This window comes from Nocardia carnea, assembly GCF_029868325.1.
GTDB lineage: Bacteria > Actinomycetota > Actinomycetes > Mycobacteriales > Mycobacteriaceae > Nocardia > Nocardia carnea_C.
This window is the reverse complement of record NZ_JARWNW010000085.1, coordinates 1-56310: the sequence shown is the minus strand read 5'-3', so window position 1 is coordinate 56310 and position 56310 is coordinate 1. Positions and strand designations below refer to the sequence as shown.

General features: G+C 66.5%; 57 protein-coding genes (1 of these 57 only partly in view). 26 read left to right on the top strand and 31 right to left on the bottom strand.

Annotated features, from left to right (window positions below):
• Positions 1-673, top strand: partial view of a crotonase/enoyl-CoA hydratase family protein gene (locus QH196_RS04895; protein ID WP_280414535.1) — the 3' portion only. The gene continues 110 nt to the left of window position 1, outside the view; the window shows 673 of its 783 coding nt (coding positions 111-783); the start codon falls outside the window, past its left edge; the stop codon is at positions 671-673.
• A gap of 195 nt (positions 674-868) precedes the next feature.
• Here QH196_RS04895 and QH196_RS04890 read toward each other — a convergent pair whose 3' ends face one another.
• Positions 869-1288 (bottom strand): VOC family protein, encoded by a 420-nt coding sequence (locus QH196_RS04890; protein ID WP_280414534.1) that lies wholly within the window; start codon positions 1286-1288, stop codon positions 869-871.
• A 491-nt stretch (positions 1289-1779) separates the two neighbouring features.
• On the opposite strand from QH196_RS04890, the gene QH196_RS04885 reads away from it, so the two are divergent.
• Positions 1780-2784, top strand: a complete 1005-nt coding sequence (locus QH196_RS04885) for a sigma-70 family RNA polymerase sigma factor (protein WP_280414533.1) — start codon at positions 1780-1782, stop codon at positions 2782-2784.
• Positions 2785-2920: 136 nt separating this feature from the next.
• Here the strand turns inward: QH196_RS04885 and QH196_RS04880 are convergent, their stop codons facing one another.
• The 4 genes from QH196_RS04880 to QH196_RS04865 all read right to left on the bottom strand — a co-directional run bounded on the left by QH196_RS04880 (position 2921) and on the right by QH196_RS04865 (position 6604).
• The gene (locus tag QH196_RS04880) at positions 2921-3529 is read right to left on the bottom strand and encodes a TetR/AcrR family transcriptional regulator (RefSeq protein WP_280414532.1); all 609 of its coding nucleotides are present in this window, start codon (positions 3527-3529) and stop codon (positions 2921-2923) included.
• A gap of 37 nt (positions 3530-3566) precedes the next feature.
• A complete protein-coding gene (locus QH196_RS04875) occupies positions 3567-5045 on the bottom strand; it encodes a hypothetical protein (protein ID WP_280414531.1) in 1479 nt (492 codons plus the stop codon).
• 477 nt (positions 5046-5522) lie between these two features.
• Positions 5523-5729, bottom strand: a complete 207-nt coding sequence (locus tag QH196_RS04870; protein WP_280414530.1) for a DUF397 domain-containing protein — start codon at positions 5727-5729, stop codon at positions 5523-5525.
• Positions 5726-6604 carry a helix-turn-helix domain-containing protein gene (locus QH196_RS04865; RefSeq protein ID WP_280414529.1) on the bottom strand — a complete coding sequence of 293 codons (879 nt, stop codon included), beginning with the start codon at positions 6602-6604 and terminating at the stop codon, positions 5726-5728. Before QH196_RS04865 ends, QH196_RS04870 begins: the two co-directional genes overlap by 4 nt.
• Positions 6605-7266: 662 nt before the next feature.
• Here QH196_RS04865 and QH196_RS04860 point away from each other — a divergent pair.
• A complete protein-coding gene (locus tag QH196_RS04860) occupies positions 7267-7722 on the top strand; it encodes a hypothetical protein (RefSeq protein ID WP_280414528.1) in 456 nt (151 codons plus the stop codon).
• Positions 7723-7838: 116 nt separating this feature from the next.
• Here the strand turns inward: QH196_RS04860 and QH196_RS04855 are convergent, their stop codons facing one another.
• From QH196_RS04855 to QH196_RS04825, 7 genes are all read right to left on the bottom strand, one after another.
• Positions 7839-8618 (bottom strand): ESX secretion-associated protein EspG, encoded by a 780-nt coding sequence (locus QH196_RS04855; RefSeq protein WP_280414527.1) that lies wholly within the window; start codon positions 8616-8618, stop codon positions 7839-7841.
• Positions 8619-8789: 171 nt separating this feature from the next.
• A complete protein-coding gene (locus tag QH196_RS04850; protein WP_280414526.1) occupies positions 8790-9962 on the bottom strand; it encodes a hypothetical protein in 1173 nt (390 codons plus the stop codon).
• Complete coding sequence (locus QH196_RS04845; protein ID WP_280414525.1) at positions 9959-10405, bottom strand: hypothetical protein; 447 nt, start codon at positions 10403-10405, stop codon at positions 9959-9961. The genes QH196_RS04850 and QH196_RS04845 overlap by 4 nt, the downstream gene beginning before the upstream one ends.
• Positions 10406-10444: 39 nt before the next feature.
• Positions 10445-10999: a DUF3558 domain-containing protein gene (locus QH196_RS04840; RefSeq protein ID WP_280414524.1), complete on the bottom strand. Its 555-nt coding sequence runs from the start codon at positions 10997-10999 to the stop codon at positions 10445-10447.
• Positions 11000-11333: 334 nt separating this feature from the next.
• Positions 11334-11651 (bottom strand): YrhB domain-containing protein, encoded by a 318-nt coding sequence (locus QH196_RS04835; protein WP_280414556.1) that lies wholly within the window; start codon positions 11649-11651, stop codon positions 11334-11336.
• Positions 11652-11663: 12 nt separating this feature from the next.
• A complete protein-coding gene (locus QH196_RS04830; RefSeq protein ID WP_280414523.1) occupies positions 11664-12308 on the bottom strand; it encodes a toxin glutamine deamidase domain-containing protein in 645 nt (214 codons plus the stop codon).
• A gap of 474 nt (positions 12309-12782) precedes the next feature.
• Positions 12783-13823, bottom strand: coding sequence for an LLM class F420-dependent oxidoreductase (locus QH196_RS04825; protein WP_280414522.1), 1041 nt, complete (start codon positions 13821-13823; stop codon positions 12783-12785).
• 61 nt (positions 13824-13884) lie between these two features.
• On the opposite strand from QH196_RS04825, the gene QH196_RS04820 reads away from it, so the two are divergent.
• Genes QH196_RS04820 through QH196_RS04800 form a run of 5 tightly spaced genes read left to right on the top strand, consistent with a single transcriptional unit; the run spans position 13885 to position 18471 of the window.
• Positions 13885-14898 carry a Zn-ribbon domain-containing OB-fold protein gene (locus QH196_RS04820; protein ID WP_432279437.1) on the top strand — a complete coding sequence of 338 codons (1014 nt, stop codon included), beginning with the start codon at positions 13885-13887 and terminating at the stop codon, positions 14896-14898.
• A 13-nt stretch (positions 14899-14911) separates the two neighbouring features.
• On the top strand, positions 14912-15979 hold the full coding sequence (locus QH196_RS04815; RefSeq protein ID WP_280414521.1) for a thiolase domain-containing protein: 1068 nt from the start codon (positions 14912-14914) through the stop codon (positions 15977-15979).
• On the top strand, positions 15976-17142 hold the full coding sequence (locus tag QH196_RS04810) for a thiolase domain-containing protein (protein ID WP_280414520.1): 1167 nt from the start codon (positions 15976-15978) through the stop codon (positions 17140-17142). Before QH196_RS04815 ends, QH196_RS04810 begins: the two co-directional genes overlap by 4 nt.
• 2 nt (positions 17143-17144) lie before the next feature.
• Positions 17145-18020: a TIGR03619 family F420-dependent LLM class oxidoreductase gene (locus QH196_RS04805; protein WP_280414554.1), complete on the top strand. Its 876-nt coding sequence runs from the start codon at positions 17145-17147 to the stop codon at positions 18018-18020.
• Positions 18021-18054: 34 nt separating this feature from the next.
• Positions 18055-18471: a nuclear transport factor 2 family protein gene (locus QH196_RS04800; RefSeq protein WP_033244047.1), complete on the top strand. Its 417-nt coding sequence runs from the start codon at positions 18055-18057 to the stop codon at positions 18469-18471.
• A gap of 303 nt (positions 18472-18774) precedes the next feature.
• Here QH196_RS04800 and QH196_RS04795 read toward each other — a convergent pair whose 3' ends face one another.
• Positions 18775-20031 (bottom strand): cytochrome P450, encoded by a 1257-nt coding sequence (locus tag QH196_RS04795; protein ID WP_280414553.1) that lies wholly within the window; start codon positions 20029-20031, stop codon positions 18775-18777.
• Between the two features lie 158 nt (positions 20032-20189).
• Between QH196_RS04795 and QH196_RS04790 the strand changes: the two genes are divergently transcribed.
• Together QH196_RS04790 and QH196_RS04785 are read left to right on the top strand one after the other, a co-directional pair.
• Entirely contained in the window at positions 20190-21353 is a 1164-nt protein-coding gene (locus tag QH196_RS04790; RefSeq protein WP_280414519.1) for a steroid 3-ketoacyl-CoA thiolase, read from the top strand.
• A 433-nt stretch (positions 21354-21786) separates the two neighbouring features.
• Positions 21787-22203, top strand: coding sequence for a helix-turn-helix domain-containing protein (locus QH196_RS04785; protein ID WP_033244044.1), 417 nt, complete (start codon positions 21787-21789; stop codon positions 22201-22203).
• A 226-nt stretch (positions 22204-22429) separates the two neighbouring features.
• Here QH196_RS04785 and QH196_RS04780 read toward each other — a convergent pair whose 3' ends face one another.
• From QH196_RS04780 to QH196_RS04760, 5 genes are all read right to left on the bottom strand, one after another.
• A complete protein-coding gene (locus tag QH196_RS04780; protein WP_280414518.1) occupies positions 22430-23452 on the bottom strand; it encodes a hypothetical protein in 1023 nt (340 codons plus the stop codon).
• Positions 23449-23961: an ImmA/IrrE family metallo-endopeptidase gene (locus QH196_RS04775; protein ID WP_280414517.1), complete on the bottom strand. Its 513-nt coding sequence runs from the start codon at positions 23959-23961 to the stop codon at positions 23449-23451. Before QH196_RS04775 ends, QH196_RS04780 begins: the two co-directional genes overlap by 4 nt.
• A 5-nt stretch (positions 23962-23966) precedes the next feature.
• On the bottom strand, positions 23967-24812 hold the full coding sequence (locus QH196_RS04770) for a hypothetical protein (RefSeq protein WP_280414516.1): 846 nt from the start codon (positions 24810-24812) through the stop codon (positions 23967-23969).
• Positions 24813-26386: 1574 nt separating this feature from the next.
• Complete coding sequence (locus tag QH196_RS04765; RefSeq protein WP_280414515.1) at positions 26387-27298, bottom strand: SDR family oxidoreductase; 912 nt, start codon at positions 27296-27298, stop codon at positions 26387-26389.
• A gap of 61 nt (positions 27299-27359) precedes the next feature.
• A complete protein-coding gene (locus tag QH196_RS04760; protein ID WP_280414514.1) occupies positions 27360-28166 on the bottom strand; it encodes an SDR family oxidoreductase in 807 nt (268 codons plus the stop codon).
• 66 nt (positions 28167-28232) lie between these two features.
• Between QH196_RS04760 and QH196_RS04755 the strand changes: the two genes are divergently transcribed.
• The 6 genes from QH196_RS04755 (at position 28233) to QH196_RS04730 (ending at position 33199) form a co-directional block, all read left to right on the top strand.
• On the top strand, positions 28233-28997 hold the full coding sequence (locus QH196_RS04755; RefSeq protein WP_280414552.1) for an enoyl-CoA hydratase family protein: 765 nt from the start codon (positions 28233-28235) through the stop codon (positions 28995-28997).
• 40 nt (positions 28998-29037) lie between these two features.
• On the top strand, positions 29038-29919 hold the full coding sequence (locus tag QH196_RS04750) for a CoA transferase subunit A (protein ID WP_280414513.1): 882 nt from the start codon (positions 29038-29040) through the stop codon (positions 29917-29919).
• Positions 29916-30674: a CoA-transferase subunit beta gene (locus QH196_RS04745; RefSeq protein WP_280414512.1), complete on the top strand. Its 759-nt coding sequence runs from the start codon at positions 29916-29918 to the stop codon at positions 30672-30674. Before QH196_RS04750 ends, QH196_RS04745 begins: the two co-directional genes overlap by 4 nt.
• Entirely contained in the window at positions 30671-31753 is a 1083-nt protein-coding gene (locus QH196_RS04740; RefSeq protein WP_280414511.1) for an NAD(P)H-dependent flavin oxidoreductase, read from the top strand. The genes QH196_RS04745 and QH196_RS04740 overlap by 4 nt, the downstream gene beginning before the upstream one ends.
• Before the next feature lie 202 nt (positions 31754-31955).
• Positions 31956-32225 carry a hypothetical protein gene (locus QH196_RS04735; protein ID WP_280414510.1) on the top strand — a complete coding sequence of 90 codons (270 nt, stop codon included), beginning with the start codon at positions 31956-31958 and terminating at the stop codon, positions 32223-32225.
• An 83-nt stretch (positions 32226-32308) separates the two neighbouring features.
• The gene (locus QH196_RS04730; RefSeq protein ID WP_280414509.1) at positions 32309-33199 is read left to right on the top strand and encodes a hypothetical protein; all 891 of its coding nucleotides are present in this window, start codon (positions 32309-32311) and stop codon (positions 33197-33199) included.
• Positions 33200-33274: 75 nt separating this feature from the next.
• Here the strand turns inward: QH196_RS04730 and QH196_RS04725 are convergent, their stop codons facing one another.
• From QH196_RS04725 to QH196_RS04700, 6 genes are all read right to left on the bottom strand, one after another.
• Positions 33275-34216, bottom strand: a complete 942-nt coding sequence (locus QH196_RS04725; protein ID WP_280414508.1) for an esterase/lipase family protein — start codon at positions 34214-34216, stop codon at positions 33275-33277.
• 41 nt (positions 34217-34257) lie between these two features.
• Positions 34258-35004, bottom strand: a complete 747-nt coding sequence (locus QH196_RS04720; protein WP_280414507.1) for a DUF427 domain-containing protein — start codon at positions 35002-35004, stop codon at positions 34258-34260.
• 93 nt (positions 35005-35097) lie between these two features.
• Entirely contained in the window at positions 35098-36339 is a 1242-nt protein-coding gene (locus QH196_RS04715; protein WP_280414506.1) for an MFS transporter, read from the bottom strand.
• The gene (locus QH196_RS04710; RefSeq protein ID WP_280414505.1) at positions 36336-36806 is read right to left on the bottom strand and encodes a MarR family winged helix-turn-helix transcriptional regulator; all 471 of its coding nucleotides are present in this window, start codon (positions 36804-36806) and stop codon (positions 36336-36338) included. The genes QH196_RS04715 and QH196_RS04710 overlap by 4 nt, the downstream gene beginning before the upstream one ends.
• 184 nt (positions 36807-36990) lie before the next feature.
• Positions 36991-38142, bottom strand: coding sequence for an acetyl-CoA C-acetyltransferase (locus tag QH196_RS04705; RefSeq protein WP_280414551.1), 1152 nt, complete (start codon positions 38140-38142; stop codon positions 36991-36993).
• Between the two features lie 43 nt (positions 38143-38185).
• Positions 38186-38797: a TetR/AcrR family transcriptional regulator gene (locus QH196_RS04700; protein ID WP_280414504.1), complete on the bottom strand. Its 612-nt coding sequence runs from the start codon at positions 38795-38797 to the stop codon at positions 38186-38188.
• Positions 38798-39006: 209 nt separating this feature from the next.
• Here QH196_RS04700 and QH196_RS04695 point away from each other — a divergent pair, with 209 nt between their 5' ends.
• A complete protein-coding gene (locus QH196_RS04695; protein WP_280414503.1) occupies positions 39007-39513 on the top strand; it encodes a nitroreductase family deazaflavin-dependent oxidoreductase in 507 nt (168 codons plus the stop codon).
• A 124-nt stretch (positions 39514-39637) separates the two neighbouring features.
• On the opposite strand, the gene QH196_RS04690 is transcribed toward QH196_RS04695, so the two are convergent.
• Both QH196_RS04690 and QH196_RS04685 read right to left on the bottom strand, forming a co-directional pair.
• On the bottom strand, positions 39638-40435 hold the full coding sequence (locus tag QH196_RS04690) for an SDR family oxidoreductase (RefSeq protein WP_280414502.1): 798 nt from the start codon (positions 40433-40435) through the stop codon (positions 39638-39640).
• Positions 40432-41592, bottom strand: a complete 1161-nt coding sequence (locus QH196_RS04685; protein WP_280414550.1) for an acyl-CoA dehydrogenase family protein — start codon at positions 41590-41592, stop codon at positions 40432-40434. The genes QH196_RS04690 and QH196_RS04685 overlap by 4 nt, the downstream gene beginning before the upstream one ends.
• Positions 41593-41784: 192 nt before the next feature.
• Between QH196_RS04685 and QH196_RS04680 the strand changes: the two genes are divergently transcribed.
• From QH196_RS04680 to QH196_RS04660, 5 genes are all read left to right on the top strand, one after another.
• Positions 41785-43353, top strand: coding sequence for a FadD3 family acyl-CoA ligase (locus QH196_RS04680; RefSeq protein WP_280414501.1), 1569 nt, complete (start codon positions 41785-41787; stop codon positions 43351-43353).
• Positions 43353-44264 carry an enoyl-CoA hydratase gene (locus QH196_RS04675; protein ID WP_280414500.1) on the top strand — a complete coding sequence of 304 codons (912 nt, stop codon included), beginning with the start codon at positions 43353-43355 and terminating at the stop codon, positions 44262-44264. The genes QH196_RS04680 and QH196_RS04675 overlap by 1 nt, the downstream gene beginning before the upstream one ends.
• Entirely contained in the window at positions 44265-45404 is a 1140-nt protein-coding gene (locus QH196_RS04670; RefSeq protein WP_280414499.1) for an acyl-CoA dehydrogenase family protein, read from the top strand.
• Positions 45401-46435, top strand: coding sequence for an acyl-CoA dehydrogenase family protein (locus QH196_RS04665; RefSeq protein WP_280414498.1), 1035 nt, complete (start codon positions 45401-45403; stop codon positions 46433-46435). The genes QH196_RS04670 and QH196_RS04665 overlap by 4 nt, the downstream gene beginning before the upstream one ends.
• A gap of 147 nt (positions 46436-46582) precedes the next feature.
• Positions 46583-47635, top strand: a complete 1053-nt coding sequence (locus tag QH196_RS04660) for an acyl-CoA dehydrogenase family protein (RefSeq protein ID WP_280414497.1) — start codon at positions 46583-46585, stop codon at positions 47633-47635.
• Positions 47636-47790: 155 nt separating this feature from the next.
• On the opposite strand, the gene QH196_RS04655 is transcribed toward QH196_RS04660, so the two are convergent.
• A complete protein-coding gene (locus QH196_RS04655; protein WP_280414496.1) occupies positions 47791-48165 on the bottom strand; it encodes a type II toxin-antitoxin system VapC family toxin in 375 nt (124 codons plus the stop codon).
• Positions 48162-48416, bottom strand: coding sequence for a type II toxin-antitoxin system Phd/YefM family antitoxin (locus QH196_RS04650; RefSeq protein WP_280414495.1), 255 nt, complete (start codon positions 48414-48416; stop codon positions 48162-48164). Before QH196_RS04650 ends, QH196_RS04655 begins: the two co-directional genes overlap by 4 nt.
• Positions 48417-48688: 272 nt before the next feature.
• Between QH196_RS04650 and rsgA the strand changes: the two genes are divergently transcribed.
• On the top strand, positions 48689-49732 hold the full coding sequence (gene rsgA / locus QH196_RS04645; RefSeq protein WP_280414494.1) for a ribosome small subunit-dependent GTPase A: 1044 nt from the start codon (positions 48689-48691) through the stop codon (positions 49730-49732).
• 205 nt (positions 49733-49937) lie between these two features.
• Here rsgA and QH196_RS04640 read toward each other — a convergent pair whose 3' ends face one another.
• The 3 genes from QH196_RS04640 to QH196_RS04630 form a co-directional block, all read right to left on the bottom strand.
• Positions 49938-51359, bottom strand: a complete 1422-nt coding sequence (locus QH196_RS04640) for a hypothetical protein (protein ID WP_280414493.1) — start codon at positions 51357-51359, stop codon at positions 49938-49940.
• A 91-nt stretch (positions 51360-51450) separates the two neighbouring features.
• Positions 51451-51780: a hypothetical protein gene (locus QH196_RS04635; RefSeq protein WP_280414492.1), complete on the bottom strand. Its 330-nt coding sequence runs from the start codon at positions 51778-51780 to the stop codon at positions 51451-51453.
• A gap of 1 nt (position 51781) precedes the next feature.
• Positions 51782-52996: a Rieske 2Fe-2S domain-containing protein gene (locus QH196_RS04630; protein ID WP_280414491.1), complete on the bottom strand. Its 1215-nt coding sequence runs from the start codon at positions 52994-52996 to the stop codon at positions 51782-51784.
• A 215-nt stretch (positions 52997-53211) separates the two neighbouring features.
• On the opposite strand from QH196_RS04630, the gene hsaA reads away from it, so the two are divergent.
• From hsaA to hsaC, 3 genes are read left to right on the top strand one after another with little or no spacing between them, the layout of a single operon-like run.
• The gene (hsaA, locus tag QH196_RS04625; RefSeq protein WP_280414490.1) at positions 53212-54375 is read left to right on the top strand and encodes a 3-hydroxy-9,10-secoandrosta-1,3,5(10)-triene-9,17-dione monooxygenase oxygenase subunit; all 1164 of its coding nucleotides are present in this window, start codon (positions 53212-53214) and stop codon (positions 54373-54375) included.
• Positions 54375-55253 carry a 4,5:9,10-diseco-3-hydroxy-5,9,17-trioxoandrosta-1(10),2-diene-4-oate hydrolase gene (hsaD, locus tag QH196_RS04620; protein WP_280414489.1) on the top strand — a complete coding sequence of 293 codons (879 nt, stop codon included), beginning with the start codon at positions 54375-54377 and terminating at the stop codon, positions 55251-55253. The genes hsaA and hsaD overlap by 1 nt, the downstream gene beginning before the upstream one ends.
• Positions 55254-55255: 2 nt before the next feature.
• Positions 55256-56155 (top strand): iron-dependent extradiol dioxygenase HsaC, encoded by a 900-nt coding sequence (hsaC, locus tag QH196_RS04615; protein WP_280414488.1) that lies wholly within the window; start codon positions 55256-55258, stop codon positions 56153-56155.
• Positions 56156-56310 lie beyond the last annotated feature (155 nt).

The following is a 56310-nucleotide window of genomic DNA, read 5'->3' as shown; positions in this document are numbered from 1 at the left end:
CTGGGATCAGGTGGACAACGATCCGGAGATCCGGGTCGCGATCCTGACCGGCGCCGGCGGCGCGTTCTGCGCGGGCGCCGACCTCAAGGGTATGACGCAGCAGCACCCCGGGGACTCGTTTGCCGGAGGTGGCTGGGATCTGTCCAAGATCGAGGCACTGCTCAAGGGCCGCCGCCTCACGAAACCGCTCATCGCGGCTGTCGAGGGGGCTGCCATCGCCGGCGGTACCGAGATCCTGCAGGGCACCGATATCCGGGTCGCCGGTGAGAGCGCCAAGTTCGGTGTCTCCGAGGCGCGCTGGGGCCTGTTCCCGCTGGGCGGCTCCGCGGTCCGGCTGGTCCGTCAGGTCCCCTACACCGTCGCCGCCGATATTCTGCTCACCGGCCGGCATCTCAGCGCCGCGGAGGCCAAGGAGATCGGTCTCGTCGGCCATGTCGTCCCGGACGGCCAGGCGCTGGACAAGGCCCTCGAACTGGCCGACCTGATCGCCGCCAACGGCCCGCTCGCGGTGCAGGCGATCCTGCAGACCATCCGCGATACCGAATGCATGCCCGAGGAAGAGGCGTTCCAGATCGACGCCAAGCTCGGTATGGCGGTCTTCCAGTCCGCGGACGCCAAGGAAGGCCCGAAGGCCTTCAAGGAGAAGCGCAAGCCCACCTTCAGCGGTAAGTGAGCTTCCGGGGGCGCGGATAGTCGCCGTCCCGTCCGGCTCACGGCGGCGGCCGCGTAAGCACTCGAGGTGCCGTGCTCGCGCCGGTTACGGACCTTGATGGTTCTTCAGCCGAATCCGCTGTCGCCGGCAGAGCCGAAACAGCAGAATGTCCCGGTCGACACCTGTCGACCGGGACATTCGTATCGGTACGCGCTGCTATTCGGCGCCGGGGTAGTTCATGTAGAACGGCTCCCACTGGTGCCCGTCCGGGTCCAGGAAGGTGCGGCCGTGCATCCCGACCTGCGCTTCCTGCGCCTGCTTATCGGTGTTGACCTCTTCGGTACCACCGGCGGCGACGGCCGCATCGGTGAGCCGGTCCACCTCGTCGGCACTGCCGAGCGATAGTGCGTAAGCGGCTCCGGTGGCGGCTTTGGTGTCGGCGATCGGCCGCTTGCTGAACACCCCGAAGTGCTCGTGGGTGAGCAGCATCAGGCAGATATTGTCGTCGACCACGATGCACGCGGCATTCTCGTCGGTGAAATCGTCGTTCACCTTCCAGCCCAGCGATTCGTAGAAATTCTTGGAACGTGCCAGGTCGGTGACGGGCAGGTTCACGAAAATCATCTTGCTGCTCACGGTTTCGGTCCTCTCGAAGCGGTGGTGTGGTCTCTGGCCGGCTTGTGGGTAGAGACGGCGGCCGCTTCGGAAACTCATCGGCGGCGCCGGAAACTTTCCGCTGCGGCCCAGGAATGCGATGGCGAACATCGGCCACCGATCTCGATGAGCGTCCGAACGGAGCCCGCGTATCCGACGGGCCGCAGCATGCCGGCGGCCCGTTCACCGGCTCAGGCGCTGCCACGCGTCCATAGGGGTGGACCGCGGAATATCCGGCGCCTGGTCCGCTCCGGCGGAGCAGCCGAGGGCCGGACGACCGGGCGCACCGCCGCCGGAAGGGCGAGACCGGCGGTTTCGCGGCACGAACCCGCCGAACCGAGATACCGCCGGACGGCGCCGCGACGGATGTCGCACATGTGGCGGTTGTGCCTGCCGGGACTGCAGTGGCGCGCCTGTGAACAGGGTTTTTCATCCTCTGTTCACGTGTCGGTGTGCTGTGCCACAGTGACACCATGAGCGAGCAGACCGGCACGATCGACGCCGACGTACTGAGATCCTTCGAATCACATCGGCGTGAGCTCTGCGCCTACGCCTACCGCATGCTGGGTTCGTCCTTCGAGGCCGAGGATGCCGTCCAGGACGCCTTCACCCGGGCCTGGAAGTCCTACGACTCGTTCGAGGGCCGGTCCAGTCTGCGTTCCTGGCTGTACAAGATCACCACCAATATCTGCCTGGATATGCTCGACGGTCCCCAGCGCCGGGCCCGGCCGATGGACCTGTCCAGCCCCGGCACCCCTGACCATCCGCTCGGCCCGCCCAAACCCGACTACGTCTGGGTCGAGCCCATCCCGAACTCGCTCGCCTTCGGGTCCGATCCCGCCGATCATGCCAGCGCCAAGGACAGCCTGCGCCTCGCCTTCGTCGCCGCCTGCCAGCATCTGCCCGCCACCCAGCGCGCCATCCTGATCATGCGCGAGGTGCTGCGTTTCTCGGCCAACGAAACCGCCGAAGCGCTCACCATGAGCACGGCGTCGGTGAACAGCGCCCTGCAGCGCGCCCGCGCCACGATGAGCAAGGTCAAACCGGCCGAAACCGACAGCTACGACGAAACCGATACCGATCAGCGCAAACTGATCAACGATTTCGTCACCGCGTTCGAGGCCTACGATATGGACGCCCTCACCGCGCTGCTGAAAACCGATGTGGCGCTGTCCATGCCGCCCTTCGATCTTTGGATCTCGGGCCCGGAGAATGTCGCCGCCTTCATGCTCGGCACGGGCGCGGCCTGCCGCAATTCCCGGCTGGTCCCCCTGGGCGGCGCCAACGGCCACCCGGCTTTCGGCCACTACAAGCCGAGCGGCGAACCCGGCCGCTGGGTGCCGTGGTCGGTCACGGTGCTGGAAATGCAGGACGGCGTGATCGCGGGCCTGAACTTCTTCCTCGATACCGAACGGCTTTTCCCGCTGTTCGATCTGCCGCCGGAATGGACGGAGGAACCGGCGGGCCAACCGGCCTGATTCCCGCGTTGCCGGGCGTGGGCACACCACCACCGGCCACGCGAAGGGTGGACAAAGTTCGAGACCGCGGGCCACCGTGACAGGACAGGCTTTCGAACCACCGGCGAGGCCACCCGTGTCGGTCGGCAGCCCGGGCTCAGCGCAACGGGGCCGGCCGGTCCGGACGGTCGACCGCAGGAAGGATCACCTGGTCGACGATATCGATCAAGGTGCTGTCACCGGGGAGGGAGCCGGCGTCCAGCAAGTACTTGAGGACGAGCGCCTCGCCGATATCGAGCACCACGGGGGTGACCACCGCCGGGTTTATCCGGCCGGATTCGGCGTAATGCTGTAACACCATTGTGGTGAATCGCCCGCCCTTCGGGTCGAATACATCGCGGTACACGGCCTCCGCCAATTCCGGATAGCGGGCACGCTCGGCCAGGATCATGCCTGTTACCTGTGCTGTGGGGGTGGCCATCCAGGCGACCATCAGCCGGAGTGCCTCGACAAGGTCTCGGCGCATATCACCGGTGAGGACGGGCTCCGCGTTGTCCTGGGGGAATCCGCTGCGAGCGGCGTCCAACAGCACCGCCTGCGGATTGTCCCAGCGCCGGTACAGCGAGGTTTTCGCGATACCGGCGCGCTGTGCGATACCGTCCATGGTCAGCTTGCCCATACCCACTTCGAGGACTTCCTCGACGACGGCCGTATGGACGGCCGCCACCACTTCGGCATCGCTTCGGCGGCCAGGTTTTGCAGGCATTCGACCCTCCGATATCGCACGGGACTTCCCGAGCAGACTAGTCGGCGCCGGCTTCGACGAAGGCGACTGCGGTACCGAACGGCCCCAGTTCAACCATCCCACTCTCCACCGGACGGGTGATCGCCGGACCCGCTCCGGTGGCTGTGTCGATCGTGTGGATATACCGCACCGGATCGGTGACCTGCACACGCACCGTTTCCGGATACTTGTTGACGAGCAGGATCTTGCGCTGCCCCTCCGGGGAGACAAAGGCCTGGCTGTGGAGCCTGGTCGCCAGCATGGGGGGCAGGGGGGCGTTCGGGTGCAGGGTGTCACCCGGGCCGAAGTTGTCGAGCAGGAGTTTCAGAACTCGGTACCGTGCGTTGGGTTCGCCCGTTTCCCAGTCCAGCAGCGAGACACCGTGGTTCATCCCTGGGTAATCGATGAATTCCGCCACCCCCACGAGGTCGATACCCAGAGCCGTCAGCCGCGACCAGATGTAGGCGACGACCGCACCGCTGAGCGCCCAATACTCCGTGGGCGTGTCGGGCGCCGGGTTCATGACATCCGGTGCGAAAGTGCCGAGTTCGTTGATATGAGTTTCGGTATCCGGCGAAAGCCGACTCTTGATGGATTCGATCAGCTGCACCTGGCGGAGAAAACCATCGGCCTGGGAGAAGAGCTTGCCGTACCAGGTGTCGAAAGGGGCGTTGCCTTCGAGGCCGAATGGATTCAAGATGTCGGGCACCGCGTAGAAGTGGTAGGAAATGGCGTCCAGCGGAATACCGTCGCGATGGTTGGCCGGGTCGAGGAAATGCCAGAAGTATTCCGGGTCCAGATCCACCAGACTGAGCGAGAGCCCGATGAATTTCATCTGCGGATCGACGGCACGCAGGCGTTCGACAACCGCATCGTAGAGCCGGGTGTAAACCTGTGGGGAGAGCTGGTGGCCCATATCGGGTTCACACAACACCTCCCAGTAGGCGAATCGATGGTTACGGCCGGATATGTGCCGCACATCGAATTGATCGACGAATCCGCCGTCGATGTACCAACGGCCGATCCGTTCGAAATGCTCGGCCACTTCCACGAGGGTGGGATCCCGGAACTCCGTGCCCTGCTCGTATTCCCAGTTGGTCGCAGCGGGATCTTCGTCGGGGACCACCGGTTCCGGTGTTTCGAACATCCAGGTGGGGATGGTTGCGAAGTTGGCTACGACCGGCCGGCCGGAGGTGGCTTCCAGGAAATCGTCGACGAATTCGTCGAGCCGACCGAAATCCCAGGAGGTTTTGCCGTCCCGGGGCGGGTCGAGTTCCGGCACCGACAGTCTCGGCGAGGACCACCAGGGCAGGAACCGGGCGTAATCGACGCCGAGTGCGCGCAGCGCCTCGAACGCTTTGTCGTGGATCGGTGAACTGCGCTGCAGCGGGGGCGCTGTCCAGAGATGCGTGGTCAGCGTGGTGCGGGAGGTCGCGGTCATGGTCGACCAGTCGACCATGATGGGCATGATCTCGGCGCGCGGCTGGGGTTCGGTCATGCGGAGGACCTCTTCCTTATTTTAGAAACTCAAGCGTAGCTACGCTAGCATAGCTCCTGGTGCGTAGCTACTGCGCCGCTCCGTAGCGCCGGGATACTCGCCGTGGCAGTGCGCCCGAAACGGCTATTGCACGAGCTCTACGAGCGCAGTCGGCCTTACGCCGCCGAGGTGGACATCCCGGAGCAGCCCGAGGCCGGCCGATCGGATACGCGGATGCTCAGATCGCCGCAATCTGCCTCGCCAACGACACTTCCCGGTTATCCGAGTCCTTGGATCGAGCCGCGCGGGTTCGCCCGGAAACGTGTTGATCCGTAGTTTCCCGGCCTGCCTGTGCACCTGCTGCACCGCTCCGGTAGGGCTCCGCCACCACGAAGGCCGGCGGGCTCCTGGCGGTGCTGCGGTGCACCTGTGCCGCAGGATCGGGGCGAATCGCGATCGACACCGGTCCTCGGCCGTCCATGATTACTTCACTGTGGGCTACTGCCGGTCGAATCGGCCGGCGCGGGCGTTCGAAGTGAAGGCCTCCCAGGCCGCAGGGGTGAAGGACAGAGCCGGGCCGCCGCGATCCTTCGAGTCGCGCACACCGACCACATCGCCTTCGATGAACGCGACCTCGACGCAATCCTGGCTGCCGCCGCTGTAGCTGCTCTTGAACCAGCGGGTTTCGGATCGATCGACGCTCATCTTGCGAACTCCCTTGCCTTCTCGCGTAGCAGTTGCCTGCTTTCCTGCTCACCCAACGCTACCCGCCAAAGGCCCGCATGTGCGCCCCTATACCGGTCGATAAGTCGCAGGTCGTCGAAGTACATAGCTCCGGTGTACCCCTCGGCATAGACCACGGGTGGCGCGAAGGGACCGGCACCCGCAGGATCATCGAAGTCCAGGATGGTGAATGGCCCGGTCAGATCTCCCAAAGGCACGCCTGCGCCGAACGGGAGGATTCGGATGCCGATATTCGCCCGCGTACCGATATCCGCCAAGTGTCGGAGCTGTGCTGCCATGATTCGACGGCTTCCGATCACCCTGTGCAGAACCGATTCATCCAGGATCACTTCGAAGGGAACGGGATTGTTTTTCTTCGTCAGCATGATCTGGCGACGCCCGCGCAATTCGACTCGCCGAGCGATTTCACTGTCCGGTTCGGCTGGGTGGGCAAGCCGGGTCAGCGTCCGTGCGTAATCCGAGGTCTGCAACAACCCTGGAACGAGCTCCTGGAACGACGTCAGTTTTCGCGCGTCCGCTTCCAGACCCATGTAGACGTCGAAGTTCAGCGGGATCAAGTCGCCGTACTGATGCCACCAGCTTTTGCTGTTGCCCTGTTGAGCAAGTCCTTTCAGCGCCTCGATCGTGGTCTCATCGGCACCGCATACGCGGCAGATCGCTTCGATATCCCATAGCCGGATTCGTTCGGCTGCCCCGGTTTCCAGGCGTTGCACGGTAGTGGCGCCGCGTTCGATACGCCGCGCCACTTCCGCGATGGTGAGCCCGGCGCCCTGCCGTAGGTCCCGCAGATATCGCCCGATTTGGCGACGCGGAAGGGTCGAACCGATATCTGCCATGACAACCTGCTTTCCCCTGGATCACGCCCTCGAGTTCGTTCTGACCGGTCCGGTCGGATTCCCCACATACTTCGCCGGAGCCAGCCGATACTCGCACCGTTCACATCCAAAGCACAACTGCTCCAACGTGAATCATTCCACTTGGATACGACAGTTCCACCGTGGAACTGCCCGGCCTGCGCGACGGACGCCGAACCGAGCCGATATCCATAAATGGCATCCGTTTTCTCTGGATGAGAGGCGTGTGGTCCGCGGATGAGCGTCCGACGTCCGTCGGATCATGTTCTCGGCCTTCGAATCAATTCGATCGGATCATCCGCAGCACGGCCGGATTCTCCGGTGGATCCGCTCTACTGGGCCCGCGATAGAGCACGGTCCAACGAGCAGCGATCGACGATCGGAGGCAACCATGCCGGGGATCCACAGCGAGCAGTCCGAGACCTGGGCACCCGCGCTACCGCGGCGAACGACCCCCTGCCGCCGAACGGATGAGGCGGCTTCCCGACTCTGGCGGGCGGCCGAATGCTACGACCTCGGGGTGCTCGAACGAGTGGCGCGAAGCTTGCGCGACCTCGGCACCGGGAGCGGATATCAGACCCGCACCCAGCACGAAATCGACGGAGTCATCGCCCGATACCGCGCGAACCACCCAGGGGTGCAGCGTGGCCGTTGATGCCTGCGACCTGCACACCGAGCCGTGGGTCCCGCTGGCCGCACTGAACATTGTCCGGCATGACGAAGATGAGCTCATCATCCGATGCCCGGAATCGCTGTTCTGCTTACGTGGTGCCCAGGTGATCGGCGGCCGGATCGCACCGCATTTCCGCAACGTCGCCGGTCTGTGCCCCTGGCTCGAGGTCGGGGTCCGGGACACCGCGCCGCCGTGCGGTTGCGAACCGTTCATCACCACACGACAACTGCGAATCGTCATTCATCACGGCGGGAGACCATGGGGGCCGATCGCCTCGATCGCTTGCCCTGGTGGATGCCCGGAATTCGCGCCGGTCCGAGGCGGCCGAATCGGACCGCACGGCTTCTCACCCTGTTCCTGGACCGATATCCATGTGGTCGAAAAGGGTCTGTATCCGCCGCTACTCACTGCCGAGGACTATCAGTGAACGCCATCCAGGACCCGGCACAACCTGCTGGGCGCGGCCATCGCGCAGGCCCCGTGTCCGACTCGGCACGGAACCTCCTGCAGCACATGGTGGCCCGCCCATACTGCGGCTACCTGTCAGTAGTAGGCATCTTCGGCTTCTTCGCGGAGGGTGCGTTCGGCCCGGTCGATCCACCCGGCGAAGATGGCGCTGAGCCCCTGGGTAGTCGCAGGACGCAGCTCGAGATGGGTCCGGTTACGTTGCTCGACATAGCGGCCGTCGCCGGTGAAATCGCCCCATTGCAGGGCGCGATGGCGGTTGTGGGCGGCATGGAAGTTGCCGAGCCGGAGAATGGCCTGCCCACCACCGTCGACCTGACGGCGAGCCAGCTGCGCGAAACGACCACGGGGACTTCTGGTGTCGTACTGGGCGGAGTATCCCGATTCTTTGGCAGCTTGCACGTCCGCGAGGTCGAATGTGACGGGCTTGTCGCGCCCGGGTTCGCAGGGTGGGATGCCGGCGGCGAGCGCGGCAGGAAGCTGGTCGGCGCGCAGCAGCTGGGCCCGGATATCACTGTCCTCACCGCGGAGGGCGGTCTGGCTCAGGACCACGGCATGGGCGTAGGTACGGGCACCGACCATGCGCAGGTCTTTGCGGGTTTGGCCGTCACCGCCGCGGTGCTTCACCGAGCCGAACAGGATCTCGATGCGCATATCGCAGTTCCGGAGTGTGTGCACGAGCAGGCGGATCCGTTCCTGTTCGTCGATATCGCCGCCGGCACGAACGGCGGCGCGATGCGCCTCGTACTGGTCCATCGTGGCGAATCGGCTGCGGTAACGCAGGGGTGTGGGCATACGGTCGTTGCCTTCGTCGAACCAGTGCGCGGCAAAGGTATCCGGGTCCCAAGTCCAGGCCATGCGGGTCGTATCCGTTCCAGTCGAGCGATAGCGGTCCCGCGAGCCGAGCTGCAGGGGCCGTGGGTGGGCGGTTGCGGTGCGAACAGCGCAGTCGAGGCTGCCCAGCGCGGCGCTACCCGCACACGTCCAGAGCTGGTCGTGGCGGCAGTGCAGCACCGGCGGCGCTGTCCGTCAGTAACCGGGCGGTCGTTCGGCGGGACTCGCGGACGGGGCGTCGGCACCGAGCACACCACCGGGGATGGTCGGCGCTTCCTCGCCCAGGAGCTCGCGGGTGTTCTCCTCATTGACCAGATAATCGGGGGTCTGCCGGTCGCCGTCGTTGTCCCCGCCGCCGGGACGGCCGGCGCCGGGCGCGCCCATCATCGGCATACCGCCGCGTGCGGCCGGCGAACCGGACGCGGTCTTGGCGCCTGCGGTGGTCGCCGGCGCCCCGGCCGGTGCAGGTGCACCCGATACGGTCTGGCCCGGACCGGGGGAGCCCGGACCCGGAGTCCCGAGGCCGGGTGTGCCCGCGGGACTGCCGGGACTGCCGGGACTGCCGGAGGGTGTGCCCGCGGTGGTCGACGAAGGCGTTACCGCGGGGCTGCCCGGAGTGCCCGGCGCCGTGGTTTGCGGTGTGGTACCGGCGGTATCGGTCGATGCCGGCTGCGTCTCCCCCGGCGCGGACTCCTCGCCCGTCGGCTGCTGTTCGCCGGGCTGTTCCTCGCCGGGAGTCTGCGGGCTTGGTGTCCCAGTCCCTGTCGGGGCACCGCCCGGGCCGGATGGATTACCACCGGTGCTGGTATCGCCTGGGGTACTGCCGTCGTCCATGGCTACCGGGTCGCGTGGCTGGGGCAGCACAGGAACTTGACCGTCCACGGAAAGCGCGGGCGCTACATAGTTGGTGGCCATATGCGCGTGGGCATCTGCCTCCGCCTTTCCAACCCCACCATCGCCGTCGAGCCAGTCGCCGGGATTCCACCAGCTCTGTGGATCGTCCACGACCTCCGGCATACCGTTCTTCGTCGTCAACACCGCCGCCACCATGTTGTCGACCCGGGTTGCCAGCATATGCAGGGCGGGAGTCAGACTCGTGGCATCTGCGGCGTAATCGCCGATCGCCTGCCGGGCGGTTTCCGCAGCCGGACCCGACCATGCCGATTCGCTGGACCGGCGGATGCGGGCGGCGAACACCGTTACGGCGTCTTCCCATCCCATGGCGATCTCGGCGTAATCGTCGCGGGCGAAGGTCGCCTCCGTCGGATCCATCGCATCGAAGATATCCTTGATGTCGGTATGCGAATGGGCGGCAGGAATTTCCGCCGTCCCGTTTATCCGCGACGCCTCGTAGCTGAGTTCACTCATTTCTGCAGTCCCTGTGGGGCCGAGGCCATGACCTCGTTGTACCGTGCCGCGAACTCGCTATCGGTATCCAGATAGCGCTGCGCTATCACCCGATGCATCTCCTGAATGCTGTCGACGATCTGATAATGACGTTCCAGGATGGCGTGGACGCTGTTCCCCGACTCATCCCCCTTGGCCTTACCCCGGAAACGCGACACCAGGATCTTACCGGTCTTAATCCAATTGCCGGGATCCTCGCCCAAGCCCCACTGCTCGCGGCTCCCAATCCTCTCGGCAATGAACTGCAGTTCCGAAATCTTATCCTTCATCGCCTGACAGTCCCGGTCGATGTAGACGAATTCCTCCGCGTTCACCCGGACATCGCTATTGAAAGACACCGACAACTGCCCTTCGTTGGCCGCGTCGATCATGCCCTGCAACGGACGCTTTCCATCATCTGTCATGCCCCGCCCCTATCCGGTACCCTGTGACTCCCACTACTTTCATGCTCCTGCCGGGATCAGCGGTAGTACCTTCTCCGCCAACCGCACCGTGATATCGCACGGATTCTGATCCCCGGTGAGACGGCGGGACGGCGGATTGTCGGCCATGATTTCGAGACTTCCCCCCACCATCTCCGCGTTCAGCGTGCAACTGGTCGGCCCGGCGTGCTGCGCGATGATGACCGCCCGGCCGTGTATCTCTGTTTCCCGCGCCCCCGGTACAGCCTTCTCACGAACCATGTCCACCGTTAGGTTGGTTGCGCTGACACCAGCGGCGTAACCATCCGATACCACCCAGTTACAACCACTCCACGCGATATCGCCGCGCCGCATCTCATCAGTGGAGGTCGAGCTGTTCGTCGAATGCAACTGCTCCGAATCCAGCACCTCCTGCGGGATATCGGTGCACGGATCGAACGCGCTCGGCACCTGCGGCGCAACCGACTGCGCCGCTGACGTGGACGGCTCCGCGGAACCACCGGTGGACGTCCCACACCCGGCCGCCACCAGAACGACACTCGCCCCGGCCACCACGGCACACGCCGACCTTCGCATGATGCCCAATTCGTTCCCCTGCGCCGATCCCGGAACCGATTCCGCAGGACCGGACCGGCTCCTCCGCCCCCGCGAGCTTGCAGCGACGGTATCGGACATTTGACCACGTGCGCAACCAGAACCACCCTTTACCAGCCCCCACGATCCACTCGCTCCAGAGCCGGCCCGCGGACCAGGAACTGGACCCGGCGCAACTCGATTCGGCGCTGACCATCATGCAATCACTCGGAGCAAGGCCACCGGTCCATACAAAACATCGGGAAAGGGCCGAGTTGATGCGCACGACAGCCGACAGTCTGCAGGCACTGAACGATATTCCGGGGTTTCCTGGTGATCATTCGTCGGTGCCCGCATGGCCCATACCGGATTGTTGTTCGTAATCCGCCAGCGCGGCTTCACTGGTGTAGATCGAGTTGTACAAAATGATCTCGCCGGCTGCACGCAGAACGAGTATGGGCCCCGCCCCCGCCAGGCCGTCGTCCGGATCATGAGTACTGGTATACCGTTCGGTCGTATAAGTGAAAAGCCAACCGTATGGCCGTTCGATCGTGGCCGTATCGTCGATGACGATATTTTCGGCACCTTCCCGAGGAGGGAACTCTGCGCTGACGTATCTCCGTGCGATCTGTTCTGCCTCATGTTTGCTTATCATCACCACCACCGATCACGCTGTGCGATAGAAATCGAATTCCGGGAACCAGCGGGTGTAGCGCGGTCGTGTTTCCAGAGTTGTACCGAACACGCCATCGATATACGTAACCCTTCCGTTTACGTCGGCGATATTGAAAATGTGGTCTTTACCCGCGCCGCCGTGCGCGATGACGATTCCCCTCGACCCAGGGTTGTCGCGGATCGCATTTTCCGCATCGTCGAGTCGGTCCTGCCGCAGCGGGTGGTCGATGGCGCGTATTCGGTAGATGCCGCGCGCGAGCGATGTGGGAGCGCCCGGAAGCGGACCGGCGACAGCGGGCTTGCCGCGCAGAATATCGTCGACGGCCAGAGCCGCCTCCGGGCAGTTCCGCATGCTCCGCATACTATCGGCGGGGTTCGCGCCGACTGTCGCGTTGACGTTCTTTATCGCGAGCCGGAGGTCATAACGGGAAAGCGGGTCACCTCCCGCCTCCCGGAGTAGGCGGTTGATGTTCTCGTACGCCCGCCGCATCGCCGCCTGTTCGGCTTCCGACAATTCCTCGCCCGCGCGATCGAACATCTCCACCCGCTGCGGACGCAGCTCAGCGAGCGGGACTTCACCTCGCTGTACATCGCTGAACGTTCCGAAATCATCGAGCCCGGCCGCCTCCGCAGGCACACCGGCACCCCCGAAGGGTGATGGCCGTTGTGTATCCCCCGCGCTCGCCCGAAGCATCTGTGCGCCGCGCTCGTCGAAACCGCCGAATTCCCTGGGCGCCCGCCCGACCGCCTCGCCCGTCCCGCCGATCGTGCCCCGCAGATATCCGCAGAACCGGCAGCTGAGCTGTTCGACCATGTCGTCCCGAACCCGCTGCATCAACTCACCGGCCGTGGCCGGGTCGCTTCCATCGCGCTTACCGGACCCGTTCGCGGATCTCATAGGTTGATCACCAGCCTGCCCGCCGCCACCGCATATTCCTCGCAGGTTCAACGCATGGTACGCACCGAGGATCTCACGGCCCTCTCCAGCCTGGCGAGGAAACCGGAGGACGAGTTCACACGGGCCCGCCCGATAACTGCCGAACTCTCGGTGGCTCGCCACACGCTCCCGCAGGGGCCCGGCGGGTAGCGTATGGCGATTTCTGAAACAAGTTCACCCGGCGTCGAGCAGCGGCGCCAGACGCTTCAGTTGGTCTACGTCGGGCACCGAGACCAGCAGCATGGTGACACCCGAGGCTTCCCAGACACCGATCTGCTCGCGGACTTGCTCCTCATTGCCGATGATCGCCGTCTCCAGGACCAGTTCGTCGGGGACAGCGGCCGCCGCTTCGGCTTTCTTGCCCGCTTGGAACAGCGTGCCGATCTCGTCGACCTCCTTCTCGTAGCCCATCCGGCGATACACCTGGGCGTGGAAGTTGAGCTCCGGCGCACCCATCCCGCCGATATACAGAGAGGTGATCCAACGCATCCGTTCGATCTCGGCGGCGACATCGTCGGTGATGATCACCTGGGCGGTGGCGGCGATTTCGAAGTCTTCCCGCGAACGCCGGGCACCCGGGCGGGCGAAGCCTTCGTCGAGCCATTCGTTGTAGACGCCGGCCATTCGGGGCGTGTAGTAGATCGCCAGCCAGCCGTCGGCGATTTCCGCCGTGAGCGCCACGTTCTTGGGACCTTCGGCACCCAGCCAGATCGGGAGATCCGCACGTAGCGGGTGGGTTATCGGCTTCAGCGGTTTTCCGAGCCCGGTGGCGCCGGGGCCGGTGTAGGGCAGCGAATAGTTCGGCCCGTCGTTGGTCACCGGGGCTTCGCGGGCCAGCACCTTGCGCACGATATCGACGTATTCGCGGGTGCGCTGCAACGGTTTGGCAAACGGCTGCCCGTACCAGCCTTCCACCACCTGCGGGCCGGAGACGCCGAGCCCGAGAATGGCCCGGCCGCCGCTGAGATGGTCGAGGGTCAGCGCGTGCATGGCCGTGGCCGTGGGGGTGCGCGCGGACAGCTGCACCACCGAGGTGCCCAGCCGGACCCGTTCGGTCGCCGAACCCCACCAGGCCAGCGGGGTGAAGGCGTCCGAACCCCAGGATTCGGCGGCGAACACCGCGTCGAACCCGGCTTTCTCGGCGGCCACCACGACCTCCGCGGCGTGTTGCGGCGGCGCGGCGCCCCAGTATCCGAGCTGCAATCCGAACTTCACAACCGACCCCTTTCCGGCCTACTGCTTGCCAGCAGAATAAGAACCTGTTCTACTCGATATCGTGACTCATGGGAATACTGCACCCACGGTAATTACGCAGGAACGCCCGCCAGGACTGAAACCGAGCGATGTGCTCAGTGCGCCCTTGCGGATGGAGTTCGACTACACGCGTTCTGTGGGACCCATCATCGGCAAGTTCCTCACCGGCCTGCGCGAACGGCGCATCTTCGGTATCCGAGGGTCGGACGGCCGGGTGCTCGTACCACCGGCCGAATTCGACCCGGTGACCGCCGACCCGCTGTCGGAGTTCGTGGAGGTCGCCTCCACCGGAACCGTCAAATCCTGGTCCTGGGTCCGCGATGTGCTGCCCGGCCAGCCCTTCGACCGGCCGTTCGCCTATGCGCTGATCCAGCTCGACGGCGCCGATACCGCGCTGCTGCACGCGGTGGATGTGCAGAGCCCGGAGCAGATGAGCACCGGTATGCGGGTCACTGCCCGCTGGGCCGGCGAGCTCACCGGAACCATCCACGACATCGCCTGCTTCGAACCCGGTGACGCCCCGACGGCGGAACCGGCGCCGGCCTCGGATGCCGAGCCGGTCACCATGATCACCACCCCCATCGGGATGGATTACAAGCACACCGCCTCGCCCGAGGAATCCACCCTGCTGCGTGGTCTCAAAGAAGGCAAGATCACCGGCGCCCGGGCCGACGCGAACAGCAAGGTGTACTTCCCGCCGCGCGGCGTCGATCCCGTCGACGGCCGGTCCACCGGGGAAATCGTGGAACTGGCCGAGACCGGCACCGTCACCACTTTCTGCATCGTGAACGTGCCGTTCATGGGCCAGCGGATCAAACCGCCCTATGTGGCCGCGTATGTGCTGCTCGACGGCGCGGATATCCCCTTCCTGCATCTGGTGCTCGGCTGCGAGGCCGGCGAGGTGCGGATGGGGATGCGGGTCAAGCTGGTCTGGAAGCCGCGTGAGGAGTGGGGCCACACCATGGCCAATATCTCCCACTTCGAACCGACCGGCGAGCCGGATGCCGACTACGACACCTACAAGCATCACCTGTGAGAGGGCTCCCCGCGTGACCATCACCGAGCGTTCCATCGACAACGCCACCGAGATCGCCGTCGTCGGCTTCGCGCACGCACCGCATGTGTCGGAGACCTACGGCACCACCAACGGCGTGGAGATGCTGGTTCCCTGTTTCCAGCAGCTCTACGACCAGTTGGGTATCACCAAGTCCGATATCGGCTTCTGGTGCTCCGGCTCGTCGGATTACCTGGCCGGCCGGTCCTTCTCGTTCATCTCCGCGATCGACTCGATCGGCGCCGTCCCGCCGATCAACGAATCGCATGTGGAGATGGACGCTGCCTGGGCCCTGTACGAGGCGTGGGTGAAGATCCGCTCCGGCCAGGTCGAGACGGCTCTCGTCTACGGCTTCGGAAAATCCTCCGCGAGCACCCTGCGCAAGGTCCTCACCACCCAGCTCGACCCCTACCTGGTCGCCCCGCTGTGGCCGGATTCGCTGTCCGTCGCCGGGCTGCAGGCCCGCGCCGGGCTCGACGCCGGACGCTGGACCGAACGCGATATGGCCGCGGTCTCGGCCGCCCATACCGTCGACGGTAAATCGGTCGACGAGCTGCTCGCCGCGCCCTACGTCGCCGACCCGCTGCGGGAACACGACTGTGCGCCCATCACCGACGGTGCTGCCGCGATCGTGCTCGCCGCCGGTAACCGCGCCCGCGAACTGTGCGAACGTCCCGCGTGGATCACCGGAATGTCGCATCGGATCGATTCCAGCGTGCTGGGCGCCCGCGATCTGACCGTCTCCCCCTCGGCGGCCGCCGCCGGACAGGCCGTGACGAACGGCGATACCAGCGGTATCGACGTCGCCGAACTGCACGCACCCTTCAGCCACCAGCAGCTCATCCTCGCCGAGGCACTGGGGCTGAAACCGGAGACCAAGGTCAATCCGACCGGCGGCGCGCTGGCCGCCAACCCCATGTTCGCCACCGGGCTGGAACGCATCGGCTACGCCGCGCTGCCCATCATGGCGGGCACCGCCGAGCGCACGCTGGCCCATGCCACCAGCGGCCCGGCCCTGCAACAGAACCTTGTGACAGTCCTGGATTCGGAGGCCCGCCGATGAGTTTCCCCGCCGCGGTGCTGGGCACCGGACAGACCCACCACGTCGCCAAGCGCGGCGATGTCTCGATGGCCGGGATGTGCCGGGAGGCGATCGACCGGGCGCTGGCCGACTCCGGCCTGACCATGGCCGATATCGACGCCATCGTGATCGGCAAAGCCCCGGACATGTTCGAGGGCATGATGATGCCCGAGCTGTACCTGGCGGATGCGCTGGGTGCACCCGGGAAACCGCTGCTGCGCGTGCACACCGCTGGTTCGGTCGGCGGTTCCACGGCATGCGTGGCCGCCAATATGGTGCAGGGCGGCGTGCACGAGAAGGTGCTCGCCATCGCCTGGGAAAAGCAGTCGGAATCGAATGCCATGTGGGCACTGTCGATTCCGGTGCCGTTCACCATGCCGGTGGGCGCCGGTGCGGGCGGCTACTTCGCGCCCCATGTGCGGTCCTATATCCGCCGCTCGAACGCGCCGCTGCACGTGGGCGCGATGGTTGCCGCGAAGGATCGCCGCAACGGGGCGAAGAACCCGCACGCCCACCTCAAGCAGGGCGACAAGACCATGGAAGAGGTCCTCGCCTCGCAGATGCTGTGGGACCCCATCCGGTTCGACGAAACCTGCCCCTCCTCCGACGGCGCCTGCGCCGTGGTGATCGGCGGTGAGGAATCGGCCACCGCGGTGGAGGCATCCGGTAAGAAGGTCGGCTGGATCCACGCCACCGCCATGCGCACCGAACCGCTGGCCTACGCCGGCCGCGACCAGGTGAACCCGCAGGCCGGACAGGATGCGGCCAAGGCGCTGTGGGAGCAGGCCGGGATCACCGACCCGCTGGCCGAGATCGATGCCGCCGAAATCTATGTGCCCTTCTCCTGGTTCGAGCCGATGTGGCTGGAGAACCTCGGTTTCGCCGCCCAGGGCGACGGCTGGAAACTCACCGACAAAGGGGAAACCGAAATCGGTGGCACGCTGCCGGTGAACCCGTCGGGCGGGGTGCTCTCGTCCAACCCGATCGGCGCCTCCGGCATGATCCGCTTCGCCGAAGCCGCCAAACAGGTGATGGGCCGGGCCGGTGATTATCAGGTCGAGAATGCCCGCAAGGCGCTGGGCCACGCCTACGGCGGTGGCTCGCAGTACTTCTCGATGTGGGTTGTCGGGTCGGAACGCCGATGACGCTGAAGTTCAGCCTCGGGGTCGCGCTCAGCCCGCTGGAACAGCTGCCCGAACTGGCGAAAACGGCGGAGGAGGTCGGGTTCAGCTCGATCGCGCTGCCGGATTCGCTGTTCTATATGAAATCGCAGGCGGCGAAATATCCGTACACCCCGGACGGCGCCCGGTTCTGGGGCCCGGACACCCCGTGGGTGGATCCGCTGATCGCCGCGACCGCCATGGCCGCGGTGACCACCCGGCTCCGCTTCTACACCAATGTGCTCAAACTGGGTTCCCGGAATCCGCTGCTGCTGGCCCGCCAGGTCGGATCGGTGGCGAACCTGTCCGGCAACCGGTTCGGGTTCGGTGTGGGGATCGGCTGGGCGCCGGAGGAGTTCGAATGGTGCGGGGTGCCGTATGCGCGCCGCGGCGCGCGGGTCGACGAGATGATCGAGGTTATCAAGAAGGTCCTCGCGGGCGGCATGGTCGAGTACCACGGTCAGTTCTTCGATTTCGACGAACTGCAGATGAGTCCGGCACCGAGCGAACCGGTTCCGTTCTACATCGGCGGGCATACCGAGGTAGCGCTGCGCCGGGCGGCCCGGGTGGGTGACGGCTGGACCTCGGCGATGATGAAATTCGATGATCTGCAGGCCACCATCGCCCGGCTCGGCGAACTACGCGCCGAACAGGGCCGTGCCGACGTGCCGTTCGAGATCCAGGCGGTCTGCGTGGACAAGTTCGGCCGCGACGGCTACCAGGAGCAGTACGACGCCGGCGTCACCGACGCCATCGTGATCCCCTGGCTGGCTGCCGGTATCGGATTCGACGGAGATATCGAGGCGAAGAAGGACGCGCTGCGCAAATTCGCCGACGAGAACATCCAGAACCCGATCACCTGAGCGCGCAACCAGCACGCTTGTCGAGAGGAAACTCATGAGCAGCGACGAACATCCCGCACGCGCGGCCGGTCTGGCCTCGCAGGCCGCTGTCCGCGCCCGGGACAAGGACGCCTGGCTCGCGCTGTTCGCGCCGGACGGGATCGTGGAGGATCCGATCGGACCCTCCGGTTTCGACCCCGAAGGCAAAGGACACCGCGGCCCCGAGGCGATTTCGGCATTCTGGGACAAGGCGATCGCGGGTACCGATTCGATCGAGTTCCTGTTCGGTGATTCCTTCGCCTGCGGTGCGGAGGTCGCGTTCACCGGCACCATCCGCAGCACCATCGGCGGGCATCGTATCGACGCCGAAGGTGTTTTCACCTACAAGGTGGACGACTCCGGGAAGATTCTGGCGCTGCGCGCGTTCTGGGAAGTAGATCGCGCGATGGCCACGGCCACCCCGGTCGGCTGATCGGCTGACGGGCCGACCCCTCACGGTCCGCCCGCCGATCGGCTTCTACACCGAACCGGCCCCGCACTCATCGGAAGTGCGGGGCCGGTTTCGCGTGAACCGTTGCCCGGGCGCGTAAGCCGTTGCCCCGGCACGGACACCGCGACAGCACCTGGGAAAGTTTCGGCCCCGCACCCGATGTGGATGCGGGGCCGAACTGTGGGCCGCGCCGCCGCCACAACGGCGCGGCGCACACTCGATTCCGGTTACGGACCGGCCCCGGACACCACTGGTACCCGGGGCCGGAGGCTCATACCGCGGCGCTCAGCTCGCGGTCTGCCCCGTCACCGGGCAGGTCTTGTAGTCGACCTGGAATTCCTTGATACCGTTCAGCCAGCCGGAGCGCAGCCGCCGCGGGTCACCCAGCTTGGAGATATCGGGCATATGGTCGGCGATCGCGTTGAAGATGAGGTCGATCTCCAGCTTGGCCAGGTTGGCGCCGATGCAGTAGTGCGCCCCGGTGCCGCCGAAGGCCACATGCTGGTTGTCCTCGCGCATGATGTCGAACTTCATGGGGTTCTCGAAGACATCTTCGTCGAAGTTCGCCGCCCGGTACACCATCAGCACCCGCTGGCCCTTCTTGATCTGGACACCGTTGAGTTCGGTGTCCTCGAGCGCGGTGCGCTGGAAGGTGGTGATCGGGCTGGCCCAGCGGATGATCTCGTCGGCCGCGGTCTTGGGGCGATGCTTCTTGTAGAGCTCCCACTGGTCCGGGTTCTCCAGGAAGGCGATCATGCCGTGGGTGATGGCGTTACGGGTGGTCTCGTTACCCGCGACCGCCAGCAGCATCACGAAGAATCCGAATTCCTCGGATTTGAGGGCTTCGCCGTCGATATCGGCCTCGACCAGGGTGGTGACGATATCGTTGGCCGGGCAGGCCTTGCGGGCCTCGGCCATCGCATAGGCGTATCCGAGCAGTTCGGTGGAGGCCTGCACCGGGTCCACGTCGATTTCCGGATCGTCGTAGCCGGTCATCTCGTTGGACCAGGTGAACACCTTCATCCGGTCTTCCTGCGGCACACCGATCAGCTCGGCGATCGCCTGCAGGGGCAGTTCGCAGGCGATCTGGGTGACGAAATCGCCCGACCCGGCCTCGGCCGCGGCCTTGACGATGGCCTCGGTACGCTTCGACAACTCGTCTCGCAGCGAGTTGATCGCACGCGGCGTGAACCCACGCGAGATGATCTTGCGCATCCGGGTGTGCTCGGGCGGGTCCATGTTCAGCAGAATGAAACGCTGCAGTTCGATCTGCTCGCGCTCGATATCGTCGTTGAACCGCGGGAGCGCCGTGTTCTCGTAGGTCGAGAAGACATCACTACGCCGCGAGACCTCCTTGATGTCGGCATGCTTGGTGACGACCCAGAAGCCGTCGTCGTGGAAACCGCCGACCTCGGGCGATTTCTCCTGCCACCAGATCGGCGCGGTACGGCGGAGTTCGGCGAACTCTTCGACCGGTACCCGCTGCATGTACATATCGGGGTCCGTGACGTCGAACCCGTCCGGCAGGTTCGGCCGGCCCATGCGCGTATCCACCACCAGATGTCTCCTTCGACAAACTGAAACACGTTCTACAATCATTGAAGCACAGGCATAAGAACGAGGAAAGAAACCGGACTGAACTTACCTCCGCCCGTGTGCGGAACACGTTACAGTTTTCTGTCCGAAACGAAAGGTTCAAGATGGGCACACCCGTTATCGTCGAGGCAGCTCGCACCCCCATCGGTAAGCGCAACGGCTGGCTTTCCGGGCTCCACGCGGCCGAGATCCTCGGTCTCGCCCAGCGCGGACTGCTCGATCGCGCCCACCTCGATCCCGCCAAGGTCGAGCAGATCATCGGCGGCTGCGTCACCCAGGCCGGCGCCCAGTCCAACAACATCACGCGGACCGCCTGGCTCGCCGCCGGGCTGCCGTGGCAGATCGGCGCCACGACCATCGACGCCCAGTGCGGTTCGGCCCAGCAGGCCAACCATCTCATCGCCGGGCTGATCGCCACCGACGCCATCGATATCGGGATCGCATGCGGTGTCGAGGCGATGAGCCAGGTGCCGCTGGGCGCCAACGTCGGCGACCAGGCCGGGCCGCGGCGGCCCGCGTCCTGGGATATCGATATGCCCAACCAGTTCGAGGCGGCCGAGCGGATCGCCAAGCGGCGCGGCATCACTCGCGAAGATGTCGATGCGCTCGGCGTCCGTTCGCAGCGACTGGCCGCCCAGGCTTGGTCCGAGGGCCGCTTCGACCGCGAGGTATTGACGATCACCGCCCCGGTGGTCGACAAGGAGGGCAACCCGACCGGCGAGAAGCAGGAGGTGAGCCGCGACCAGGGGCTGCGGGAGACCAGCGCGGAGAGCCTGGCCAAGCTGAAGCCGGTACTGGAGGGCGGTATCCATACCGCCGGCACCTCCTCGCAGATCTCCGACGGTGCCGCGGCAGTACTGCTCATGGACGAGAAGGCCGCCGAACGAGAGGGCTTGCGGCCGCGGGCCCGGGTGGTGACCCAGTGCCTCGTGGGCTCGGAGCCGGAGTTCCACCTCGACGGACCGGTGCAGGCCTGCAGCCGATTGCTCGAACGGTCCGGGATGAGCATCGGCGATATTGATCTGTTCGAGATCAATGAGGCTTTCGCCTCTGTCGCTTTGTCCTGGGCTCAGGTCCACAAGCCGGATTTCGACCGGGTGAATGTGAACGGCGGCGCGATCGCGCTGGGGCATCCGGTCGGCTCGACGGGATCCCGGCTGATCACCACCGCCCTGCACGAACTCGAACGGTCCGATCGCAGTACCGCAATGGTTCTCATGTGCGCCGGTGGCGCACTCGCGACGGGAACGATCATCGAACGGCTGTGACGGCCCGTCGAATTCACCGACGATGATCCAGCGGATCCGGGGTGTTAGTGCCCCTTCACAGGCATGAGCCCCGGATCTCCGTAATTTCCACACGTAGGTTGAACGTTCATCTCACCGTTGAGCAGACGTGTCGTACGCCACACAAAGCGCTATACAGTGCCTCACAAGGGGCATCAGCAATCCGAAGGCTACCCGCCGCCCGCCCGAGAAGACCCCCGGGAGGGGCGGCTACCTGGCGGTATTAGCAGCCCACAAGTTCCGTGCGGGGTAACCCGCAAACGCGATACCGCGGTCCACTTCCCCGGATACAACCTAGAAGCTTCAAGGAAATCCTGAATCAGGCGTAGGTTTTCAGTTACTGAGCCGCTAATATCAATGATAGGTATCCGAGATAACGACTGTTAGTACAGTGAAGGGAATTGGGCGGCTCACAATGGCTGATTTCGCGGCGCGGCTGAACAAGCTGTTCGAAACCGTGCATCCCCCGGGGCGTAAGCCGCACACCAATGCAGAGGTAGCGGCCGCACTGACGGCATCCGGTCATCCGATCTCCAAACCGTATCTGTCGCAGTTACGGTCGGGCCAGCGGACGAATCCGTCCGATGAGACGGTCGCCGCCCTGGCGAAGTTCTTCAAGGTCAAGCCCGACTACTTCTTCAACGACATCTACGCCGCGAAGATCGACCACGACCTCGAACTCCTGGCGCAGCTACAGGGTTACGGGCTGCGGCGGCTGTCCAGCCGGGCCTTCGACCTCTCCGAGGAGTCGCAGAACCTGCTGACCTCCATGGCGGAGAAACTGCGCGCCAGCGAGGGTTTGCCCGAAGTTCCTCCGGACGGAACGGAATAGAACCGGAAACAGGCACGGTGCAGTCCCGATCGGGATCGCACCGTGCCTGTTCCTGTCAGGGGTAGCCGGCAGGCCGGGCAGACAAGAATTTCTACAGCATAAGAATCGACCGGCTTCGAGATCTGCGGTGTCCGATAATCACGGTACCGACCACTCGGCATGATTCCCGGGCCACACCGAGTGTTATCACAGTGACGTAACGGACGTACCTGCATACCTCGGGCAACTAGCGCGCAGCGGGCTCCGGTTGCGCGGCCTGTTCCGGCAGTGCATCGAAGGCCTGGGCGATCGCCTGCACCCAGCCGCGCGGGCTGATCCCCTCCGGCGGCGCGATCCACCGGGCATCCACCACGGCCGGCCCCAGCGGATGCTTGGCCCATTCGGCAACACGCTCGGCTCGCCGGCCGATCGCCGCCGGGGGGTCACCGGCGGCAGCGATCTCCACCCCGCCCCCCGACTGCAAGTACAGCGCGTCCATGATCTGCGCCACCCGATCCGAGGCCTTGAGCTGGGTGGAGGTCCCGGTCTCCTCCTGAACCACCTCCGGGAACCGCTTCACCATCACCTTGTGCAGACTCTGCACACGGCGCAACAACAACCGCGCCCGCAACCACATCTCGACCACGATCCACACGGCACCGAACGCGATCAGCAACGCGGCAACCTGCCACAGCGGCCACGCCCACGTCGGCTTACCCGGCTCGGCGCCGGGGGCGTCGGTGAGGCCACGCTGGATCTGCCCGGCAGCCAGCCCGATCACCAATGCGGTTCCGGCGATATAGATCGCAATACCGCGGCCCAGCGCCGTCCAGCTGAGATTGCGCAGACCGGTCACGACAATGAAAATCCCTGCCGCCGCGACGACCGCCCAGCCGAGAGTGAACGACCACAGCACCGCGGCGACGATCGCCAGAACCCCGAGACCGTAAACCCCCCAGGCGATCTGGCGTAGATTCCGGCGTGAAACCACCGGCCAGGCCGCAGAGGCGACCACCGAGGTCGCGGTGACGAACAGCAACCAGGCACCGACGACCACGCCCTCGGACAGCAACCCACCGGGCAGACCGCCCGGCAGTAAGTTGTCGATCGCCAGGCCCACATCGGGTATCGCCGCGGTACAGGCCAGGGCGACGGCAGAGACGGCGACCACGATCGCCACCCGGGCAGTCGTCGCCGGCTTGACGAGAACACGCCCCACCCGGGCGCCGGCGGCGACCCAAACCAGGAGGGCGGTCAACCAGAAGGTCATCCCAGAGCCTCATCGAATCGAAGGACCGAGACGCCCGCGCCCCGGCTGTTGAAAACGCGCAAACGTGTCATCAGCATGGCGGCGAACGTTTCGGCCTCCCATTCGGCCTGGTCGTTCTCGCCGTCCTCGACGGCGGTCTGATGCGCACGCTGACTCAGCATGTAAGCGATCAGGTCGTCACTCACCTCGAGCGTCACCTCGGTGGCCGGGGCACCCTCGTGGTCGAAGACGATATGGCCCAGCTCGTGCGCGAGCGTATGGTCGCGACTCGGCAGCGCGCTGGCCAGCACGATGATGTCCTTGGCCGGGTAGTACCGCCGCTGCCCGCAGACACCGGGGCCGAGATCGGCATCGGTGATCTCGATCGGCCGGCCCCGCTCGGTGGCCACCGCCTCCACCACCTGGTCCAAGGTGGTGGCGTCGGCGTCGGCGGCGATCGCGCACACCGCGTCCACGGCGGCCGCGACGCGGCGATAGGCCCGAGCGCTTTGTGTTTTGCTCTGTGTCATCGCAATCACGCACCCGTTCCGAAGAATTCGGAGCGCGCGGCATCGATCCGCGCCTGTGCCTGGGCGGCGCTCTGATAGCTCATCACGGCCGAACCGCCACCGGCGATGGCCAAGGCGACGAGCCCGCCGATCACCGACAGCAGCGCCGGTTCCGGCAGCACACCTTCGGCGCTGGTCGGACGCACCGTGTGATTCGGCGGTGCGGCGGCCACCGGCGGCGCGCTCGGGGCCGGTACCGGAGCACCGGGTGCGGCGGGGGCCGGGGCCGCGGGAGCGGGAAGCCCCGCCCCGACCGCGACATCCACCACGCTGGGTGCGCCGGGGCCCGCACCGGCGCCACCGGGCGCGGGCAGCGCCAGCGGCGGCCCGACCGGAGCCGGCGGTACCGGCGGCAGCGGTAACAGGAGAAGTAGCAGCGGGGCGGCCGAACCGACACCGGCCGAACCCAGGGCCGCCGAACCGGTCGCCGCGGAACCGGCGGCTGCCGACCCCGTGGCCGCGGAACCCACTGCGGCCGAACCGAGCCCGGCCGAACCGGTACCGAGCACCCCGACCCCGGCCGAACCGAGAGCCGCCGAACCGGAGCCCAGTACCCCCACACCAGCGGAACCCACTGCGGCCGAGCCCGTTCCGAGCAAGGCCGAACCGGTACCGAGGCCGGCCGAACCGGTGGCCCCCAGACCGACTCCGGCGGAACCCACTGCGGCGGAACCGGTACCGAGTGCAGCGGACCCTGTTCCCGCAGCCGCGGAGCCGGTTACCGCCAACGGCGCGAGTGCCGCCGACCCGACCGCTGCCGAGCCGGTACCGAGAATCGTGCCGAGCGCGGTGCCCAGACCGATGGGGGCCACGGGTTCGGCAACCTCGCTGGGTGCGGGCGCCGGTGCGGCAGGAGCCGCGGAGTCAGCTGTCGGACCGGTCTCTGCGGAGCTCTCGCGGCCCGGGATATTCAGGGTCTGCCATTGCGCAACCTCGCCGGGTTCCGAACCACTGCTCCCGGCGGCGCCCGGCGACCCGCTCGGCTCCGGGGCGGAGGGAACACCGGCCGGCGCGGGCGGCGCATCAGCGGGCGGGGGTGCGCCGGCACTGCCGGTACCGAGGCCGGCGCCCGGGCGGTCACCCTGCCCCGGCACGGCGACCCCGGGCCCTGCGGGTGCGCCCGGCGCCTCGTCCGACCGGCCGGGAATCCCGAGGGGTGCGCGGGAGCCCGGATCGGACCCGGCATCGCCGGGCGGCGTGAACCCGTTCCCACCACTTCCGGTCGGCCCCTGCTCCACTTTGGGCGAGCGGCCCGGTTCGGCTGCTGCGTATCCCGGCCCCCCGAGTAGCGCCAGGCAACCTACCGCCCCGGCTACTGCGAGTAATCGCTTGCTGCGACCAACGGCCATGCGCCAGCCATCCCCTCGATCGATATTGCGGATCCCCCGGTGATGACGCCTTCCGGGCAGAACGAACAGATGGTTGCCCATGGTAAACCAGGCCCCTGACCGGCGCATAACAATGCAGCGAGACAGCAGCGGCCCCACGCTTCGACGCAGGTGGAGCGACAGGCCACAGCCGCGATATCACCATCGAGCATGGGATTACTCACAGTCACCGCTCGGCCGATCGGGTAACTGAGCCGCCCGCACAGCGGCAGATTCCGGCCGGCATCCGGTTCCGTCCCCGCAGCCGGGTGTCGCCGGATTCGGCCCAACGCTGGTCGTCCGACCAGAAAAGCGTCGGCGGCGCCGCGCTGGAGGCCCTGGCAGTACAACGCGGTCGACCACGCCGTAACAGCGGTCGGCGGCGAGCACTCCCCTCAGCTCTGCACAGCGGCCCGGGCCGGGCAAACCCGTCCATATGCGCCCGGTGTCATCCGAAGTAGGCGCTGCACCGGAACACGCCCGATCCGCCCTCGTGACGGATCAACAGGTTTTCCGGGTGTGCTCACCAACCATCCAGGCCCCGGATCGTCCGCCGCCGCGCTCGGCGTACAGAGATATCCCGAGTCCGCAGACTGTTGATGTTCCGCGAATCGTGTATCGGCCTCGGCTGTGTACGCCGGCAGCAATCGGCCCGATCGCCACAACAGTGACTCAGTTGGCACCGCGGCTGTGCGTTCGACAGCACGCGAAGGTTCGCTCCGCCCCCAGCCTGGAGTCGGGCATGCGGACGCGGAGGTTGCGGCGCGCCCGAACCATGCTGTCCCTCTGCTTGCTCTGCTGCATGGGACGCGACGCTGTAACGGACGTGACCGGATCGCGCACGGACTTCGACCGTGGAGCAGCGCCACTCGGACACGCGGCAGGGCTACCGCAGGTGCGCCGGAGGGTCGGGCAGAGGCGCACTACCAACGTTCACCGCCGGTCCGTCCACACGTCCAGAGCAACCCGGCGGGGCGCAGACTCGACTATGCGGCCCGCCGGGCGCTCAGGTAGGGGGTTTATGCCCCGTAGACAGGTTCCGGCGCGGCGCCCTTCGAGATCAGTTCCGCCACCACCGGGCCGAGTTCGGCCGGATCCCAGCGGGTTCCGCGGTCTACCGGGACACCGTGCCGCCAGCCCTCGGCCAGGGCGATACGACCACCCTCGACCTCGAACATCCGGCCGGTCACCCCGGCCGATTCCGGGCTGCCCAGCCACACCACGATCGGCGAGATGTTCTCCGGCGCCATGGCGTCGAAACCATCCTCCGGCTTGGCCATCATGTCCGCGAAAACCGTTTCGGTCATCCGGGTGCGGGCCGAGGGCGCGATGGCGTTCACGGTGATGCCGTAGCGGCCGAATTCGGCCGATGCGGTGAGAGTCAGGCCGGCGATACCCGCTTTGGCGGCGCCGTAGTTGCCCTGGCCGACGCTGCCCTGCAGGCCGGCGCCGGAGCTGGTGTTGATGATCCGGGCGTCGACCGGACGGCCGGCCTTGGATTCCGCACGCCAATACGCGGCCGCGTGCCGCATGGTGGCGAAATGCCCCTTCAGATGAACCCGGACCACCGAATCCCATTCGTCCTCGGCGAGATTGACCAGCATGCGGTCGCGAACGAAACCGGCGTTGTTGACGAGTACATCGAGGCCGCCGAAGGTATCCACGGCCTGCTGGATCAGCCGCTGCGAGCCATCCCAGCTCGCCACATCGTCGCCGTTGGCGACAGCTTCGCCTCCGGCCGCGCGGATCTCGGAAACCACCTGCTCGGCGGGCGTTTCCGCCGTGGATTCACCGCTGAGGCTGGTGCCGATGTCATTGACCACGACCTTCGCGCCCGCGGCCGCGAAGGCCAATGCGTGCGCGCGGCCGATTCCCCGGCCGGCGCCGGTGACGATGACTGTCCGTCCGGCGCAGATGCCCTCGGTTGCCATATCCGTTCCTATCGTCGATGGTCGTAACTGGTGTTGTCGCGTCGATGAGGCGGCGGCCGCGTCAGGACTGTGCGGTTTTCGCCGTGCCGGTGGAATGAGTGGCGTTGGCGGCCGAGAGGAAGGCCGGCGGTTCGCCGCCGCCGTGGATCTGCAGGGTGGCGCCGCTGATGTATCCGGCGAGCGGAGAAAGCAGGAACGCCACCCCGTTGCCGACATCGTCGGGCCGCGCCATCCGGCCCATCGGGATGGTCTGCCCGACCGCGGCCACCCCGTCGGCGTCGCCGTAGTGCAATTCGGCGAGCTCGGTTTCCACCGCGCCGACGACCAGCGAGTTGATCCGGACCCGGGGCGCCCATTCGGCGGCCAGGGAGACGGTGAGCGCGTCGACTCCGGCCTTGGCCGCACCGTAGGCGGCGGTACCGGGTGAGGGCCGGTGACCGCTCAGACTGGAGATATTGACGATCGACCCGCCGGTTTCCTGTTCACTCATCACCGCCTGCGCCGCCTGCGCGACGTGCAGGGCAGCGAGCAGATTCAATTCGATGATCTTGGTGTGGAATTTCGGGCTGGCGTCGGCCGCCAGTGCATAGGGCGCTCCCCCGGCATTGTTCACCGCGGCGTCGAGCCGGCCGTACCGGCGCACGATCTCCGCGATCATCTCGCGCACCGCCTCGGCATCACGGACATCGCAGGGCAGAAAGTCGATGGCGCGCCCGCCTGCTTCCACAGGTGTTTCCGCCGGTCGGCGCGCACACGCCACCACGGTCGCGCCGGCGGTCAGCAGGACCCGGCTGATACCGGCGCCGACACCTCGGACGCCTCCGGTTACCAGAACGACGCGATCGGACAGGTCGATTTCGAGTGCCACCGTGTTAACCTACCAAGCAATTGCTTGCTTAGCCAAGATGCTCGAGAATGCGAGATGGGATACGCGATGGGGATCACCCGCCATTCGGAATCCGCCGGTATCGCCGTAGTCACGGTCGACTATCCGCCGGTCAACGCCATACCCTCGGACGGCTGGTTCGCCCTCGCCGACGAGATCCGCGCCGCCGGGCGCGACCCGCAGACCCGGGTGGTGGTGTTGCGCGCGGAGAACCGGGGCTTCAACGCCGGCGTGGATATCAAGGAAATGCAGCGCACACCGGGCCACCAGGCGCTGATCGACGCCAACCACGGCTGCTACGAGGCCTTCGCCGCCGTATACGACTGCCCGGTCCCGGTCGTCACCGCGGTCCAGGGCTTCTGCCTCGGCGGCGGGATCGGCCTCGTCGGTAACTCCGACATCATCATCGCCTCCGAGGACGCCTCCTTCGGGCTGCCCGAGGTCGACCGCGGCGCGCTCGGCGCGGCGACCCACCTGTCCCGGCTGGTCCCGCAGCACCTCATGCGCGCGCTCTTCTTCACCGCGAGCACGGCCACCGCCCAGCAGCTGCACCACTACGGCTCGGTGCTGAAGGTGGTCCCCCGCGACGAACTCGACGCCGCGACGCTCGAGGTCGCCAAGGACATCGCCGCCAAGGACGGTCGCGTGATCCGGGCCGCCAAACGCGCGCTCAACGGAATCGACCTGCAGGACGTACACCGCAGCTACCGCTACGAACAAGGGTTCACCTTCGAACTGAACCTCTCGGGCGCTTCGGACGAGATCCGCGAGCGGTTCGACGACGACCTGGCAGCGCAGAAGGACAAGAACTGACACCGATCCGGAGGATCGTTGATTGATGGAGCGTAAAACCATGCGAGACAAGCGGAAATCGCTCGACGAGATCGTCGGCGAACTGCGTAGCGGAATGACCATCGGCATCGGCGGCTGGGGGTCGCGGCGTAAGCCGATGGCCCTGGTGCGGGCGCTGCTGCGGTCGGATGTCACCGACCTCACCGTCGTCACCTACGGCGGCCCCGACCTCGGCCTGCTGCTGTCGGCCGGCAAGGTCCGCAAGGCCTACTACGGTTTCGTCTCCCTCGACTCGGCGCCGTTCTACGATCCGTGGTTCGCCAAAGCCCGCACCTCCGGGCAGATCGTGGCCCGGGAGATGGACGAGGGCATGCTCAAATGCGGGCTGGAGGCGGCCGCGGCGCGACTGCCGTTCCTGCCGATCCGCGCCGGCCTCGGCTCGGACGTACCGAATTTCTGGGACGGCGAGTTGACCACCGTCACCTCGCCCTACCCGGGCCCGGACGGTAAATCGGAAACCCTGATCGCCATGCCCGCGCTGAACCTCGACGCCGCGCTTGTGCACCTGAACATCGGCGACGCCCACGGGAACGCCGCATACCAGGGTGTGGATCCCTATATGGACGACCTGTTCTGCATGGCGGCCGAGAAGCGATACCTGTCGGTGGAGCGCATCGTGGACACCGAGGAACTGGTGAAAACCGTGCCGCCGCAATCGCTGCTGCTCAACCGCATGATGGTCGACGCGGTCGCCGAGGCACCGAACGGCGCGCATTTCACCCTCGGCGGGGAAAGCTACGGGCGCGACGAGAAATTCCAGCGCCACTACGTCGAAGCCGCCAAGTCGCCGGACACCTGGCAGACCTTCGTAGACACCTACCTCAGCGGCTCCGAAGCCGACTACCAGGCCGCCGTCGCGCGATTCAAGGAGGAGCAGTCGTGACCAGCACCGAAACCATCACCCGGGCCGAGGTGTGCGCGACCGCCTGCGCCGAGATCTTCCGGGATGCCGGGGAAATCTTCGCCAGCCCGATGACGCCGATGGCACAGTTGGGCGCCCGGCTCGCCAAACTCACCTTCGAACCCGATCTGCTGCTCTCCGACGGCGAGGCGTTCTTCCTCGCCGAAACACCACCCATCGGCGGTAAGGCACCGGTGGAGGGCTGGATCCCGTTCCGCAGGGTTTTCGATGTCCTGGCCTCGGGCCGCCGCCATGTGGTCATGGGCGCCAATCAGATCGACCGCTTCGGCAACCAGAACCTCTCCGCCTTCGGCCCGCTGCAGCAGCCGACCCGGCAGATGTTCGGCGTCCGCGGCGCGCCGGGAAATACGATCAACCATCCGACCAGCTATTGGGTTGCGCGGCACAGCAAACGGGTGTTCTGCGATCAGGTCGATATCGTCGCCGGGATCGGCTACGACAAGATCGACCCCGAGAACCCCGCCTACCGGTTCATGAAGGTCCACCATGTGGTCACCAACCTGGGCGTTTTCGATTTCGGCGGGCCCAGCCACACCATGCGCGCGCTGAGCCTGCACCCCGGCGTCACCGCCGGAGAGGTCGCGGAGAACACCTCGTTCGAAATCGCCGACCTGGGAACCGCGGGGGAAACCCGGCTGCCGAGCGACGAGGAACTGCGGATCATCCGCGAGGTCCTCGATCCCAAGAAGATCCGCGAGAAGGAGGTCCCGCAGTGACACCCCGGCTGCGGACCCCGCTGACCGAACTGGTCGGGATCGAACATCCCGTCGTGCAGACCGGGATGGGCTGGGTGGCGGGTCCGAGCCTGGTCTCGGCCACCTCCAACGCGGGTGGCCTGGGCATCCTGGCCTCGGCCACCATGACCTACGCCGAACTGGAAACGGCCATCGCCAAAACCAAGGCGCAGACCGATAAACCGTTCGGCGTGAACATCCGTGCCGATGCCTCCGACGCGCCCGAGCGGATCGACCTGCTGATCCGCGAGAACGTGAAGGTCGCCTCGTTCGCGCTGGCGCCGAAAAAAGATCTCATCGCGAAGCTGAAAGACGCAGGTGTGGTGGTGGTTCCGTCGATCGGCGCCGCCAAGCACGCGGTGAAGGTCGCCTCGTGGGGCGCCGACGCCGTGGTCGTCCAGGGAGGTGAAGGCGGCGGGCACACCGGCCCGGTCGCGACCACCCTGCTGCTCCCGTCGGTACTGGACGCCGTCGACATCCCGGTCGTCGCGGCCGGCGGTTTCTACGACGGACGCGGCCTGGCCGCCGCCCTCGCCTACGGCGCTGCCGGTGTCGCCATGGGCACCCGGTTCCTGCTCACCCAGGAAAGCAGTGTCCCGGATTCGGTGAAACAGGAGTACCTGCGCCGCCCGCTCGGCGAAACGGTGGTCTCGACGAAGGTCGACGGTATGCCGCACCGGGTGCTCAACACCGAACTCGTACAGAAGCTGGAGGGTTCCGGCCGTATCCGCGGCCTCACCGCGGCAGTCGGCAACGCCACCAAGTTCAAGAGCATGACCGGAATGAAATGGTCGACCCTCGTCCGCGACGGCCTGGCCATGCGCAAAGCCAAGGACCTCACCTGGTCACAGGTGATCATGGCCGCCAACACCCCGATGTTGTTGCGCGCCGGCCTGGTCGAAGGCAATACCGAAGCCGGTGTGCTCGCGGCCGGCCAGGTGAGCGGCATCCTGGACGATCTCCCGACCTGCCAGGAACTCATCGACCGGGTCGTCACGGACGCGGTCGCCCGGATCGGCACCCTCGCCACCCTCCCCCAGAGCGCCGAATCGGCGAACTGACCCGAAACAAGCCAGGCCCCGCCCCAATGTGGGGCGGGGCCTTGTCGTACAGCACAGCCGGCGCAAGGGTCGCCGATCAGGCAGGCTGGGCCGGTCCCGAACCTGCGGTAGTCGGTCAGGTCTGGGACATTGGGCACACTTCGCTCCGAGCAGCGCCGGGACGGAACGAACCGGCCGACGGTTGTAATCGCACAATGGACCGGTGTCGACTGCACATCCGGACTCAACCTCCACCGTGTCGGTATCCATGCCGACCGATCTGCTGACTGCTGTCCGCGACCGGGCCGGTCAACGCAACATGTCGGCATATATCACCGAAGCGGTGCGCCACCGGCTCGAGATGGACGGGTTGACCGAGATCGTCGCCGAGTACGAATCGGCTCACGAGCCACTCACCGAAGCCGAGATCGAAGCGGCATCGCGGGATTTGTTCAGTTCGGGTGGAGCGATCAACGGCCGCGGCTCCGCCTAACCGAAACCCATATCCTGTCGATGGTGCACGGCGGACTGATGCACCCTCGGGGACTGTCGGTACCGAGCGCTACCGTGCCTGCCATGCCTTCGACCCCGCATGAAGTGGTGATCGACATGTTCACGGAGAGACCGGGTTTGGTCGCTCCGCTCCTTTCCGCGCTCGGCTGCGAGCTACCCGACTACGACACTGTGAAGACCCGATCGGAGAGAGCCGCGGTTGTGGCGCCCACCGAGTACTACGCCGACGCGGTGGTTGCGTTCGAGCGTGGCGGCGCAACGGTGCTGGCAGTCGTCGTGGAGATTCAGTTACGCCGCGACCCGGACAAACTGTGGTCCTGGCCGGTGTACACGGCGTCGCTGCGGGCGCGGATGAAGTGTCCGGCGTTGCTGTTGATCGTCTGCCCGGACAATGGCACGGCGAAATGGGCGGGCCAGCCGTTGACATTCGGGTACGGCAGCCCATCCACCACATTGCGGCCGTTGGTCCTGGCCCCTTCCTCGGTTCCGGTGGTCACTGATCCGGACATGGCGACCGAATTGCCGGAGCTGGCGGTGCTGTCCGCGGTAGCCCACCCGCAGCACCCCGACCACGCTCAGATCTGGCGGGCATTGGCCGCGGGTTTTCGAACTCTCGGGGAAGACCCCGCCCTGCGATACCATGATTTCATCCTGACGATGATGCCGCGTGCTGTTCGTCCTGCTTGGGAGGCTTTTATGTCCACCGGTCTGCGTGACTACAACTTCACGAGCGACTTCGCCCGCAAGTACGTCGCCGAAGGGCGAGCCCAGGGCGAAGCCGAAGGGCGAGCGCAGGGCGAAGCCGAATCGATCCTGACCGTGCTCGACGCCCGCGGAATCGAAGTACCCGACCAGGTGCGGGAAACGATCACCTCCTGCGATGACCTCGACCAACTGCAGAAATGGCTGCGGCGAGCCCTGGAAATCAACCGGGCCGACGAACTGCTCGACTGACATAACGGCTTTCTGAGATCCCTCTGGTGCACTGGCGACGCACACGGTTCGGTCTGCATGTTCACGGCCCGGCGATCAGAAAGACGCACCCGAGAAGGGGGCGGCGCGGTCGCAGGGTACGGGTTGCGGATGTTCGGGGTCGAGGGCGTTGAGGACGAAATAGGCCCCTCGGCGCGACCCGGCCAGCCCCGCGTGATCCGTGTAGTCGACCGGGCATCCTTCCTGGACCACGATGTTGTGGACGTTGCTACCGCCCGGTGGCAGACCCGAAGTGTACGGAACGACGAGTTCGTCGTATTGCGTGGCGATATTGGTGTATTCGATCTCGGGCAGGTAGTGCCCGCCCGCCCGGACCGCGTGCATGAACGGCGAACCGGGGTCCAATTCGGCGCACGCGTGACAGATCGGGAAGTGTTCCGGTTGTATCCCGAGCCGCCGGGCGGTGTGCAATATGATGTCCGCGCCGGCCACGGTGGTGCCGTTCCACGCGGGAGCCAGCGAGACGTATTTGTCGATTTTGTCCCGGCCGCCGAGGTACTTCGCGTAGTAGGCAGGCATCACCGTTCCCTGCGAATGGCCCACGATGTTCACCTGAGTCGCACCCGTCGCGGCGAGAACACCGTCGACGAATACACCCAACTGGCGGGCACTCTCGGTTATTTCGCCCATTCCTCCGACTGCTGTCGCCGGCCACGGCAGTCCGGGCGGAGCACCGTAGGTGAGCGAGAACACGCAGTACCCCGCGTTTTTCAGCAACGGAACGTAGGCGCCCCAGTTGGTCTGTTGCGAACCTCCGGTGCCGTGAACCAGCACCACAGGCTCGGGGTGCTCGGGGGTCGGTATGCATCCGTAGTCGTTGGACCCGGGCAGTGAACCGCCTGGGTTCAGGAGCTCCGGTCCTATACCGGCAAAGAAATTGAAATCGACGGGAAGTTCTTCGGCAGTGGCTGTTCCGGCTCCGGCGAGCACCGCCAGCCCCGTCACCACCGCACCGAAGACGGCCAGCAGCTTCCTCATGTCCGGAAGCTAGCAAATGCTCGGTGGACGCAGGGGCGATTTCAGCCGAACGGGGTCTCCGGACGTTCCTGGAGCTCGTCGTCGATGTACAGATCCACCTTCTCGTTGTAGAAGCAGGCCAAGCCGGCAATCTTCTGGCTCTCCGGGGTGGGTGTGCGGTAGATCCAAAGCAGATCCGGATACTCCGTGCCGCCGACCTCGATGTTCCAGTAGTCGGCATTGCCCTTGTACGGGCAGCTGGTGTGGGTATCCGAGGGCCGCAGCAGGTCCATTCGGATATCCGTGAGCGGGAGGTAGTACCGGGCCGGCAGGCCGGTTTCGAAGAGGATGCGCGGCGTTCGTGAATCCGCCACGGTGGCCCCGTCGATCTCCACTCGCACGTGCCGGGAACTGGCGAGGATATCGACGCGCGAGTACGGGTCGCGGGGGTGGACGTAGATCGGTTCGTCCTCCTCGAACCATTCGTCCATCGCGTTCCATTCCAGCCGTACCAGCTCGCTCAGCCGGGGTGAGCCGGGATAGATCCGCGCTGCGCCGGCCGCGACCGCACCGTCGACCACGACGTCGTACCCGACTCCCTCCCCGCGACGCCGCGAGGGGTGGGTGGTGCCGTCCGGTTCCAGTTTCGCGCGCAGGTCGGCCACCGGGATGTAGTAGGCCGGATAGTAGGGGATCTCCCACACCAGGGCGGGCCGCACGGTATCGGCCACGAGCTGCCCGCCGAAGTAGACCCGCACCCGCTTCTGGATCGTCTCGACCCGGATCTCGTCCCGCTGCGCCTCGGTCATACCTCTCGAGCCTACGCCGCGCACAGCGTGGCCAGGGCACAAAAAGGCAGGCCCCGCCGATGGGCGGGGCCTGCGCCGGACCTCTTGTGGAGGTCAGTCTCCGACCGTCACCGCCTGCGCTTCCTCCACGCTGTGCGGGGCGGGGTCGTGGTCGTCGATATGGGCGAGGGCTTTCCGGCCGGCCAGCAGGACCACCACGCCCACAGCGGTACAGGCGGCGCCGACCCAGAACGGCAGGGAGATGCTGGTTTCGCCGAGTTTGCCGGCCAGCCACGGCGCGGCGGCGCCGCCGGCGAACCGGACGAAACTGTAGGCCGCGGACGCGGTGGAACGTTCCACCGGCGCCGAGATCATGACGGCCTCGGTGATCAGCGTGTTGTTCACACCCAGGAACAGTCCCGCGATCACCACACCGACGATCAGCACCGGCTTGTGCTCGGCGAACAGTGCCATCACGGCCAGGTCGGCGGCGAACAGGCCGACGGCGAGCGCGATCATCGGCAGGGTGCCGAACCGGGCCTGCAGTTTGGGGGCGATGAACACCGAGGAGATCGCGAGCAGGATGCCCCAGCCGCAGAAAATGAAGCCGATGGCGTAGGTGCCCATATCCAGCGGGAACGGGGTGTAGGCGAGCAGGGTGAAGAAACCGAAGTTGTACAGCAGTGCGGTGATGCTCACGACCAGCAGCCCACGATGGCGCAGGGCTTTGAAGGGCGCGGCCAGCGAGGTGGGTTTCGCGGCCTTCGGTCCTTCGGGCAGCAGCACGACAATGGCGACCAGTGCGATCGCCATCAGCACCGAGACCCCGAAGAAGGGCCCACGCCAGCTGATCCCGCCCAGCAGGCCACCCACCAGCGGTCCGGTGGCGATACCGATTCCGAGTGCGGCCTCGTACAGGATGATGGCCCGCGCGACCCCACCGGTGGCGGAGCCGACGATGGTGGCGAGCGCGGTGGCGATGAACAGGGCGTTGCCCAGCCCCCAGCCGGCCCGGAAGCCGACGATCTGCCCGACCGTATTCGACAGTCCGGCCGCGGCAGCGAAGACGATGATCAGGGCCAGGCCGGCCAGCAGGGTTTTCTTCGCACCGAAGCGGCTGGAGATCACGCCGGTGATGAGCATCGCGACGCCGGTGACCAACATATAGCTGGTGAACAGCAGCGATACCTGCGATGGGGAGGCGTTGAGCTGCTCGCCGATGGGTTTGAGAATCGGATCGACCAGGCCGATGCCCATGAACGCGATAACGCTGGCGAAGGCGACGGCCCAGACCGCTTTCGGCTGTTTCGACATGGAATCGGACGGTGCGGTGGCCGCACTGGTCGTTGTGCTCATAAAGGTGTCCTCGGTAGCGAATCCTGTTCGGCTGTGGTCTCGATCGCCGCCAGCAGGTCGTGCAGATCGTCCGCCATGCGGAGCAATCGTTCGGGGTCGAATCCGGCGAGCCGATGGCTCAGTGCGTTACGCATGGCCGACCGGAAGGCGGTGAGCCGGGCGCGCCCGGCGGGGGTCAGTTCTACGAGTACGCCGCGGGAATCGCCGGGGTCGCGGCGCCGCGAGGCATAGCCCTGCGACACCAGCCGGCCGATCAACGCGGTCGCGCTGGGTTGTGACGAGCGATCGATCCGGGCGAAATCGCCGACCCGCAGCGCACCGTGATGGTCGAGTACCGCCAGGGCGCGCACTGTGGCGCGGGGTAGATCGTCGGCGCTGATCTCGCCGACCGATCGCGTGAGCCGTCCCGCGGTGACGATCAGGTCGACGACGCTGTCGTCCTTCTCGGACCCCGGGTACGGCTGCACTCCAATATTGTTACATAGGCTAACTATCTATTTCCAGCCCCGGCCGCTGCGAGCCCCGCCACAAGCAGGGTGCGCGATTTCCGCGAAACGCAAAGCCCCCGGGCCACCGGCAAAGAGCCAGTAGCCCGGGGGCCGAGAGAAGCCACAGTCGACGGGCGGTGATCATCGCCCGAACCGGGAATTGTCAGGCGATACGTTCGATGATGGTCGCGTTGGCAGTGCCGCCACCTTCGCAGATGGTGAGCAGGCCGTAGCGGCCGTTGATCCGCTCCAGTTCGTTGAGCAGGGTCGCGAACAGCTTGGCCCCGGTCGCGCCGAGCGGGTGGCCGAGCGCGATGGCGCCACCGTTGACGTTCACCTTTTCCGGATCGGCGCCGGTCTCCTTCAACCAGGCCAGCACCACGGGAGCGAAAGCCTCGTTGATCTCGATCGCGTCGATATCGTCGATGGTCAGGCCGGTCTTTTCCAGCGCGAACTTGGTCGCCGGAATGGGCGCGGTGAGCATGTAGAGCGGGTCGGCGCCGCGGGCGCTGACGTGGATGATGCGGGCGCGCGGCGTCAGGCCGTATTCCTCGACCGCCCATTCCGAGGCCAGCAGGGTTGCGCTCGCGCCGTCGGAGATCTGCGAGGCCACCGCCGCCGTCAGCGGGCTGCCCTCCTCCAGGGCCGGTAGCGACGCCATCTTCTCCAGGCTGGTTTCGCGCGGGCCCTGGTCGATCCAGAAATCGCCCACCGGCACGATTTCCTTGTCGAACCGGCCGGCCTTGATCGCGGCGCGGGCCCGCTCATGGCTACGCAGCGCCCACCGCTCCATATCCTCGCGGCTGATCCCCCACTTCTCGGCGATCATCTGCGCGCCGCGGAACTGGGACACCTCACCCGTGCCGTACCGGTGGTCCCAGCCCTTCGCGCCGACGAACGGGGAATCGAAACCGTATTCCTTACCGGCGAGCATGGCCGCGGAAATCGGGATGGCGCTCATGTTCTGCACACCGCCGGCCACGATCACCTCGGCGGTACCGCTCATGATCGCCTGCGCACCGAAGTTGATCGCCTGCTGACTGGACCCGCACTGCCGGTCCACCGTCACACCGGGCACTTCCTCGGGGTAGCCGGCGGCCAGCCACATGGTCCGGCCGATATTGCCGGCCTGCGGCCCGACATTGTCGACGCAGCCGACGATCACATCGTCGACATTCGCCGGGTCGAGCGGGTTACGCGACAACAGGCCCTGCAGCGCGGCCGCCCCGAGATCGGCGGGATGGACCTCGGCCAGCGCGCCACCGCGCTTACCGACCGGGGTGCGCACCGCGTCGACCACATAGGCCTCGCGCAGCGGCGTGTAGGGGCGGCGGGCAGCTGTAGCCATAGGTTTTCTCCTAATCGGTATGGCCCGGCACGGTGAGCCCGTCGAGCACAATGGTGAGGTACTGCTTGGCGAGGGTTTCGACAGTGACCGATCCGCCGCCCGGCTGGTACCAGCGGACCGCCACCCAGACGGTGTCGCGCAGGAAGCGGTAGGCCAGATCGACGTCGAGTTCGGGACGGAAACTGCCGTCGGCGACACCGCTGGTGAGCACGCGCCGCCACAGTTCCCGGAATTCGCGGTTGTATTCGTCGATATAGGCGAAGCGTTCGGAGGTCTGCAGCCGTTTGGCCTCGGACTGGTAGATGGCGACCGCGGCATGCGAGCGATCGATCGCCTCGTAGGAGGCCAGCACCAGCGCTTCCAGGGTGGCGCGGCAGCTCAGGCCCGCCTCGGCGATTTCGCGGTAGCGGCCGAACAGTTCGTCGAGAAATCCGCGCAGGATCTCGTCTACCATCCCCTCTTTCGAGGAGAAATGATGATAGAGGCTGCCGGAGAGGATCCCGGCGGCGTCGGCGATATCTCGCACCGTGGTCGCGCGCACGCCCCGTTCGGCGAACAGGTCGGCCGCCAAGTCGAGGAGTTCGGTTCGCCGGGCCGATTTGGTGGGGTCGGGTGCGGTCACCCGGCCATAATACAACCAAGCATTTGCTTGGGTCCATGGTAGTGGACAAACGAATCGGGCCCGGCGTTTCCGGCTCCCCCCTCACATATCGGAGCCGGACCCACCGGGCCCGCAGCACGGAACAGCACTGCCGCACTGTTTTCCGATCTGATTGGACGCACAAATCCGCGAACCGGTTCCATCGATACGGCGCCGGGTACATTCCACCCATGACACAGCCGTTTCCGCAGTGGCAGTGGGGATCACCGGACAGCGCCCTGTCCCGGGTGGCAGGCAGGTTCGCCGCCACGACCGCCGGTTCCTGGGTGATTCGCAAGCTCACGCCGCTGGATCGCCGGGTGCTGGAACGCACCGGCGCGAAGTACACGGTACTGGGCCCGGTCGGGGCCCCGGTACTGCTGCTCACCACGACGGGCCGCAAATCGCGGTTACCCCGGACCCAGCCGCTGCTCTACGTCCACGACGGTGACACGCTGTACGTCGTCGGCAGCAATTTCGGGCAAGCCCACCATCCGGCCTGGACCGGCAACCTGCTGGCCGAGCCGGCCGCGACCGTGGCCGTCGCGGGTGAACAGATCCCGATTACCGCCACACCCATCGAAGGCGCGGCGAAAGAAGAGATATTCCCACGTTTCGTCGAACTGACCGGCGCTTATGCCGCCTACCGCGAACGGACGAGCCGAGACCTGCGGGTCTTCGCGCTGACCCGCGCCTGAACAGCCGGTTGCGAACTCCGTGCGGCGCCGGATCCAGGGTCACGTGCGCCGGCGGGCACAAGCCATAGGGCCATCGGCTCGGTCAGGCCGGCCGGTGACGCACACGTCCCGGCCGGCCCACGTGTCACGCGCGCTGGCTGCTGACCGAGACCACCTCACCGGTCAGGTAGGTGGTGTAATCGCTGGCCAGCATGGCGATGGTCGCGGCCACCTCCCACGGTTCGGCCGCACGGCCGAAGGCTTCGCGCTCGGACAGGCTGTCCAGCAGATCGCTGGAGCTGACCTTGTCGAGAAACGCATGCCGGGCGATACTCGGCGCCACCGCATTGATCCGGACCCCGAATTCGGCGGCCTCCACCGCACTGCACCGGGTCAGGGCCATCACGCCGGCCTTCGCAGCGGCATAGTGCGCCTGGCCGTACTGTGCGCGCCAGCCCAGCACACTCGCGTTGTTGACGATCACCCCACCGTGCTTCGCGTCCCGGAAGTAGTTGAGCGCGGCGCGGGTGCAGCGAAAGGTGCCGTTGAGGGTGATATCGAGGACCTTGTCCCACTGCTCGTCGGTCATATCGGCCACCGGCGTCTCGCCGCCCAGGCCCGCATTGTTGACGAAGATCTCGACCCCGCCCAGCGCCGCGGCGGCGCCCCGGACGAGTTCGTCGACCTGCGTGGTGCTGGTCACATCACAGACGATCGCGTGCACCTTGCGATCGGCGAACTCCTCGGACAGCTCCGCGCGGGTTGCTTCCAGACGCCGTTCGTGCCAGTCGGAGACCACCACGTCCGCGCCCTCGCTGAGCAGCCGGCGGGCGGTGGCGGAGCCGATTCCGGTCCCGGCGGCCGCGGTCACCACGGCGCGGCGGCCGGTGAGCAGTCCGTGGCCGGGGGTCTGCGCCGGCGCCACCGACAGCGGCCCGCTCACTGCCGGGCCTCGCGGGGCAGGCCGAGCACACGCTCGGAAATGATGTTGCGCTGCACTTCGTTCGAACCTCCGTAGATCGTATCGGCGCGGGTGAACAGATACAGCCGCTGCCATTCGTCGAGATCACCGTCGGCGGCGACCAGGCCGGCCGCGCCGCGCACCGCCATGGCGAGTTCGCCGAGACCGCGATGCCAATTCGCCCAGAGCAGTTTGCCGACCGAGGCCTGTCCCCCGTCGTCGGCGGTTTCGGCCATCGTGCGCATGGCGTGCGCACGCAGCACACGCAGGCCGACCCAGGCGCGATCGACCTGTTCCGCGAGCAGCGGATCGTCGAGGGCGCCCGATTCGCGGGCCAGTTCCTCGATGGCCGCGAGTTCGCGGGCGAAGCGGATCTGCTGCCCGAGGGTGGAGATACCGCGTTCGACATTGAGTGTGCCCATGGCGACGCGCCAGCCGTCGCCGGGGTCGCCGACCACCAGATCTGCCTCGGTGCGGGCGTCGTCGAAGAACACCTCGTTGAACTCGGAGGTCCCGGTGAGCTGCACGATGGGCCGGACCTCGATACCCGGCTGGTTCATCGGAACCAGCAGGTAGGACAGCCCTTTGTGGCGTTTCGAGCCGGGTTCGGTGCGGCAGACCGCGAAGCACCAGTCGGCCACATGGGCCAGCGAGGTCCAGATCTTCTGGCCGTTGATCGACCAGTGATCACCGTCGAGGCGGGCCGAGGTGGATACCGCGGCCAGATCGGATCCGGCGCCGGGTTCGGAGTAGCCCTGGCACCACAGTTCGGTGACGGTGCGGATACCCGGCAGGAACCGGTCGCGCTGGGCGTCGGTACCGAAGGCCAGCAGCGTCGGGCCGAGCAGTTCCTCACCCACGTGTGAGACGCGGGCCGGCGCGTTCGCCTTGGCGTACTCCTCGTGGAAGATGATCTGCTGACCTACGCTCGCCGCCCGGCCGCCGTATTCGACCGGCCAGCCGAGACAGGTCCAGCCCGCGGCGGCCAGGGCGCGGTCCCATTCCAGGCGTTCGTCGAATGCCTCGTGCTCGCGGCCGGGTCCGCCGAGGCCGCGCAACTCCCGGAATTCGCCGTCGAGTTTTTCGTCGAGCCAGCCGCGTACCTGCGCGGCGAACTCGCTGTCGCTCAGCGCGGCCACGCTGGTTCGCTCGACAGCTTCACGCGGCGCAGCGGCCGATTCGGCCGTTTGCCGCCCGCCGTCGCGACCGGTACCGGATTCTGAGGTCTGGATAGCACCCACGCCGGTAGGATAACCTACCAAGCACTTGCTTTGTAGACTCCGTTCGAGACCGCGCGCACCGCACACGGCCGCACGACCATGAGGACACCCGTGACAACCCCTGCGCAAACCCCGCCGGTGGCACAGACCATCCCCGCGGCACTGCACGCCGCCGCCCAGACCTTCGGTTCGGCGCCCGCACTGGCCGACGGACCCGTCCGGCTCGACTGGACCCAACTACTCACCGAGGTCCAGGACGTGGCCCGCGCCCTGCTCGCCCGCGGAATCCAGGTCGGTGACCGCGTGGCGATCTGGTCGCCCAACACCTGGCACTGGGTCGTCGCCGCACTCGGCGCGCACTACGCGGGTGCGACGCTGATTCCGCTCAATACCCGTTACGTGGCCGACGAGGTCGTCGACGTGCTGCGCCGGGTGGACGCCAAGGCACTGTTCATCGCCGGCACGTTCCTGAAACGCGATCGCCTCGCCGAACTGCGCGCGGCCGCGCCCGACCTGCAGATCGACACGGTCGTGGTGCTGCCCGTCGAAGGTCCGCAGGACCGGATCGAGGGCGCGCTGAACTGGTCCGACCTGCCCGAAACCGCCGCGGCGGTGAGCCGGGAGCAGGTGATCGAACGCGGGGAATCGATCGGCGCCGAGAATCTGTCCGACATCCTGTTCACCTCCGGCACCACCGGTCGCAGCAAGGGCGTTCTGATCGCGCACCGGCAGACCCTGTCGACGGCCCGCGCATGGGCCGAATGCGCCACCCTGAACAGCGCCGACAACTACCTGATCGTCAACCCGTTCTTCCACAGCTTCGGCTACAAGGCCGGGATCATCACCTGCCTGCTGACCGGCGCCACCATCGTGCCGCAGATCGTCTTCGATGTGCCGACCACCATGCGCCTGATCGATCAGGAGAAGATCACCGTTCTGCCCGGCCCGCCCACGATCTACCAGACCATTCTCGATTTCCCGGACCGCGGCGAATTCGATCTGAGCGGTTTGCGGGTGGCGGTCACCGGTGCGGCGCAGGTACCGGTCGCGCTGGTCGAGCGGATGCGCGCGGAACTCGATTTCGATGTGGTTCTCACCGCCTACGGGCTCTCCGAATCGTCCGGTTTCGGCACCATGTGCCGGGTCGACGACGATGCCGAAACCATTTCCGGGACCAGCGGCCGGCCCATCGCCGGATTCGAACTGAAGCTGGGCGACGCCGGGGAAATCCTGCTGCGCGGACCCAACGTGATGCTCGGGTACCTCGACGATCCGGAATCCACCGCCAACACCATCGACGCCGACGGATGGCTGCACACCGGCGATATCGGCGTGGTCGACGAACGCGGATACCTGAAGATCACCGACCGGCTCAAGGATATGTACCTCAGCGGCGGATTCAATGTGTATCCCGCCGAAATAGAGCAGGCCCTCGCCAAACTCGACGGTGTCGCCACCTCCGCGGTGATCGGGGTGCCCGATCACCGGATGGGTGAGGTGGGCAAGGCCTATATCGTCCGCACACCGGGCGCGACGCTCACGGAGGACCAGGTGTTCTCCTACGCCACCAAGGTGCTGGCCAATTTCAAGGTGCCGCGGTTCGTCGAATTCCGCGACGAACTGCCCTACAACGCCAGCGGCAAGGTGCTCAAACGTCAGTTACGTGAGGAGAATTCGTAATGTCGGAGAACATATCCCCGACCGGGAACGGGAGCATTCCCTACGAACCCGATGTGGTGACCTATGAGCGCCGTGGCGCCGTCGCGGTGGTCACCTTGAACCGGCCGGACTACCGCAACGCGCAGAACTCCGTGATGACCTACGCGATCGACGCCGCGTTCGAGCGTGCGGTGGAAGATCCCGAGGTCAAGGTCATCGTGCTGGCCGGGAACGGGAAACATTTCAGCGCCGGCCACGATCTGGGCACACCGGGTCGCGACCATCACGTGAAGTACCAGAACAAGGCCGCGCTCTGGTGGGACCATGTGGACCGCCCCGGCGGCGATCAGCGCTTCGCCCGGGAGATGGAGGTGTACCTGGGGATGTGCCGCCGCTGGCGGGAGATCCCCAAACCGACCATCGCCATGGTGCAGGGCGCCTGTATCGCGGGCGGCCTCATGCTGGCCTGGGTCTGCGATCTGATCATCGCCTCCGACGATGCGTTCTTCTCCGATCCGGTCGTGCGTATGGGCATTCCGGGTGTCGAATATTTCGCGCACCCGTGGGTGATGGGACCGCGCGCCGCCAAGGAATTCCTGTACACCGGTGATCGATTCGACGCCGCGCAGGCCAAGGAATGGGGCATGGTCAACCGGGTGGTGCCCCGGGCCGAACTGGAATCGGAAACCATGGCAATGGCCGAGAAGATCTCGGCGATGCCGCAGTTCGGACTGGCGTTGACGAAGAAGGCGGTCAACCAGTCCGAGGACCTCATGGGTATGCGGGCCGGAATGGATTCGGTCTTCGGCCTGCACCATTTCGCGCATGCCCACAACGCCGAGGTCGGCACCGACTCCCTCGGCGGATTGAACGCCAAATCTATGAAAGCGCAGGCGACCACCGCCGCGGAGACGAACGACGGGAAAGCCTGAATGGATCTCGATCTCGACGAAAGCACCCGGGAATTCCAGCGGGAAGTCCGCGAATTCCTGGCCGCCAATGTTCCCGCCGAACCGCTGCCCTCGATGGACACGGCGGCGGGATTCGAAGCACACCGCGAATGGGAGCACACGCTGGCCGAGGCCCGCTTGTCCGTGGTCTCCTGGGCACCCGAATACGGCGGGCGCGACGCATCGCTGCTGGAATGGGTGCTGTTCGAACAGGAGTACTACGCGGCGGCCGCGCCGGGCCGGGTGAGCCAGAACGGTATCTTCCTGCTCGCCCCCACCCTGTTCGAGCACGGCACACCGGAACAGCTGGCGCGGATCATGCCGCGGATGGCGCGCGGCGACGATATCTGGGCGCAGGCCTGGTCGGAACCGGAAGCCGGTAGCGATCTCGCCGGTATCCGTTCCACCGCGCGCCGCACCGACGGCGGCTGGGTACTGAGCGGGCAGAAGACCTGGAGTTCGCGGGCGGCGTTCGCGGACTGGGCGTTCGGCCTGTTCCGCAGCGACCCCGAAGCCGAACGGCATCGCGGGCTCACCTACCTGATGTTCCCGCTCACCGCCGACGGCGTGACGGTCCGGCCGATCCCCCAGCTCGACGGTGAGCCCGGCTTCGCGGAAATCTTCCTCGACGATGTCTTCGTCCCCGACAGCGATGTGATCGGCGCCCCGAACGAGGGCTGGCGGGTCGCGATGAGTACCTCCAGCAACGAACGCGGCCTGTCGCTGCGCAGCCCCGGCCGGTTCAGCGCGACCGCGCAGCGGCTGGTCGACCTGTGGACCGAATCCGGCGATACCGGTACCGCGGCCCGCGACTCGGTGGTGGACGCCTGGATCGGCAGTGAGGCCTACCGTTTGCACACCTTCGGCACCGTCACCCGGTTGAACGAGGGCGGCAAACTCGGGGCGGAATCCTCGATCACCAAGGTGTTCTGGTCCGAACTCGATATCGCTATGCACGAAACCGCGCTCGACCTGCTCGGTGCCGGTGCCGGACAGGCGAGCCGCTGGACCGACGGCTACCTGTTCTCGCTGTCCGGCCCGATCTACGCCGGTACCAACGAAATCCAACGCAACATCATCGCCGAGCGGCTCCTCGGCCTACCACGAGGAGGCAGCCGATGAAATTCGCGCTCAGCCCGGAGCATCTGGACTTCGGTGCCAGTATCCGCAAACTTTTCGAATCCGGTTCGACTCCCGCCGCGGTGCGCGCGTGGAGCGGTGCGGATCCCGCACCCGGCCGCGGCCTGATCGAACAGCTCGCCGCCGCCGGCGCCCTGGGCCTGACCATCGCCGAGGATTTCGGCGGCCTCGGTGCCGAACCGCTCGACCAGCTGGTCGCTTTCATCGAGATCGGGCGGGCAGCGGCGCCCGGCCCGCTGGTGGAAACCGCGGCGGCCGTACCGGCGCTGCTGCAGGCGCTGGCCGAGACCGACCCGGCGCCCGCGCAACGCTGGCTGCCCGGGATTTCCGAAGGCACCCTGTCGGCCACCATCGCCTTCGGCGGGGACACCGGTACCGCGGTCGCCGTGGACGCGGACCGCGCCGACCTCGTACTCCTGGCCCAGGGCGATCGCCTGTCGACGGGTCGAGTGGGCGAACAGGTGCGGTCGGTGGATCCGGCGCGGCGGCTGTTCGTCGTCGAAGCCGACGAAACCATCGCCGAAGGACCGCAGGCCCGCGCGGCCATCGCCGCGGGATTCGATTTCGGTGCGCTGGCCAATGCCGCGCAGCTGCTCGGCGCCGGTAAGGCACTGCTCGACGCCTCGACCGAGTACGTCAAGCAGCGCAAACAGTTCGGCCGGCCGATCGGTGAATTCCAGGCGGTCAAACAGAAACTGGCCGATGTGTTCATCGGCCTCGATCTGGCCGAACCGCTGCTGTACCGGGCCGCACTCACCACCGGTGGGCCGAACCGGGTCCGCGATATCTCCGCGGCGGCAGTCGCCGCTGCCGATGCCGCCTACCGGGCGGCGCGGGCCGCGCTGCAAGTCCACGGCGCAATCGGCTACACCGCCGAATACGATCTGTCGCTGTGGCTCACCCGGGTCACCGCCCTGCGCTCCGCGTGGGGCACCCCGGATCTGCATCGCGGCCGGGTCGCCGAAGCACTGCGCGCGACCGGAGCGGTGGACCCGGCGGGCGCGCTCACCTGAGAACACACGCACCCGGGGGCGGCCGGGGCCGCACCGGGTGCACTGCCGGAGCATCCGGCGCGCTCGTCCGATGCGACCCCGGCACACAGTGGCAACAACCGGACGTAGGCGCCTCGGCATCCGTCCGTCACACCTACGGGAGAAGAGATGATCAGCGAGGAACAGCAGGAGCTGGTGTCGGCAGTCCGGGGACTGCTGGCCAAACGCGATGCGCGGGCGGGTATTCGCCAGGCCATGGACACCGACCTGGGCTACGACCCGCAACTGTGGGCGCAGCTGTGCGAACAGGTCGGGGTGGCGGCACTGGCGATCCCCGAGGAGTACGGCGGCTTCGGTGCCGGACTGCCCGAATCCTTGCTGGTCGTCGGGGAAATCGGCCGCACCCTCGCCGATGTGCCGATGCTCGGGTCGGCGGTCCTGGGTGCGCAGGCGGTACTGCTGTCCGGTGACAGCGAAGCCTGTGAGCGGTTGCTGCCCGGTATCGCCGAAGGCAGCCGCACCCTCGCCGTCTGCTGGGCCGGTGCCGCGGGCTGGGACGAGTTCGGCGTGCGGGCCGACGGGGAAACCCTGCACGGCACCGCGCACTACGTCCTCGACGGCACCATCGCCGACACCCTGATCGTGCTCACGGACAGTGGTCTGTTCGAAGTCGACCCGTCAGCTGCCGGGGTCGAGCGCCGGCGGGTGGCGGCCATGGACCCGTCCCGGGCGCTGTCCGAGATCACCTTCACCGGCGCCGCGGCCCACCGGCTCGGCACCGCCGACCCCGCCGCGATTGCCGACCGGCTCCGCCGGATCGCATGGGCCGCTTTGGCCGCCGAACAGGTCGGCGCGGCCGAATACTGCCTGGAGGCGACGGTGGAATACACCAAGTCGCGGGTGCAGTTCGGCCGGGTCATCGGCAGCTTCCAGGCGCTCAAGCACCGGATGGCCGATATGTATGTCCTGACCGAATCCGCCAAATCGACCGCCCTGACCGCCGCCATCGCCCTGGCGGAGGAAAGCCCCTCGGCGGCCGAGGATGTCTGGGTCGCCCGCCGTCAGTGCACCGAAGCGTTCTCCACGATCGCGGCCGAAACGATCCAGCTGCACGGCGGTATCGCCATCACCTGGGAACACGACGCCCACCTGTACTTCAAACGCGCCCACGGCGATGCGCAACTCTTCGGCACTCCGAAACGGCCGGCCGTCCACAGCTGACGGAGCTACCGGGATCCGCGGTGGTGCGTCGGCGCCACCGGCAACCGTTCCGGCTAAGGGTTCTGTTCTGCCAGTTCGGTGCCGCCGAATGTCCGCCGGCAGGGGACCTCGACACCGTCCCCCGCGGCGGCGAGCTCGACCGAGTCGTACGGCCGTCATACAGCCAGAATCGGCACCTCGTACTTGTGGCACCACGGATCGCGGGTGACCAGCGTCAGCCCTTCCACGCTCGCCTGAGCCACCAGCATGCGGTCGAAGGGATCGCGGTGGATCAGCGGAAGCCGGCCGGCCGCAATGGCATGGCCGGAGCTGATCTCGAGCGTGACCAGACCGCTGTCACGAATACGCTCGGGTATATCGAGTGGGCCGCCGAGTTTTCCGGCGGCCTGCTTGATCGAAACCTCCCATATGGACACGACACTGACCAATACGTCCGGATCGTGGTCGAGCCGGTCCTTCAGTTCGTCCGACAAGGCCGGGTCGTCGGTGAGCCACCACAGCACGACATGGGTGTCGAGTAGCAAGGTCATCGGGGCATGCCGAAATCGTCCGCAATCGCCGCATTGGTCTCGTCGGAGTCCCACTCGGCCCCGAGGTCGACACCGCGCAGCGACCCCCGGGCAGTGCGGTTCACCCGCCGTACCAGGGGCACCACTTTGGCCACCGGATGACCGGCCCGGCTGATCACGATCTCCTCGCCCCGTTCGACGCGTTCCACGATGCGCGACAGGTTGGTCTTCGCCTCGTGGATATTGAACTGTTCTGCTGCTTTGGCGGCCATACCCACCTCCTTAGCTAAGATGTTAGCCCACCTTCTCGGGTGCAGGTAGCGGCGCCGAACTGATCGGTCGCGCAATAATCCGTTGCGCGGGCGGTCGCGCCGTGGAAACGTGTCGGGACAACAGCGAGTCGTGAGGGAGGTGGAGAGCGTGACGGTCGGTCGGATTGTCGTGCCGCGGCGGACCGTGCCGGTCTGTGCCGCAGCGTTCTCCACCCCGAACCTCCCTCGCTGAACCCGGTCGGGTTCGGCGCCCGACGAAGGAATTCCCCACAATGGTCGATTACGACCTGCTCATCCCCTATGGCTGGACCGAGAGCGTCGCCGAGGAATATCTGCCGTATCTCGATACCGGTTTCCTCCCGGCCCGCATTGTGCGAATGGACCGCGGCGAATGTGATGTGGTCACCCCGGGCGGTCCTGCCCGTGCCCTCTGCCCACGCGCTGATTCCGAGGTCAGCGGCCTGTGCACCGGCGACTGGGTGGTCCTCGACGCCCGCTCTCATGTCCGGGCGCTGCTACCGCGACGTTCGGTGATCGCCCGCTCGTCGGCATCCGGCCGGTCCGAGCGCCAGATCCTCGCCGCCAACGTCGATACCGTGCTGATCTGCACGGCCGCCGACGGCGACGTCGATCTGGGACGAATCGAACGTATGCTCGCCCTGGTCTGGGAGGGTGGCGCCCAACCGATCGTCGTCCTCACCAAAGCCGATACCGCACAGGAGTTGCCGCTCGACGAGGTCCGCGCGGTAGCTCCGGGTGCGACGGTGCTGGCCGCCAGCGCGGAAACCGGAGCCGGTCTCGACGTGCTCACCGCCGTACTCGACGGCACCGTCGCACTGCTCGGGCCGTCCGGCGCCGGGAAATCCACCCTCGCCAACGCCCTGCTGGGCGCGGAGGTGTTCGCCACGAACCAGGTGCGTGGCGCCGACAAGAAGGGCCGGCACACCACCGTGCACCGGGAACTGCGCCCACTGCCGGGCGGCGGAACGCTCATCGACACCCCCGGCCTCCGGGGTGTCGGCGTATGGGATGCCACCGAAGGTATCGGCCGGACCTTCAGCGATATCGAGGAACTGGCCCGCGATTGCCGCTTCGACGATTGCGCACACGACCAGGAGCCGGGCTGCGCGGTCCGTGGAGCCGTCGACTCCGGCATCCTCACCCCGCGCCGCCTGCACAGCTACCGCAAACTGGCCCGGGAAAACGCCTGGTTGCAGGCCCGCACCGATAAACGGCTGCAGGCCGAACGCGACCAGGCCTGGCGCAGTATCACCAAACAGCAGCGCCGCATGTACCGGGACCGCGGCACCCGCTGACCCTGGATCGCCGAGGCGGCCGTATCGGGCGGCGGCCACGCGGAGCATCTCGCGTGACCGCCGCTCTGGTGCCCGTCGCGCAACGGCGCCGACGGATCGAGCAACTCCTCGACAGCAACCTCGGATTCGGGCCGAGCACCCGGGAGACCGGCGGCCCGTAGCCGGGCACCGACCACGCGACGAGCGCTGCACCGGAAAGGCCGGGTCAGCGGATGCGCATGATGCCGGTGATGGTGCCCTGCCAGAGTTCGCCGTTCGTTGTTGTCAGTCCGGCCATCTGGAGGGTGTCGGCAACGATCGTGGCCGACATCGCTTGTTTGGCGGTGACTTCACCGGTGGCGGGGTCGATGACGCCGTAGGCATAGCCGTCCAGCGGGGTGGTCAGGCCGAGACCGAGCCGCAGGACGGTGTAGATATTGCCGTCGGCGGCAGACAGTTTCGGTACCGCGGCGCTGCGGACATCGTTTTCCCACACGGTGTGGCAGCCCTGGTCGTCGATATCGACGCGCGTCATTCCGCCGGAGAACGGCGCGATGGCGGGTTCGGCGGGGCCGGCGTCGTCGGGAACCGTCGGGTACGGGTAGCCGTAGGTGCTCGCCACGAACACCGAGCGGCCGATACCGATGGGGGAATTCTCGCTGCCGGGGCCGCCTTCGGTGAGTACCGGCTGGTTGCAGACGAGTTCGCCGGTGCCGGCGCGGTAGACCAGCAGATGAACCTGGTCGTCGGCGTTGTCGACGATCGTGAGGTACTCGGTGCCGTCGCCGGGCCCGAAGTAGGTGGGTGTCGAGCCGGTGCCCCAGCTGAGCTGGCCCGGTTTCCGCGCCGAACCGCGATCGTAGGCGGCGCGCCACTTCACCTTCGGCGCAGCGGCCCCGCCGGCCGCGAATTCGTACAGTGCGTGGGTCGTCGCGACGGCCACACCGTCCGGTGACGCCGAAATGCTGTTGGCGACTCGCTCGCCGGCCGGCAGCTGATGGGTGGTCACCGCGCCGTTACGCCCGACCTTGCCGACCAGTCCCCCGCCGGTGGCGAACCAGACGTTGCCGGACCAGTCCGGTACGAGACCGGTTACCGCGTCACCCTCCGGTATCGCCGCGGTCAGGTCGGTGTTCTCGGCTACTGTCAGTCCCCATTTACCCGAGGCGTCGCGATTGTGCGCAATCCGCAGCAGCCGGCGCTGCCCGTCGACGACCACCAAGCGGTTCTCGTTGTCGAGATAGGCGTACACGCCACCCAGCAGGCTGCCCTTGGTGAGGCTCATTTTCGCAGCCGCCGGACCGATGGGCCCTTTCGCGGGATCGAACAGGTAGACGGTCGGCGCGCGATCGACGATCGCCGTGCACAGCGCGACGATCATCCCGTCCGACCCTTGCAGAATCGTGGGGCAGGCGGCCGCCATCGGGTCACCGGCGGGCACCACCCAGTCCGTGCCCGGTCCGGCGAGTGGGGTCACGTCCGAGGAACCGGCATCGCCGTGCATGGTTGCGGTGCCGAGCGGGCCGAGATGTGGATTCGCCGGACCCAGTGGCCCCCAGTTCGGTGCGGCACTCGACGGTACCGCTGTGAGTGCGAGCGCGGCGGCGAGCACCGGCAGCGCTCGCACGGCGGAACGGGCTATACGCATGGCGGCATATTAATGAAACCCGTTCTAGTTCGGGCGGAATCGAACTATCTCGTTCCCGCCCGGCCAGAAGTGTGCAAGCACCGCCGGACCGTTACTCCGGGACGTCCAGTACGCCCTCGTCGACGGCCCATTTGATGGTTTTCTGCAAACGTTCACAGGTGTCCGGGCGACCCGGACCGCGCCCTTTGGCGCTGATCTCGGCGAAGACCGGGCACTGGGACGCCGGATCGCCGGTCCACTGCACGGAGGTCTGCCGGGAACTGCTCTTACGAACCAGCACCTCGTTATGGCAGGCCTGACACCGCAACGGTGTCAGGCCTTCCTCCAGGTACCGTTCCCGGTCCACGACCGTCTGGGCCCGCACCGCGTCCCGCCGCGCGGGCTGGTCGGCGAAGTCGGGTGCTTTCGCCCAGCTGGGCATGTCAGACTCCCGCCTCCGCTTGGTCGGCGTCCGCCGCCGTCTCTTCTTCGCGCTTACGCCGCAGATTCTCTTCGACCTCGGCCTCCCAGGCCTCGTTCGCCTTGGTCGTATCGACCTCGAACTCGAAGCGCTGGGTCATCTTCTCGGTCACATCGGCGGCATCGACGTAGAACTGCTCGTACCAGCGCCGCAGCTGGTAGACCGGCCCGTCCTCCTCGCAGAGCAGCGGATTCTCGACCTTGGACTTGTGCTTCCAGATCTCCACATCCTGCAGGAAGCCGTCGCCGAAGAAATCGGCCATGGTCATCGCCAGCTTCTGCGCGGTGTCGTCGTCGAGGCCCTTCGGCTTCTCGACGGTCAGGCCCCACTGCAGCATGAACGAATCCTGCGTCACCGGGTAGTGGCAGTTGATCAGGTTGACCGTGATCTCGTAGCCACCGTAGGTATTGACCAGCGGGTTGATCATGTAGGACGGCCCGAAGTACGAGGCCTCCGATTTCAGGAGCTGATCACCGGCGTACTTGGCGCCCATCCCGATATCGGGACGCCCCTTGGTCTCCAGGAACTGAGTGGCGACATGCCCCTCGAAAACGTTCTTGAAGTAGGTGGGGAAGGCGTAATGGATATAGAAGAAGTGGGCCATATCCACCACGTTGTCGATGATCTCGCGGCAGTTCGCGCCCTCGATCAGCAACGAGTTCCAGGTCCACTGCGTCCAGCCGCTGTCCAGTTCCTCCTTCGGGTTCCCGTCCGCATCGGTGTACGGGCCCTCGATATAGGGGATGGTGACCTCGGGCGGCGGTTCGTTGCCCTCGTGGTCGTGCCAGACGAAGAGCTGGCCGTTACGTTCCAGGGTGATCCAGCGCCGTGTCCGGGCCAGCGGCGGAACCCGCCGGGCGTAGGGAATGGACGTGCATTTGCCGTTCGCGCCCCACCGCCAGTCGTGGAACGGGCAGGCGATATCGTCGCCCTTCACCTCGCCCATACTCAGATCTCCGCCCATATGGCGGCAGAACGCGTCGAGTACGTGCAATTCGCCGGCGCTGTCGGCCCAGATCACCAGTTTGGTGCCGAACGCCTGCACCGAATGCGGTTTGCCGTCCCGGAAATTCTGCGCCAGGCCCAGGCAATGCCATCCGCGCGCGTACCGGGTGGGGGTCGAACCGACGTCGAGCTCCCGCACCTTCGCACCACCGCTTGCCGGGGTTACTGCCATCGCGATTCCTCCTCCTGCTGTACTAGAACACGTTACAAAACTGGCGCCTCGAACGCCAGCCTATTCGCATCACAGCCAGCACAAGTCCCATTTCGGCAGCACACGGACACCGGTTCTCGACATGAACAAGAACCTGTTCTAGTCTCAGAGGTAAATTCTGCGCCGAGCAGATAACTACCGGTTAGCAAAACGACCAGGCAGGAGCAGGGCCGGAGATGACGCGAGAAGTGACCGAACGGGTCGAAGCGCTATTGCCCACGCTGCGCGCCCGCGCACAGGAAGCCGAAGACCTTCGGCAGATTCCCGACGAATCGATCAAGGACCTGCAGGAAGCCGGATTCTTCCGGCTGTTGCAGCCCAAGCAGTGGGGCGGACTGGCAGCAGACCCGGTCGTCTTCTACGACACGGTCCGCAAGATCGCCAGCGCGTGCGGTTCCACCGGCTGGGTGGCCGGGATCATCGGTGTGCACAACTGGCATCTGGCCCTCTTCGGCCAGGAAGCCCAGGAAGAGGTGTGGGGCGAGGACACCGATGTGCGGATCTCCTCCTCCTACGCGCCGATGGGTGCGGGCACCGTGGTCGACGGCGGCTACCAGGTCAGCGGATCCTGGGCCTGGTCGTCGGGTTCGGGTCACGCCGACTGGACCTTCGTCGGCGGTCCGGTGATCAAGAACGGCAAACCGGTCGATTTCGGCAGCTTCCTGATCCCGCGCTCGGAATACGAGATCGACGATGTCTGGAACGTGGTCGGGCTGCGCGGCACCGGATCCAACACCCTCGTGGTGAAGGACGTTTTCGTGCCCACGCACCGGTTCCTGAGCTACAAGACCATGAACGATCTGGCCTCGCCGGGCCTGGAACGCAACACCGACCCGGTCTACAAAATGCCGTGGGGCACCATCCACCCCACCACCATCTCCGCGCCGATCGTCGGTATGGCCTACGGCGCCTACGAGGCGCATGTCGAGCACCAGGGCAAGCGTGTGCGCGCCGCCTACGCCGGCGAGAAGGCCAAGGAGGATCCGTTCACCAAGGTGCGGATCGCCGAGGCGTCCAGCGATATCGACGCCGCGTGGCGGCAGCTGTCGGGCAATGTCGCCGACGAATACGCGCTGCTGCTCGAAGGTAAGGAAATCCCGTTCGACCTGCGGGTCCGCGCCCGCCGCGACCAGGTCCGCGCGACCGGCCGCGCCATCGCCTCGATCGATAAACTGTTCGAGAGCTCCGGCGCGACCGCCCTTGTCAACGGCACCCCGCTGCAGCGGTTCTGGCGTGACGCGCATGCCGGCCGGGTACACGCCTCCAACGATCCGGAGCGCGCCTACCTCATGTACGGCACCCACGAGTTCGGTCTGCCGGTTTCGGACGGGATGGTGTGATGACCTCGACCGCCGAACTCACCTACGAGTCCACCTCGAAGTTCGCGCAGGTCCGGCCGGATCTGAAACTGCATTATCACGAGGCCGGGGTCGGCAACGGCCCCACCATCGTGCTGCTGCACGGCGGCGGGCCGGGGGCTTCGTCGTGGTCGAACTTCTCCCGCAATATCCCGGTGCTGGCCCGCGATTTCCATGTGATCGCCGTGGACCAGCCCGGATACGGGCAGTCCGACAAGCCCACCGAGCATCCGCAGTACTTCGTGCACAGCGCGTCGGCGCTGAAGGATCTGCTGGACACCCTGGAAATCACCGATCGGGTTCACCTGCTCGGCAATTCGCTCGGCGGCGGGGCGTCGGTACGGTTCGCGCTCGACTATCCCGACCGGGCCGGGAAGCTGATCCTGATGGGCCCCGGCGGCCTGAGCACCAACCTGTTCGCTCCCGACCCGACCGAGGGTGTGCGGCTGCTGTCGAAGTTCACCTATGAGCCGACGCGGGAAAATATCGAGGCCTTCCTGCGGATCATGGTTTTCGACCAGTCGCTGGTCACCGACGAACTGATCGACGAGCGCTTCGAATCGGCCAAGAAGCCGGAATCGATCGCGGCGATGCGCGCCATGGGCAAATCATTCGCCAGTGCCGATTTCGAGAAGGGCATGCTCTGGCGTGACGCCTACAAACTGCGTCAGCCGACACTGCTCATCTGGGGTCGCGAGGATCGGGTGAACCCGCTCGACGGTGCGCTGGTGGCGTTGAAGTCGGTTCCGCGCGCCCAGTTGCACGTATTCGGCGGCTGCGGACATTGGGCCCAGCTCGAAAAATTTGCCGAATTCAACCGGCTCGCCACCGATTTCCTGCTCGGCGTCAAGGAGAAGTGACAATGAGTATCAAGGCACTCGGCTATATGCGGATCGAAGCCACCGATATGGCGGCTTGGCGCGAGTACGGGCTGAAAGTACTCGGCATGATGGAGGGCTCCGGAGCGAATCCCGATGCGCTCTACCTGCGCATGGACGATTTCGCCGCACGCCTGGTGATCGTGCCCGGCGACAAGGACCGGCTGCTGGTCTCCGGCTGGGAGGTCACCGACGGTCCGGCGTTGCAGCGACTCCGGGAGACCCTCGAGAAGGAGGGCATCCCCTACACCGAGGGCACCAAGGAAGAACTGGACGAGCGTCGCGTCGAGGGCATGATCCGGTTCCAGGATCCCTCCGACAACACCCTCGAGGCGTTCTACGGTGCGCAGTATCTCGGCCGCCGGTTCGTCAGCCCGTACGGCCACAAGTTCGTCACCGCGGAGCAGGGCCTCGGACACGTCGTCCTGACCTGCACCGACGATGCCGCCGCGCAGGCTTTCTACCAGGACGTCCTCGGCTTCCGGCTGCGGGATTCCATGCGGCTGCCACCGCAGATGGTGGGTCGGCCGGAGGACGGGGACCCGGCGTGGCTGCGGTTCTACGGCTGCAACCCGCGCCACCACGCGCTGGCGTTCCTGCCGCTGCCCAACCCGACCGGCATCGTGCATCTCATGGTCGAGGTGGAGAACTCCGACGACGTCGGCCTCTGCCTGGATCGCGCGCAGCGCAAGAAGGTGAAGATGTCGGCGACCCTGGGCCGGCATATCAACGACAAGATGCTGTCGTTCTATATGAAGACCCCCGGCGGATTCGACGTCGAATTCGGTTGTGAAGGACTGGAAGTCGACGACCACAGCTGGATCGCCCGCGAATCCACCGCGGTGAGCCTGTGGGGACACGACTTCTCCGTGGGATTCAAGTGATCTACGGCCGGGGGCGGGGGGGGGGAGGCCCCCCCCCCCGCCCCCACCCCGGGGCGCCCCCCCCCCCCCCCCCCCCGGCCCGTAGATCACTTGAATCCCACGGAGAAGTCGTGTCCCCACAGGCTCACCGCGGTGGATTCGCGGGCGATCCAGCT

Coding starts and splice junctions, on each gene's coding strand:
- QH196_RS04885 (WP_280414533.1), top strand. CDS start 1,780: ATGAGCGAGCAGACCGGCACGATCGACGCCGACGTACTGAGATCCTTC.
- QH196_RS04880 (WP_280414532.1), bottom strand. CDS start 3,529: ATGCCTGCAAAACCTGGCCGCCGAAGCGATGCCGAAGTGGTGGCGGCC.
- QH196_RS04875 (WP_280414531.1), bottom strand. CDS start 5,045: ATGACCGAACCCCAGCCGCGCGCCGAGATCATGCCCATCATGGTCGAC.
- QH196_RS04870 (WP_280414530.1), bottom strand. CDS start 5,729: ATGAGCGTCGATCGATCCGAAACCCGCTGGTTCAAGAGCAGCTACAGC.
- QH196_RS04865 (WP_280414529.1), bottom strand. CDS start 6,604: ATGGCAGATATCGGTTCGACCCTTCCGCGTCGCCAAATCGGGCGATAT.
- QH196_RS04855 (WP_280414527.1), bottom strand. CDS start 8,618: ATGGCCTGGACTTGGGACCCGGATACCTTTGCCGCGCACTGGTTCGAC.
- QH196_RS04850 (WP_280414526.1), bottom strand. CDS start 9,962: ATGAGTGAACTCAGCTACGAGGCGTCGCGGATAAACGGGACGGCGGAA.
- QH196_RS04845 (WP_280414525.1), bottom strand. CDS start 10,405: ATGACAGATGATGGAAAGCGTCCGTTGCAGGGCATGATCGACGCGGCC.
- QH196_RS04840 (WP_280414524.1), bottom strand. CDS start 10,999: ATGCGAAGGTCGGCGTGTGCCGTGGTGGCCGGGGCGAGTGTCGTTCTG.
- QH196_RS04835 (WP_280414556.1), bottom strand. CDS start 11,651: ATGATAAGCAAACATGAGGCAGAACAGATCGCACGGAGATACGTCAGC.
- QH196_RS04810 (WP_280414520.1), top strand. CDS start 15,976: ATGAGTTTCCCCGCCGCGGTGCTGGGCACCGGACAGACCCACCACGTC.
- QH196_RS04800 (WP_033244047.1), top strand. CDS start 18,055: ATGAGCAGCGACGAACATCCCGCACGCGCGGCCGGTCTGGCCTCGCAG.
- QH196_RS04795 (WP_280414553.1), bottom strand. CDS start 20,031: ATGGGCCGGCCGAACCTGCCGGACGGGTTCGACGTCACGGACCCCGAT.
- QH196_RS04790 (WP_280414519.1), top strand. CDS start 20,190: ATGGGCACACCCGTTATCGTCGAGGCAGCTCGCACCCCCATCGGTAAG.
- QH196_RS04785 (WP_033244044.1), top strand. CDS start 21,787: ATGGCTGATTTCGCGGCGCGGCTGAACAAGCTGTTCGAAACCGTGCAT.
- QH196_RS04780 (WP_280414518.1), bottom strand. CDS start 23,452: ATGACCTTCTGGTTGACCGCCCTCCTGGTTTGGGTCGCCGCCGGCGCC.
- QH196_RS04775 (WP_280414517.1), bottom strand. CDS start 23,961: ATGACACAGAGCAAAACACAAAGCGCTCGGGCCTATCGCCGCGTCGCG.
- QH196_RS04765 (WP_280414515.1), bottom strand. CDS start 27,298: ATGGCAACCGAGGGCATCTGCGCCGGACGGACAGTCATCGTCACCGGC.
- QH196_RS04755 (WP_280414552.1), top strand. CDS start 28,233: ATGGGGATCACCCGCCATTCGGAATCCGCCGGTATCGCCGTAGTCACG.
- QH196_RS04750 (WP_280414513.1), top strand. CDS start 29,038: ATGCGAGACAAGCGGAAATCGCTCGACGAGATCGTCGGCGAACTGCGT.
- QH196_RS04730 (WP_280414509.1), top strand. CDS start 32,309: ATGCCTTCGACCCCGCATGAAGTGGTGATCGACATGTTCACGGAGAGA.
- QH196_RS04725 (WP_280414508.1), bottom strand. CDS start 34,216: ATGAGGAAGCTGCTGGCCGTCTTCGGTGCGGTGGTGACGGGGCTGGCG.
- QH196_RS04720 (WP_280414507.1), bottom strand. CDS start 35,004: ATGACCGAGGCGCAGCGGGACGAGATCCGGGTCGAGACGATCCAGAAG.
- QH196_RS04715 (WP_280414506.1), bottom strand. CDS start 36,339: ATGAGCACAACGACCAGTGCGGCCACCGCACCGTCCGATTCCATGTCG.
- QH196_RS04695 (WP_280414503.1), top strand. CDS start 39,007: ATGACACAGCCGTTTCCGCAGTGGCAGTGGGGATCACCGGACAGCGCC.
- QH196_RS04675 (WP_280414500.1), top strand. CDS start 43,353: ATGTCGGAGAACATATCCCCGACCGGGAACGGGAGCATTCCCTACGAA.
- QH196_RS04670 (WP_280414499.1), top strand. CDS start 44,265: ATGGATCTCGATCTCGACGAAAGCACCCGGGAATTCCAGCGGGAAGTC.
- QH196_RS04665 (WP_280414498.1), top strand. CDS start 45,401: ATGAAATTCGCGCTCAGCCCGGAGCATCTGGACTTCGGTGCCAGTATC.
- QH196_RS04660 (WP_280414497.1), top strand. CDS start 46,583: ATGATCAGCGAGGAACAGCAGGAGCTGGTGTCGGCAGTCCGGGGACTG.
- QH196_RS04655 (WP_280414496.1), bottom strand. CDS start 48,165: ATGACCTTGCTACTCGACACCCATGTCGTGCTGTGGTGGCTCACCGAC.
- QH196_RS04650 (WP_280414495.1), bottom strand. CDS start 48,416: ATGGCCGCCAAAGCAGCAGAACAGTTCAATATCCACGAGGCGAAGACC.
- rsgA (WP_280414494.1), top strand. CDS start 48,689: ATGGTCGATTACGACCTGCTCATCCCCTATGGCTGGACCGAGAGCGTC.
- QH196_RS04640 (WP_280414493.1), bottom strand. CDS start 51,359: ATGCGTATAGCCCGTTCCGCCGTGCGAGCGCTGCCGGTGCTCGCCGCC.
- QH196_RS04635 (WP_280414492.1), bottom strand. CDS start 51,780: ATGCCCAGCTGGGCGAAAGCACCCGACTTCGCCGACCAGCCCGCGCGG.
- QH196_RS04630 (WP_280414491.1), bottom strand. CDS start 52,996: ATGGCAGTAACCCCGGCAAGCGGTGGTGCGAAGGTGCGGGAGCTCGAC.
- hsaA (WP_280414490.1), top strand. CDS start 53,212: ATGACGCGAGAAGTGACCGAACGGGTCGAAGCGCTATTGCCCACGCTG.
- hsaD (WP_280414489.1), top strand. CDS start 54,375: ATGACCTCGACCGCCGAACTCACCTACGAGTCCACCTCGAAGTTCGCG.
- hsaC (WP_280414488.1), top strand. CDS start 55,256: ATGAGTATCAAGGCACTCGGCTATATGCGGATCGAAGCCACCGATATG.